The organism is Methylobacterium sp. D53M (genome assembly GCF_053345625.1).
In genome coordinates this window covers 1-55580 of the sequence record NZ_JBKFAL010000016.1, presented here as the reverse complement: position 1 = coordinate 55580, position 55580 = coordinate 1, and the positions used below count along the sequence as shown (strand labels likewise).

At 72.9% G+C, this 55580-nt stretch carries 48 protein-coding genes (1 of these 48 running past the window's edge); 26 read left to right on the top strand and 22 right to left on the bottom strand.

The window, feature by feature from the left end:
* Positions 1–838 carry the 5' portion of a type III PLP-dependent enzyme gene (locus ACLBYG_RS20515; protein ID WP_091928082.1) on the bottom strand. The gene continues 329 nt to the left of window position 1, outside the view, so 838 of the gene's 1167 nt are visible here — the first part of the coding sequence; it begins with the start codon at positions 836–838; its stop codon lies off the left edge, out of view.
* A 762-nt stretch (positions 839–1600) separates the two neighbouring features.
* Here ACLBYG_RS20515 and ACLBYG_RS20510 point away from each other — a divergent pair.
* From ACLBYG_RS20510 to ACLBYG_RS20480, 7 genes are all read left to right on the top strand, one after another.
* Positions 1601–2107, top strand: a complete 507-nt coding sequence (locus ACLBYG_RS20510) for a GNAT family N-acetyltransferase (protein ID WP_447682631.1) — start codon at positions 1601–1603, stop codon at positions 2105–2107.
* Positions 2108–2521: 414 nt separating this feature from the next.
* Positions 2522–4621: a methyl-accepting chemotaxis protein gene (locus ACLBYG_RS20505; RefSeq protein WP_447682630.1), complete on the top strand. Its 2100-nt coding sequence runs from the start codon at positions 2522–2524 to the stop codon at positions 4619–4621.
* A 126-nt stretch (positions 4622–4747) separates the two neighbouring features.
* On the top strand, positions 4748–6190 hold the full coding sequence (locus tag ACLBYG_RS20500; RefSeq protein ID WP_447682629.1) for a lipopolysaccharide biosynthesis protein: 1443 nt from the start codon (positions 4748–4750) through the stop codon (positions 6188–6190).
* Positions 6191–6319: 129 nt separating this feature from the next.
* Positions 6320–7507: an FAD-binding protein gene (locus ACLBYG_RS20495; RefSeq protein ID WP_447682628.1), complete on the top strand. Its 1188-nt coding sequence runs from the start codon at positions 6320–6322 to the stop codon at positions 7505–7507.
* 58 nt (positions 7508–7565) lie between these two features.
* A complete protein-coding gene (gene glcF / locus ACLBYG_RS20490; protein ID WP_447682627.1) occupies positions 7566–8906 on the top strand; it encodes a glycolate oxidase subunit GlcF in 1341 nt (446 codons plus the stop codon).
* A gap of 590 nt (positions 8907–9496) precedes the next feature.
* Positions 9497–12637, top strand: coding sequence for an Rne/Rng family ribonuclease (locus ACLBYG_RS20485; RefSeq protein WP_447682626.1), 3141 nt, complete (start codon positions 9497–9499; stop codon positions 12635–12637).
* Positions 12638–12807: 170 nt separating this feature from the next.
* Positions 12808–14052 (top strand): methyl-accepting chemotaxis protein, encoded by a 1245-nt coding sequence (locus tag ACLBYG_RS20480; RefSeq protein WP_447682625.1) that lies wholly within the window; start codon positions 12808–12810, stop codon positions 14050–14052.
* A gap of 61 nt (positions 14053–14113) precedes the next feature.
* On the opposite strand, the gene ACLBYG_RS20475 is transcribed toward ACLBYG_RS20480, so the two are convergent.
* From ACLBYG_RS20475 to ACLBYG_RS20465, 3 genes are all read right to left on the bottom strand, one after another.
* Positions 14114–14413 carry a DUF2934 domain-containing protein gene (locus ACLBYG_RS20475; protein WP_447682624.1) on the bottom strand — a complete coding sequence of 100 codons (300 nt, stop codon included), beginning with the start codon at positions 14411–14413 and terminating at the stop codon, positions 14114–14116.
* Positions 14414–14465: 52 nt separating this feature from the next.
* A complete protein-coding gene (locus ACLBYG_RS20470) occupies positions 14466–14636 on the bottom strand; it encodes a DUF3606 domain-containing protein (RefSeq protein WP_234081777.1) in 171 nt (56 codons plus the stop codon).
* Positions 14637–14758: 122 nt separating this feature from the next.
* Complete coding sequence (locus tag ACLBYG_RS20465) at positions 14759–15763, bottom strand: 2-keto-3-deoxygluconate permease (protein WP_447682623.1); 1005 nt, start codon at positions 15761–15763, stop codon at positions 14759–14761.
* A 381-nt stretch (positions 15764–16144) separates the two neighbouring features.
* Here ACLBYG_RS20465 and ACLBYG_RS20460 point away from each other — a divergent pair, with 381 nt between their 5' ends.
* Both ACLBYG_RS20460 and pdxA read left to right on the top strand, forming a co-directional pair.
* Entirely contained in the window at positions 16145–17248 is a 1104-nt protein-coding gene (locus tag ACLBYG_RS20460) for a four-carbon acid sugar kinase family protein (protein WP_447682622.1), read from the top strand.
* On the top strand, positions 17245–18273 hold the full coding sequence (gene pdxA, locus ACLBYG_RS20455) for a 4-hydroxythreonine-4-phosphate dehydrogenase PdxA (RefSeq protein ID WP_447682621.1): 1029 nt from the start codon (positions 17245–17247) through the stop codon (positions 18271–18273). Before ACLBYG_RS20460 ends, pdxA begins: the two co-directional genes overlap by 4 nt.
* 96 nt (positions 18274–18369) lie before the next feature.
* On the opposite strand, the gene yidD is transcribed toward pdxA, so the two are convergent.
* On the bottom strand, positions 18370–18702 hold the full coding sequence (gene yidD, locus ACLBYG_RS20450; RefSeq protein WP_447682620.1) for a membrane protein insertion efficiency factor YidD: 333 nt from the start codon (positions 18700–18702) through the stop codon (positions 18370–18372).
* 4 nt (positions 18703–18706) lie between these two features.
* A complete protein-coding gene (locus ACLBYG_RS20445) occupies positions 18707–19150 on the bottom strand; it encodes an iron-sulfur cluster assembly scaffold protein (RefSeq protein ID WP_020091160.1) in 444 nt (147 codons plus the stop codon).
* A 240-nt stretch (positions 19151–19390) separates the two neighbouring features.
* On the opposite strand from ACLBYG_RS20445, the gene folE reads away from it, so the two are divergent.
* The 4 genes from folE to ACLBYG_RS20425 all read left to right on the top strand — a co-directional run bounded on the left by folE (position 19391) and on the right by ACLBYG_RS20425 (position 23297).
* On the top strand, positions 19391–20209 hold the full coding sequence (folE, locus tag ACLBYG_RS20440) for a GTP cyclohydrolase I FolE (protein WP_020091161.1): 819 nt from the start codon (positions 19391–19393) through the stop codon (positions 20207–20209).
* A 20-nt stretch (positions 20210–20229) separates the two neighbouring features.
* The gene (hisI, locus tag ACLBYG_RS20435; RefSeq protein WP_020091162.1) at positions 20230–20652 is read left to right on the top strand and encodes a phosphoribosyl-AMP cyclohydrolase; all 423 of its coding nucleotides are present in this window, start codon (positions 20230–20232) and stop codon (positions 20650–20652) included.
* Positions 20649–21635 carry a patatin-like phospholipase family protein gene (locus ACLBYG_RS20430; protein ID WP_447682619.1) on the top strand — a complete coding sequence of 329 codons (987 nt, stop codon included), beginning with the start codon at positions 20649–20651 and terminating at the stop codon, positions 21633–21635. Before hisI ends, ACLBYG_RS20430 begins: the two co-directional genes overlap by 4 nt.
* A gap of 90 nt (positions 21636–21725) precedes the next feature.
* Positions 21726–23297, top strand: coding sequence for an alkaline phosphatase D family protein (locus ACLBYG_RS20425; protein WP_091675754.1), 1572 nt, complete (start codon positions 21726–21728; stop codon positions 23295–23297).
* Between the two features lie 344 nt (positions 23298–23641).
* Here ACLBYG_RS20425 and ACLBYG_RS20420 read toward each other — a convergent pair whose 3' ends face one another.
* Positions 23642–24073 (bottom strand): CBS domain-containing protein, encoded by a 432-nt coding sequence (locus ACLBYG_RS20420; RefSeq protein ID WP_020091165.1) that lies wholly within the window; start codon positions 24071–24073, stop codon positions 23642–23644.
* 151 nt (positions 24074–24224) lie between these two features.
* Complete coding sequence (locus ACLBYG_RS20415; protein ID WP_056526486.1) at positions 24225–25046, bottom strand: rhomboid family intramembrane serine protease; 822 nt, start codon at positions 25044–25046, stop codon at positions 24225–24227.
* Positions 25047–25394: 348 nt separating this feature from the next.
* Between ACLBYG_RS20415 and ACLBYG_RS20410 the strand changes: the two genes are divergently transcribed.
* Positions 25395–25994, top strand: a complete 600-nt coding sequence (locus ACLBYG_RS20410; protein ID WP_020091168.1) for a PAS domain-containing protein — start codon at positions 25395–25397, stop codon at positions 25992–25994.
* Between the two features lie 229 nt (positions 25995–26223).
* Positions 26224–26865 (top strand): PilZ domain-containing protein, encoded by a 642-nt coding sequence (locus tag ACLBYG_RS20405; RefSeq protein ID WP_020091169.1) that lies wholly within the window; start codon positions 26224–26226, stop codon positions 26863–26865.
* Between the two features lie 27 nt (positions 26866–26892).
* Here ACLBYG_RS20405 and ACLBYG_RS20400 read toward each other — a convergent pair whose 3' ends face one another.
* Together ACLBYG_RS20400 and ACLBYG_RS20395 are read right to left on the bottom strand one after the other, a co-directional pair.
* The gene (locus tag ACLBYG_RS20400; protein WP_447682618.1) at positions 26893–27474 is read right to left on the bottom strand and encodes an SCO family protein; all 582 of its coding nucleotides are present in this window, start codon (positions 27472–27474) and stop codon (positions 26893–26895) included.
* Positions 27475–27582: 108 nt separating this feature from the next.
* On the bottom strand, positions 27583–28083 hold the full coding sequence (locus ACLBYG_RS20395) for a PRC-barrel domain-containing protein (RefSeq protein ID WP_447682617.1): 501 nt from the start codon (positions 28081–28083) through the stop codon (positions 27583–27585).
* 180 nt (positions 28084–28263) lie between these two features.
* On the opposite strand from ACLBYG_RS20395, the gene ACLBYG_RS20390 reads away from it, so the two are divergent.
* From ACLBYG_RS20390 to ACLBYG_RS20375, 4 genes are all read left to right on the top strand, one after another.
* Positions 28264–28734, top strand: coding sequence for a tRNA (cytidine(34)-2'-O)-methyltransferase (locus tag ACLBYG_RS20390; protein ID WP_331298067.1), 471 nt, complete (start codon positions 28264–28266; stop codon positions 28732–28734).
* Positions 28735–28927: 193 nt separating this feature from the next.
* Positions 28928–30355 carry a protein adenylyltransferase SelO gene (locus ACLBYG_RS20385; RefSeq protein ID WP_447682616.1) on the top strand — a complete coding sequence of 476 codons (1428 nt, stop codon included), beginning with the start codon at positions 28928–28930 and terminating at the stop codon, positions 30353–30355.
* A 364-nt stretch (positions 30356–30719) separates the two neighbouring features.
* On the top strand, positions 30720–30947 hold the full coding sequence (locus ACLBYG_RS20380) for a hypothetical protein (RefSeq protein WP_447682615.1): 228 nt from the start codon (positions 30720–30722) through the stop codon (positions 30945–30947).
* A gap of 18 nt (positions 30948–30965) precedes the next feature.
* Positions 30966–31322: a hypothetical protein gene (locus ACLBYG_RS20375; RefSeq protein ID WP_447682614.1), complete on the top strand. Its 357-nt coding sequence runs from the start codon at positions 30966–30968 to the stop codon at positions 31320–31322.
* Here ACLBYG_RS20375 and ACLBYG_RS20370 read toward each other — a convergent pair.
* The 4 genes from ACLBYG_RS20370 to ACLBYG_RS20355 all read right to left on the bottom strand — a co-directional run bounded on the left by ACLBYG_RS20370 (position 31258) and on the right by ACLBYG_RS20355 (position 36891).
* On the bottom strand, positions 31258–32511 hold the full coding sequence (locus ACLBYG_RS20370; RefSeq protein WP_447682613.1) for a GNAT family N-acetyltransferase: 1254 nt from the start codon (positions 32509–32511) through the stop codon (positions 31258–31260). The two genes, ACLBYG_RS20375 and ACLBYG_RS20370, sit on opposite strands and share 65 nt — an antisense overlap.
* A 10-nt stretch (positions 32512–32521) precedes the next feature.
* On the bottom strand, positions 32522–33937 hold the full coding sequence (locus tag ACLBYG_RS20365) for a lipopolysaccharide biosynthesis protein (RefSeq protein ID WP_447682612.1): 1416 nt from the start codon (positions 33935–33937) through the stop codon (positions 32522–32524).
* A gap of 132 nt (positions 33938–34069) precedes the next feature.
* Positions 34070–35581 carry a 2,3-bisphosphoglycerate-independent phosphoglycerate mutase gene (gpmI, locus tag ACLBYG_RS20360; RefSeq protein WP_447682743.1) on the bottom strand — a complete coding sequence of 504 codons (1512 nt, stop codon included), beginning with the start codon at positions 35579–35581 and terminating at the stop codon, positions 34070–34072.
* 242 nt (positions 35582–35823) lie between these two features.
* Positions 35824–36891, bottom strand: coding sequence for a glycosyltransferase family 2 protein (locus tag ACLBYG_RS20355; protein WP_020091179.1), 1068 nt, complete (start codon positions 36889–36891; stop codon positions 35824–35826).
* Positions 36892–37196: 305 nt separating this feature from the next.
* On the opposite strand from ACLBYG_RS20355, the gene ACLBYG_RS20350 reads away from it, so the two are divergent.
* From ACLBYG_RS20350 to ACLBYG_RS20340, 3 genes are read left to right on the top strand one after another with little or no spacing between them, the layout of a single operon-like run.
* Positions 37197–38090 carry an ABC transporter permease gene (locus tag ACLBYG_RS20350; RefSeq protein WP_447682742.1) on the top strand — a complete coding sequence of 298 codons (894 nt, stop codon included), beginning with the start codon at positions 37197–37199 and terminating at the stop codon, positions 38088–38090.
* Complete coding sequence (locus ACLBYG_RS20345; RefSeq protein WP_020091181.1) at positions 38090–39325, top strand: ABC transporter ATP-binding protein; 1236 nt, start codon at positions 38090–38092, stop codon at positions 39323–39325. The genes ACLBYG_RS20350 and ACLBYG_RS20345 overlap by 1 nt, the downstream gene beginning before the upstream one ends.
* 15 nt (positions 39326–39340) lie before the next feature.
* Positions 39341–41029: a glycosyltransferase gene (locus ACLBYG_RS20340; protein WP_447682611.1), complete on the top strand. Its 1689-nt coding sequence runs from the start codon at positions 39341–39343 to the stop codon at positions 41027–41029.
* 218 nt (positions 41030–41247) lie between these two features.
* Here ACLBYG_RS20340 and ACLBYG_RS20335 read toward each other — a convergent pair whose 3' ends face one another.
* From ACLBYG_RS20335 to ACLBYG_RS20305, 7 genes are read right to left on the bottom strand one after another with little or no spacing between them, the layout of a single operon-like run.
* On the bottom strand, positions 41248–42216 hold the full coding sequence (locus ACLBYG_RS20335; protein WP_447682610.1) for a glycosyltransferase family 2 protein: 969 nt from the start codon (positions 42214–42216) through the stop codon (positions 41248–41250).
* The gene (locus ACLBYG_RS20330; protein ID WP_447682609.1) at positions 42213–43013 is read right to left on the bottom strand and encodes a polysaccharide deacetylase family protein; all 801 of its coding nucleotides are present in this window, start codon (positions 43011–43013) and stop codon (positions 42213–42215) included. Before ACLBYG_RS20330 ends, ACLBYG_RS20335 begins: the two co-directional genes overlap by 4 nt.
* Entirely contained in the window at positions 43010–44146 is a 1137-nt protein-coding gene (locus ACLBYG_RS20325; RefSeq protein ID WP_447682608.1) for a DegT/DnrJ/EryC1/StrS family aminotransferase, read from the bottom strand. The genes ACLBYG_RS20330 and ACLBYG_RS20325 overlap by 4 nt, the downstream gene beginning before the upstream one ends.
* Positions 44143–45174: an NAD-dependent epimerase/dehydratase family protein gene (locus ACLBYG_RS20320; RefSeq protein WP_020091186.1), complete on the bottom strand. Its 1032-nt coding sequence runs from the start codon at positions 45172–45174 to the stop codon at positions 44143–44145. Before ACLBYG_RS20320 ends, ACLBYG_RS20325 begins: the two co-directional genes overlap by 4 nt.
* Positions 45158–46273, bottom strand: coding sequence for a DegT/DnrJ/EryC1/StrS family aminotransferase (locus tag ACLBYG_RS20315; protein ID WP_447682607.1), 1116 nt, complete (start codon positions 46271–46273; stop codon positions 45158–45160). The genes ACLBYG_RS20320 and ACLBYG_RS20315 overlap by 17 nt, the downstream gene beginning before the upstream one ends.
* Complete coding sequence (locus tag ACLBYG_RS20310; RefSeq protein ID WP_020091188.1) at positions 46270–47298, bottom strand: Gfo/Idh/MocA family protein; 1029 nt, start codon at positions 47296–47298, stop codon at positions 46270–46272. Before ACLBYG_RS20310 ends, ACLBYG_RS20315 begins: the two co-directional genes overlap by 4 nt.
* Before the next feature lie 13 nt (positions 47299–47311).
* A complete protein-coding gene (locus ACLBYG_RS20305; RefSeq protein WP_026604627.1) occupies positions 47312–47860 on the bottom strand; it encodes an acyltransferase in 549 nt (182 codons plus the stop codon).
* A 354-nt stretch (positions 47861–48214) separates the two neighbouring features.
* Here ACLBYG_RS20305 and ACLBYG_RS20300 point away from each other — a divergent pair, with 354 nt between their 5' ends.
* The 4 genes from ACLBYG_RS20300 to ACLBYG_RS20285 all read left to right on the top strand — a co-directional run bounded on the left by ACLBYG_RS20300 (position 48215) and on the right by ACLBYG_RS20285 (position 54847).
* On the top strand, positions 48215–49504 hold the full coding sequence (locus tag ACLBYG_RS20300; RefSeq protein WP_020091190.1) for a polysaccharide biosynthesis/export family protein: 1290 nt from the start codon (positions 48215–48217) through the stop codon (positions 49502–49504).
* 98 nt (positions 49505–49602) lie between these two features.
* Positions 49603–51975, top strand: a complete 2373-nt coding sequence (locus ACLBYG_RS20295; protein WP_447682606.1) for a GumC family protein — start codon at positions 49603–49605, stop codon at positions 51973–51975.
* On the top strand, positions 51972–53273 hold the full coding sequence (locus ACLBYG_RS20290) for a glycosyltransferase (protein WP_447682605.1): 1302 nt from the start codon (positions 51972–51974) through the stop codon (positions 53271–53273). Before ACLBYG_RS20295 ends, ACLBYG_RS20290 begins: the two co-directional genes overlap by 4 nt.
* A gap of 746 nt (positions 53274–54019) precedes the next feature.
* On the top strand, positions 54020–54847 hold the full coding sequence (locus ACLBYG_RS20285) for a LuxR C-terminal-related transcriptional regulator (RefSeq protein ID WP_020091193.1): 828 nt from the start codon (positions 54020–54022) through the stop codon (positions 54845–54847).
* 369 nt (positions 54848–55216) lie between these two features.
* Here ACLBYG_RS20285 and ACLBYG_RS20280 read toward each other — a convergent pair.
* A partial coding sequence (locus ACLBYG_RS20280; protein WP_447682604.1) for a UDP binding domain-containing protein occupies positions 55217–55580 on the bottom strand: 364 nt, incomplete at its 5' end.

Below are 55580 nucleotides of genomic sequence, written 5' to 3'. Positions count from 1 at the left end.
CGACCTCGGCCTCGATCAGGCCGGCGTTGCCGACCATGCCGCGGCCCGGCTCGATGATCGTCTCGGGGATCTGGTTGCCGAAATGCTTGGTCAGGCCCCGGAAGATCGCCTCGCCGTAGCTCTCCACGCCCGGCACCGCCTTGAGGTACTTGGTCGGGAAGCCGCCGCCGAGATTGACCATCGAGAGGCCGATGCCGCGCTCCGCGCACTCGCGGAAGATCGCCGCCGCGGAGCCGAGCGCCCCGTCCCAGGCCTCGGTGTTGCCCTGCTGCGAGCCGACGTGGAACGAGATGCCGTAGGCCTCGAGCCCCTGGCGGTGGGCGTGCTCCAGCACGTCCGCGGCCATCTCGGGCACGCAGCCGAACTTGCGGGAGAGCGGCCAGTCGGCGCCCGCGCCGTCGCACAGGATGCGGCAGAACACCCGCACCTCGCCCGCCGGCACGCCCAGCGCGTCGGTGGCCCGGGCGATCTTCTCGACCTCGGCCTGGCAATCGACCGCGAACAGGCGGATGCCGAGCTTCAGGGCGCGGCCGATGCAGCGCTCCTTCTTGATGGTGTTGCCGAAGGAGATCCGGTCGGCGGTGGCGCCGGCGGCCAGCACCATCTCCATCTCGGCCACCGAGGCGGTGTCGAAGCAGGAGCCCATCTCGGCGAGCAGGCGCAGCACCTCGGGGGCCGGGTTCGCCTTCACGGCGTAGAACACGCGAGTGTCCGGCAGGGAGCGCGCGAAGGCGGTGTAGTTGTCGCGCACGACGTCGAGGTCGAGGACCATCACGGGGCCCTCGTCCTGACCGAGGTCGCGGCGCACGCGCAGGTAGTCACGGATGCGGTCGGTCATGGTCGTCTCCCGGCACGGGTTCGCGAGCGCCCTACGCGGGGCGCGCTGTCGAAGATGACGGCCCGAACGGGCCGCCGGCGTCAGGGGGCGATGCGTCGCGCGGACCCACGCGCTTTGGAGACGCGTGCGTCGGAGCGGGCGCAGAGCACCCGGAAGCTGCCGTGGATTGGAAGGGAGGACCCCCACCGCACGCCGGGCAAAGAGAAACAAGCCTCTTCGGTGCCGGCCTGTGGAGGGCCGACGAGACCAAAAAAGCCCGTTCGTCGTTGCTTTAAGCTGCGTCCCCCGTGGAGAGCGGGGTTCGCCGGTTTCGCCTCCGGCTGCCGGTTGTTGTCGGGGTCCGGTGTTGCCACCTGGATGCCGGCCGTAGGGATCCACCCTTGCGACCATCGATCCTTTAAGACCCCTGGCGGCTGTCCGGCAGTTGACCGGATGCCCACCAACCGACACGCGGCCACAGGCACGTGCGAAATTGGGCACGGCGCATATACGGAGACGGGACCCGCGCGACAAGGGGAAACCGCCCCGGAACGCCCGCTTTTCCGCCCGCAATCCACACCCCGCGCGCTCCGTTGCAAAAACGACGCATCGACGACGCGCCCCGACCGCGTCGACGGGGCCGTGCGGGCTTCCCAAGCGGGGCGGAAGCGGGCATCTGACCGGACGGGGCAGAGTACTCAGGCGAGCGAGCGAGCGATGGCCGGGCCGACCAGATTCACCGCGACGGCGCGGGCGTGAGCGCCTCCCTGTGAGCGCCCGGTCATGAGCGCCCCCTTGCGCAGCCCGGTCGGCGACGGGCTCCCCGAGCCGACGATTCGCACCGCCACGCTCGCCGATCTCGACGCCCTCGTCGCCCTGGAGCACGCCGCCTTCGCCACCGACCGGGCCGAGCGCCGGGCGATCCGCCACGCGATCCGCTCGCCCTCCATGGACGTGCTGGCGGCCCTGATCGACCCGCCGGACCGGGATCCCGTTCCGGTGCTCGTCGGCGCCGCGGTGCTGGAGCGGCGGCGCGGCAGCCGGATCGCCCGGCTGGCCTCGATCGCGGTGGCGCCGAATCGCGGCGGCCTCGGCCTCGGCGGCCGTCTCCTCGACGCCGCGGAGGCCCGCGCCCGCGCCGAGGGCTGCGACCGGCTCCGGCTGGAGGTGCGCGCCGACAACGGCGCCGGCATCCGCCTCTACGAGCGCCGGGGCTACAGCCGCTTCGCCGTGCGGCCGGACTATTACGAGGACGGGATGGAGGCGTGGCGCTACGAGCGCACGCTGTAGGCGCCGCGCGGACCACCGCCCAGCCGCCGGCCGGCCGCACACCGTCCCGGCGATAGCGAGATCCGGCCAGGCGCGTCCTCGCGCCACACTCCGTCATCGCGGGGGCACCGGCAGGCCGACAGCGCTGAACCTGCGGCTCTTCGGGAGTGCGCCCGCAGGATACCTGGCCCCTCGCGCCGCGCCACGGACCTGCACAAGCCCGCCGCGCGGCCGGCGACCGCGCCGATATCGTCACGCGAGAATGCGGTCCAATTCCCGATAATCCTCGCCAATTCCGGTATTTATCTCATATCACTTCACAATTCGGCCCATAGTCGACTCATAAATCCGTGTTTTTGTCGAATAATTTCGGTCGATTGCCTGACAAAACCTTACGTTTTAAGACAGAGCATCGCGGGACATGAGATCTCACCGATGACGCGCTGGCTGGGACGCTTCTCGATCCGGACTTTGCTGTGCCTGGTGATCGTCATCATGGCCTGCATGGCGCTGGGCAACGCGGTGCGGACACTCGTCGACGCGCGGGCGCGGGCGGCGGGCGCCGCGAGAGCCCTGACCCTGACGCAGGCGAGCCAGGGCCTCCTCCGGACGATCCTCCCGCTGCGGCTCGAGCGCGGATCGACCCTCGCCCTCGGGGGTGAGGCGCCGGCGGACGCGAAGACCCTGTCGACCATCGCGGGGAGCCGACAGGCGCTGACCGAGCATTACGGCCGGGCCCGGCGCAGCCTGGGCGATCTGGCAGAGCCGGCGGTCGGCGCGACGCTCGAGCGCCTGAGCACCGCGCAGGCGGCGATGGCGGACCTGCGCCCCCGCATCGACGCGGCCCTCGGGCTGCCGCTGGCCCGGCGTGACCCGGCGCTGCGGGACGCCGCGATGGCCGCCTTCCAGGACCTGCTCGAGGCGCTGACGGCCACGCTGAAGGCGGTCGACGCGGCCATTCCCCGGTCCGATCCGGTGCTGCAGCGCTATCTCGCCCTCAAGCAGGCGGCCTGGGAGACGCGCGTCGCCAGCGGCAACGTCGCGGTGCGGGTACAGGCCTCGCTGGTCGCCGGCGCGGCGTGGTCCCTGCCCGAGACGGTCGCGGCGGCGGCGGAGCGGACCGAGCTTCTGTCCGCGTGGCGCCGCACCACCGAGGCCGCGGTCGACGTCTCGGAGACGGTGCGGGCCGCGTACGAGCGGGCGAAGGCCGACAATTTCGAGGGCGACACCCGGGCCGTCGCGCAGGCGGTCTTCGACGCGCTCAGCACGCACGCGCCTCCGCGCCACAGCTTCGCGGAGCTGCGCGACCGCAATACCGAGAACCAGCGCTCCCTCGTGGCCCTCTGCGACGCTGCGCTCGACGCGATGGTGGCGCGCGCCGAGGCGCTCGCCGAAGCGGCCCGGAGCGAGGTCGCGCGCAGCGGGGCAGCCTTGCTGGCGGTGATCCTGCTGGTGGCCCTCGGCCTGTGGACCCTGTTCGGCGGCGTGCTGCGCCCGCTCCGGGTGCTGACCGCCACGATGGGGGCGCTGGCCGACGGGGACGCCTCCGTCACGGTCCCGGCGCGCACCTACCGCAACGAGATCGGCGCCATGGCGCGGGCCGTCCAGGTGTTCAAGGACAACCTCATCCGCGGCCGCCAGCTCGAATCCGAGGCCGCCGAGGCGCGTCAGGCGGCGGAGGCACGGCGCCGGTCCGACCTGCGGGCGATGGCCGAGCGCTTCGAGCGGACGGTCGGCGGCGTCATCGCCCAGGTCTCGGACGCGGCCACCGCGCTGCAGGGCACGGCCCAGACCATGACGGCCACCGCGACCGAGACCGCCAGCCAGTCCAGCACCGTGGCGGCCGCCGCCGAGGAGGCCGCCACCAACATCGGCACCGTGGCGGCTGCGGCCGAGGAGCTCGGCGCCTCCGTGGAGGAGATCGGCCGGCAGGTCGAGGGATCGACCCGGCTCGCCCAGGGGGCCGTCGCGGAAGCGGGGCAGACCGGCGCGATGGTCCGGGACCTGAGCGACGCGGTCGCGCGGATCGGCGACGTGATCGGGCTGATCGCGGCGATCGCCGGGCAGACCAACCTGCTGGCGCTGAACGCCACGATCGAGGCCGCCCGGGCCGGCGAGGCGGGTCATGGCTTCGCGGTCGTCGCCGGCGAGGTGAAGGCCCTGGCCGCGCAGACCGCCCGGGCGACCGAGGAGATCGCGGGCCAGATCGCCGGCATCCAGGGCGTGACCGGCGGGGCCGTCGCGGCGATCGGCGCGATCACGGGGCGGATCCAGGAGATCAGCGGCGTGGCGAGCGCGATCGCGGCGGCGGTGGAGGAGCAGGGATCGGCCACCCGGGAGATCGTCCGCAACATCGGGGAGGCGGCCGTCGGCACCGGCGCGGTGACCCGCACGATCCTCGGCGTCGCCGGGGCCGCCGAGGAGACCGGCCGGGCGGCCAACGCGGTGCTCGCGGCGGCGTCCGCGCTGTCGCGCCAGTCCGAGACGCTCGCGGCCGAGGTCGCGCGCTTCCTCGACACCGTCCGGGCCGCGTGACCGGACGGTGCAGGGAGCCGCGCGGGTCTCCGCCCCGATCTCGCCCGTTTAGGGGAGTCTTACGGCTCGCGCGCTACAGCGTACGCAACGGGCGGGGGCAATCCCGCCGCGCATGAGTCGCCGTCCATGGCCGTGATCGTCGCCTTCGTCATCAATGCGGGGCTCAACTTCGTCCTCGGCCTGCTGATCGCCAAGCTGCTGGGGCCGGCGGATTTCGGCCGGTTCGCCCTCGCGACCACCGGCGCCATCGTGCTGAACACGGTGCTGTTCGAGTGGCTGCGCCTGTCGGCGACGCGGTTCTACTCGGGGCGCGTGCGCGTCGACGAGCCGTGGATCCGCCACGGGCTCGACCGGGCCTACCTGCGCATCGGCGCGCTGCTCCTGGCCGCCGCGGCCCTGTGCGGGGCCTTCGGCTTCGCCGGCGGCGCCGACGGGCGCGAGGCGGTCCTGTGCGGCACCGGCCTCGCGGCCCTGGGCATCGGCGTGTTCGACTACCACGCGGCCCTCGCCCGGGCGCGGTTCGACGGCAAGCTCTATCTCGGCCTCGTCGCGGTGAAGAACGTCCTGTCCTTCGCCCTGATGGCGGCGGCGGCGTGGTGGCTGCCCCAGCCGGCCTGGGTGCTGGCGGCGGCGGGACTGAGCCAGCTCCTCGCGGTGGTGGTGCTGCGCCACCCCCTGCGGGACCCGCGCACGCCCCTCGAGCGGCCGCGCCTGTCGGCGACCTGGCGGGTCTTCGCGCGCTACGGCCTGCCGCTCATCGCCGCCAACACCGCCTACCAGTGCCTCACCTTCGTCAATCGTGGCGCCATCGCGGGCCAGGCCGGCTTCGCCGAGGCCGGCTACTTCGCCCTGGCGGCCGACGTCACCTCGCGCGCGCTGATGACGCTGGGCACCGCCCTCGACCTGCTGCTGTTCCAGCTCGCCGTGCAGGCCGAGGAGCAGAGCGGCCGCGCCGCCGCCGAGGCGCAGGTCGCCGCCAATGCCGGCACCGTGTTCGCCCTGCTGGCGCCCTGCGCGGTCGGCTTCTGGGCGGTGCTGCCGGCCCTCCAGGGGCTGGTGGTGCCGGACGCCTATCGCGGGCCGTTCGAGACCTATAGCACCGTGCTGATGCCGGGCCTGTTCTGCCTCGCGATGATGTTCTACGCCCTCAACCCGGTCTTCCAGATCCGCCGCCGGACCCTGCCGGTGGTCGCCGCCGCCCTGGTCGGCCTCGCGGTGAACGGCGCCGGCCTGCTGGTCCTCCCGGACCGGATGGGCGGGCTCGGCGTCGCGGTGGCGCAGACCGCGGGCCTCGCCGCCGCCGGAACGTGGCTCGGCTGGCGCGCCCTCACCGGCCCGGGGCGCATCGCGCTGCCCTGGGGCGAGATCGGCGTCGCCGCGCTCGCCTGCGCGGCGATGGGGCTCGCCCTCGCCCCCTTCCGGCAGCTGCCGCCCGCCACCGCCCTGGCCGTGCTGGTTCCGTCCGGGATGGTTCTCTACGGCGCCCTGGTCTGGATCCTCGACATCGCCGGCCTGCGCCGTCAGGTCCTGGCGCGCCTGCGCCCGGCGCGAACCGTGGCGGCGGAGTAGGCTCATGCGAGGGCAGCGCAGTGGAAATCCCGCCGCTGAAACCCCGCGACTCCGCCTGCGCTTGAATCCGCCGCCGGATCCGGCGACACCCGTCCTGGAATGGATACAAACAGGACCGGGACGGGAACGATGGGCGTCTACGAGCCCGGCACCGAGGCGGAGGCCGGGGAGATCGTGCGGGCCGCCGCCGGGCGCGGCGAGGGCCTGCGCCTCGCCGGCGGCGGCACCGCCGCGGGGCTCGGCCGGCCCGCGCAGGACAGCGCGACGCTCTCCGCGCAGGCGCTCACCGGCGTCACGCTCTACGAGCCCGCCGAGATGGTGGTGGCGGCCTGGGCCGGGACGCCGCTCGCCGAGGTCGAGGCGCTGCTCGCCTCCCGCGGCCAGATGCTGCCCTTCGAGCCGATGGACCTGCGCGGCCTGTACGGCACCGCCGGCGAGCCGACCCTCGGGGCCGTGGCGGCGATCAACAATGCCGGCCCCCGGCGGATCAATGCCGGCGCCGCCCGGGACAGCCTGATCGGCGTGCGCTTCGTCAACGGGCGCGGCGAGGCGATCAAGTCGGGCGGCCGGGTGATGAAGAACGTCACCGGCCTCGATCTCGTGAAGCTGATGGCCGGCGCCCACGGCACGCTGGGCCTCCTCACCGAGGTCACCTTCAAGGTGCTGCCCGCCTGCGAGCGGGTGGCGACCCTGGTCTTCTCCGGCCTGGACGACACGCGGGCGGTGACCGCCCTGTCGGAGGCGCTGGGCTCGCCCTTCGAGCTCACGGGCGCCGCGCACCTCCCGGCCGGGATCGGCGCCCCGGAGGCGCGGACCCTGATGCGCCTCGAGGGTTTCTCCGACTCCATCGACTACCGCACGGGCGAGCTGCGGCGCCTGCTGAAGCGCTACGGCCAGCCCGAGATCATCGACGGCGAGGCCGGCGCCGCCCTGTGGCGGACGGTGCGCGACGCGGCGCCGCTCGCCGAGCCGCGGGAGGCCGCCCTGTGGCGGATCTCCACCGCGCCGACCCGCGGGCCGGCCCTGGCGGCGGCGGTCGCGGCCGAGCGCGACGCGCGCTGGTTCTTCGACTGGGGCGGCGGCCTGATCTGGCTCGCCACCGGCGCGGCGGGCGATGCCGGCGCCGCGACGGTGCGCCGGGCGGTGCGGGCGCAGGGCGGCCACGCCACCCTGGTGCGCGCGCCCGACGCCGTGCGCGCCGCCGTGCCGGTCTTCGAGCCGCTGGCCGAGCCGCTGATGCGGCTCACCGCCGGCATCAAGGCGGCGCACGACCCCGCCGGGGTGCTCAACCCCGGCCGGATGTACGCCGGACTCTGAAGCTTCAGATCCCGCCCCTCCCCGAGCGTGGGGAGCCGTGGCGCCGAGGACGCGACCCGTGCAGACCAACTTCGCCCCCGCCCAGCTCGCCGATCCCGCCATGGCGGCGTCGGAGAAGATCCTGCGGACCTGCGTGCATTGCGGCTTCTGCACGGCGACCTGCCCGACCTACCTGCTGCTCGGCGACGAGCTCGATTCCCCGCGCGGGCGGATCTACCTGATCAAGGACATGCTGGAGGGCGGCAAGCCGGCCTCGCAGGAGGTGGTCAAGCACGTCGACCGCTGCCTCTCGTGCCTGTCCTGCATGACCACCTGCCCGTCGGGGGTGCACTACATGCACCTCGTCGACCACGCCCGGGCCCATATCGAGGAGACCTACGCGCGCCCCGCCGGCGACCGGTTCCTGCGGGCGCTGCTCGCCCAGGTCCTGCCCTATCCGGGGCGCTTCCGCCTCGCGCTCACCGCGGCCAAGCTCGGCGCGCCGTTCCGGGGGCTGGTGGCCCGGCTGCCGCGGGTCGGCAACCGCCTCGCGGCCATGCTCGACCTCGCGCCGGCCGGGACGCCGCCCCGCGAGCCGACGAACCGGCCCGGCCGGTTCCCGCCGGCGGGCGCGGGGGCGGCCGGGACGGCCCCCAAGCGCGTCGCCCTGCTGCGCGGCTGCGCCCAGAGCGTGCTGCGGCCGGACTTCAACGCCGCCGCGATCCGGCTGCTCAACCGGCACGGGATCGAGGTCGTCCACGCGAACGAGGGCTGCTGCGGGGCACTGACCCACCACATGGGCAAGGAGGACTCGGCCCACGCCCACGCCAAGCAGGCGATCGACGCCTGGGACGCCGAGATCGCCAAGGGCCTCGACGCGATCCTGGTCACGGCCTCGGGCTGCGGCACGACCATCAAGGATTACGGCTTCATGTTCCGCGACGACCCGGCCTACGCCGAGAAGGCGCTGCGGGTCTCGAGCCTGGCCAAGGACGTGACCGAGTACCTCGCGCTGCTCGACCTGGCCCCCGTCGCCGAGACCGACCTGGTGGTGGCCTACCACTCGGCCTGCTCGATGCAGCACGGCCAGGGCATCCGGCTGGAGCCCAAGACGCTGCTGAAGCGCGCGGGCTTCACCGTGAAGGACGTGCCCGAGGGCCACATCTGCTGCGGCTCGGCGGGGACCTACAACATCCTGCAGCCGGAGCTGGCCGCGAAGCTGCGCGCCCGGAAGGTCGCCAACATCGAGCGCGTGCGCCCGGACGTCATCGCCACCGGCAACATCGGCTGCGCGACGCAGATCGGGAAGGGCACCGGCATCCCGATCGTCCACACGGTCGAGCTGCTCGACTGGGCGACCGGCGGCCCGAAGCCCGCGGCGCTCGCCGGGGTGACACCGCGGCTCGAAGCGGCGGAGTAGGCACACGCCTGTCGCGTGGCGCCGCGTTCACCGTGACAGGCCCGTGACATCTATTCACGTTGACCCTTGCCAAATCCGCGCAGCGGTCTGTAATGATGTCGACCCCTCTCCGGTCCCGCCGGTCGCCGCAACGGCCCGCGGACGTGACCGAATTCCTCGCGAAAGCGGTCGCGGTGTCGCGGCGGGCCCTGTCGGTCCGCTTGGCGGCGGCATGTGCCGCCCGCGATCGGGCAGGTGTCGCACGACGCGGCGGAGATCCTCCGCCGCACCCAGGAATTCACGGCCGGTCCCCCGCCGGCCGAGATTGTTTCGCGAGGTCGGGACCACGATGGACGGACGCACGGCCCAGCATAAGGCTGCGCGTGCCCCGGAGGCGCAAACGGTGCGTCACGCCGGTCCGTCCGTCCGCCCGGCCTGTTTCAACCCCAGGCGCCCAGGGCGCCGAACGGCGGTTGACGGCAATTTCCCCTCGAACCCATCCGCCTCGGCGACGAGGCCGGCATCCCGCCCGACAGCATTGACGTCGGGCGAGGCGCCGCCGGGACCACGGGCACGGAGAACGACGTCGGCCGCCATGCCGAGAGTCCGACATGGCCAACAAAATGCTGATCGACGCGATGCACCCGGAGGAGACCCGGGTCGTCACGGTCCACGGGTCTAGGGTCGAGGAGTTCGACTTCGAAGCCGCCAACCGGCGCCAGCTGCGCGGCAACATCTACCTCGCCAAGGTCACCCGGGTGGAGCCGTCGCTCCAGGCGGCGTTCGTCGAGTACGGCGGGAACCGCCACGGCTTCCTGGCCTTCAACGAGATCCATCCCGACTACTACCAGATCCCGCTGGCCGACCGGCAGGCACTCCTCGAAGAGGAGGCCCGCGACGCCGAGGAGCACCGCGAGCGCGAGGAGCGGCGCCGCCGGTCGTCGTCGCGCCGGTCCCGCGGCCGCCGTGCCGAGGCCCGCGCCCGCGGCGCCGACGAGACCGTGAGCGCCGAGGACACGCACGCGGCGCCCGAGAGCGAGGATCAGGCCGAGATCCGGAACGAGTCGGGGATCGACCCGGCCGTCCAGCCCGACACGCTGTCCGAGAACCCCGAGGCCGTGCAGGAGGCCCTCGCCTCCGAGGCCGCCGCCGGCGACCTCCCGGAGGGTGAGCCGGCGCAGGCCGCCGAGCCCGAGACCGCGCCGGTCGAGGCGCAGGCGGCCCCCGCCGCGTCGGAGCCGGTCGCCGCCGACTCCGCCCCGTCCGAGGACGCCCCCTCCGAGCCGGAGGCCCGCATCGCCGTGGCGGAGGCGCTGACCGTGTCCGACGCGCCGGACGAGACCGCCGCGCACGCGATCGTGACGGAGGCGAGCGAGGCTGGGGCGAGCGAGGCCGAGGAGACCGCGTCGACCGCCGCCGACCCGTCGGCCGAAGCGTCGGACGAGGCCTCCGAGGAGGACGACGAGGAATCCGACGACGACGAGGATGAGGACGAGTCGGAGGACGACGAGGACGAGTCCGACGAGGATGACGACTCGGACGAGGAGTCCGATGAGGAGTCCGACGATCCCGACGCCGAGCCCAAGATCGCCCAGGTCGGCGGCAACGGCGACGCGCTGGCTGAGATCCCCGAGCGTCCGCGCCACTACCGCCGCCAGTACAAGATCCAGGAGGTGATCAAGCGCCGCCAGATCATCCTGGTGCAGGTGGTCAAGGAGGAGCGCGGCACGAAGGGCGCGGCGCTCACCACCTACCTGTCGCTCGCCGGCCGCTACTCGGTGCTGATGCCCAACACCGGCCGGGGCGGCGGCATCTCCCGCAAGATCACCTCGGCGGCCGACCGCAAGCGCCTGAAGGAGGTCGTGCAGGACCTGGAGGTGCCCGAGGGGATGGGCGTCATCCTGCGCACCGCCGGCGCCTCGCGGTCCAAGCCCGAGATCGCCCGCGACTTCGAGTACCTGATGCGCCTGTGGGAGTCGGTCCGCGAGCTGACCCTGACGTCGATGGCGCCGGCCCTCGTCTACGAGGAGGGCTCGCTGATCAAGCGCGCCATCCGCGACCTCTACAACAAGGATCTGGACGAGGTTCTGGTCGCCGGCGAGGACGCCTACCGCGAGGCCAAGGACTTCATGCGGATGCTGATGCCCGGCCAGTCCAAGGTCGTGAAGCCCTACCGCGACTCGACGCCGATCTTCGCCCGCTTCGGCGTCGAGCAGCAGCTCGACGCGATGTTCTCCACGCACGTCTCGCTGAAGTCCGGCGGCTACCTCGTGATCAACCCGACCGAGGCCCTGGTCTCGATCGACGTGAACTCCGGCCGCGCCACCCGCGAGCACGACATCGAGGACACCGCCCTCAAGACGAACCTGGAGGCCGCCGAGGAGGTCGCCCGCCAGCTCCGGCTGCGCGACCTCGCGGGCCTGATCGTCATCGACTTCATCGACATGGAGGAGAAGCGGAACAACCGCGCCGTCGAGAAGAAGCTCAACGAGTGCCTGAAGAACGACCGCGCCCGCATCCAGGTCGGCCGGATCTCGCCCTTCGGCCTCCTGGAGATGAGCCGCCAGCGGATCCGCACCGGCGTGCTCGAATCCTCCTCGATCCCCTGCGCCCATTGCGGCGGCTCGGGCTTCGTGCGCGCCACCGCGTCGGTGGCGCTGCACATCCTGCGCTCGATCGAGGAGGTGCTGCTCAAGTCGGCCTCCCACAACCTCGTCCTGCGCACCCGTACCGAGATCGCGCTCTACATCCTCAACCAGAAGCGCGGACACCTGCGCGAGCTCGAGGTGCGCTTCGGCGTGACGATCACGATCGCGGCCGACGAGCGGCTGGCGGCGACCACACCGTTCCAGCTCGACCGCGGTGAGCCGGCCCAGCGGGCGGAGGGCCCGGTCACGGGCGTGCGCGCCCAGGCGATCTCGCCCGCGATGGAGTTCGACGACGAGGACGAGGAGGCCGACGAGGCCGAGCCCGAGACCGACGCCGAGGGCGAGGTCGACGAGGGCCGCGCCGAGGCCCGCGAGGACGGGTCGCGCGAGGAGGGCGAGGGCCGCCGCCGCCGCCGTCGCCGCCGCCGGCGCGGCGGTCGCCAGGAGGGCCGCGGCGAGGACGGGCGCGCCGAGGACGATCGCGGCGACGACGATCAGGACGACCAGCAGGACGACGGCCGCGACGACGCCCGTTCGGACGCGGAACGGAGCGACGGGGACTGGGACGGCGCGCAGCCGGCCGGGACCGAGGCTCCCGCTGCGGCCGTCGCCGCGGAGGCCGGCGAGGCCGACGAGGCCGTCGCGGGTTCGGACGAGGCGGCGCGGTCCGAGGACGAGGGCGGCCGTCGCCGCCGCCGCGGGCGCCGTGGCGGCCGCGGTCGCAGCGAGGGCCGCACCCGCGAGGCGTCCGAGACGGACGACGCGCCGGAAGCCGCGGGCGATGTCGTCGCCCTGTCGGCGGCGGAGCCGGTGAGCGCCCAGGCTGTGGCCGAGGCGATCGAGGCGGCGCCGGCCGCGGCCGCCGAGACCCAGACCGAGACCGAGACCGCGGTGGACCTGCCGGTGGCCCCGGTCGAGTCCGCGGCGCCGGCGGCCGATCGGGCGACCGTCGACGCGCAGGCCGAGGCCGGCTCGCCCGAGGCCGCTCCCGCCGAGCCGGCGCCCGAGCCCGTGGCGATCGTGCTGACGCCGCCGTCCGATCCGGACCGGCCGAAGCGCGCCGGCTGGTGGTCGCGCACCAAGGCGGCCCTGACCGGCGAATGAAGCATTGCGCCCCCTGATAGAGCGCTATCAGGGGGCGCAACTTCTCGAAGTAGACGTGTTGCGCTGCACCGATGCCCCGCAACGCTTGTCGAGAGACTTGTCTATCCTTCACCATTGGTTGAAGGTTCTGTGTGACCATGCGCCCCGATTAGAGTGTCGGAGAGGCCCGCATGTTCAGTTTGCGCCGGCAGCGTCAGGTTCCTGACGCGCTAGCAACCCCGGTGACGACGACCGCCCCGGTCGAGACGGCGGCGGTCTCGCCAGTCGAGACGGCCCCGACGCCCGTCGCGGAGCCGGCCGTCGATCGGGAATGGCTGACTCTCCTGGCGCGCCTGTCCGCCTCCGCGTCCGACGCCGGCACCTCGATCGGCTGGATGACCCACGACGCCTCCGGCACCGCCGAGCAGGCCCGGCTCATCGCGGCCGCCAGCGAGGAGCTCGCCGCGACCACGGGTGAGATCGCCGCCCGCTCCTCGTCGGCGGCCGAGATGGCCGAGACGGCCCGGGCCGGCATCGCCACCTGCGTGGGCGACCTGCACCGCGCCACCGACGGCATGCGCGGGATCGAGGAAGGCACCGAGGAGATCGGCAGCCGGCTCGACAGCTTCTCCACCGCGGCGCTGCGGATCGAGGAGATGGCCGGCACGATCGCGGCGATCTCGGCCCAGACCAACCTGCTGGCGCTCAACGCCACGATCGAGGCGGCGCGGGCCGGCGAGGCCGGGCGCGGCTTCGCGGTGGTCGCCGCCGAAGTGAAGACGCTCTCGGCGCAGACCGCGAAGGCGACGGACGAGATCCGGGCGCGGGTCAGCGGCCTGCGCGAGGAGATGGCGGCGATGCAGGCCGCCGTGACGCGCAGCCGCAACGCCGTCGAGGCCGGCGCGTCCGCGATGGTTCGGGCCAATGCCCGCGTCGAGGCCGAGAGCGGCGCCGTCGCGAGCGTCGCGGCGCAGATGCGTGAGGCCTCCGAGATCCTCGGCCAGCAGATGCAGGCCACCGGCGACATCGCCCAGAACGTCGGCCGCATCGCGGAAGGGACCGACAAGGCCCGCCGCGAGATCGGCGACGCCCTCGCGCAGCTCGGACGGATCGAGGATCTCGGCCGCACCCTGCTCGACCGGCAGACCGGCACCGCCGCGGATCAGCGGGTGATCCGCCTGTCGGCGGACTGCGCCGCGTGGCGGCGCGCCATCGCGGCGACCCTGGTCGGCATGCGCTCGACCGACACGCCGCCGGATGGGGTCCCCGCCGACGCGACGCGGCCGGCCGCCATCGAGAAGCCCCTGGCGCAGGCCCGCGAGCAGGCGGCCGCCCTGGTCCGCCACGTGCGCAGCCAGACCTGGGACTCGGCGACCACGGCGTTCGTCGCCTTCGAGGCGGCAGTGAAGGAAGCCCGGGCGGCGATCGAAGCCTGAAGGTCATCCGACCCCGGGTCCGCCGTGACCCGGGGCCGTCTCGGGCGAGGACCGGAGGCCGTCAGGCCGGCGGCGGATCGGAGCGCGGCGCTGCCGGCGCCGCGTCGGCCTTCCGGCGATCGCGCTCCTTGCGCAATTCCCGCTCGGCCAGCAGCCAGAACTCGATCTCGAATCCCTCGGGCCTGTGGTTGCGCTCCCAGAGCTCGTAGGCCCGCTCGCGGATCTGCTCGAACGTGATCGTGTCGGACGACCGCGCCGAAGGCTGCGGCGCCGCCGCGTCGGTCCCGGACGCGGGTCCCGGCGCGGGCTCGGACCCAGACTCGGACCCGAGTGCGGATCCCTGCGCCGGTGTCCCCGCCATCGGATGATCCGGAGGCGGACGGAAATCGGGGGGCACTTCCATGACGCCGGTCTCAGGCGGCCGGCTTGTCGAGATAGGCAGCAATGCTGGTGATCCGGCTGCCGACCATGGTCACCGCCTTGCGCAGCCTCTCCTCGCTGACTCCGAAACGCTGCGCCCACTCCTCGCGGGTGGCGCGGTCGTAGATGTCGATATGCGTCTTGCCCCTGGATTCGGTCGACATGCAGTGCCCGCTCCGGTTCGCCGTGAGACGCGGCCGTGCCGCGCATTCTGGAGGGACAACCGGACTCGGAGACTTCGGTTGCCGCCGGTCGCGCGGGACGCGCAGCTAGACCGCGCGAGACGTCAGGGTGCGGTGGGAGCGGGGCTGGGGACCGGCGCCGGATTGGCCTCGGCCGCGTCCGGGCGGACCCGCCCGGCCACGAAGGCGGTCAGCAGCGGCACGAGCAGCGCCGTGACCACCACGCTCGCCGCCACCAGCACGGTGGCGGGGCCGGCGGCCTCCTTGTAGGCCGGATTGGCGGCGGCGATGATCGCCGGCACGGCGGCGGCGTTGCCGGCCGTCGAGGCGGCGGCGACGCCCGCCACGCCGTTGCCGCCGGTGAGGCGGTCGGCGACGAACAGGGCGGCCCCGGTGATCGCCACCACCGCCACGCCGAGGCCGATGCCGAGGAGGCCCGCCTGCCAGATCTTGGCGAGGTCGAGCCCGAAGCCGAGGGCGAAGGCGAAGAACGGGATCATCACCGGTGCCGCCCCCGACAGGAAGGCGCGCATGTCGCGGTCGAGGTTGCCGAGGATCATGCCGATCAGCAGCGGCAGGATGCTGCCCACCAGGGTCGGCCACGGGAAGGCCGACAGGCCCGCCAGCCCGAGCGTCACCATGGTGAGGAACGGCCCGGATTCGAGGCTCATGATCGCGTAGGCGCCCGCATCCTTCGGGCGGCCGAACTGGCCCATCAGGGCGAGGTAGAGCCCGCCGTTGGTGTCGTTCATGGCGGCGACGATCGCCAGCGTCGACAGCCCCGCGAAGGCGCCCCCGGCTACCGGCGCCTCGCCGAGGATCTGCCCGAACACCACGCCCATGACCGCCGCGACGCCGACCTTGGCGGCCAGCAGGACGCCGCCCTTGCGGGCGATCGCCGGGGCGGCGCGGAAGTCGATGCCCGCGCCCATGCAGACGAAGAACACCGCCAGGATCGGCAGGGCGCCGTTGAACAGCGCGCCGGTGAACGAGCCGAAGAACGTCGCGGTGTCCGGGAAGAGCGTGTGGAGGATCGCGCCGAGGAACAGCGGCACCACCATCAGGCCGCCGGGCACGCGCTCCAGGGAGCGCTTGATGGGAATCTGCATGGGTCGCCCTTCCGGTGCCGGCCCGTTCCGGATCCTGGCACCCGCCTTCCCCCCGGCGGCCTGCTACAACCTTTCGACGAGGCCGCGCAACGCGCGGCTGGACCGGTGCACATGGTGACAACTGCGCGGGCCCATCCCTGCCTGGGCGCGGCCCGGCACGATCTGCGGCGGCCCGGATGTCGTCAGCGACGTCCCCGTCCCTCTCCTGCCCCCTGGACCCGGCGGCCTCGCCCGGGCGGCGGTCGATCCGCGACGCGAGGCTGCCCGCTTGACCGCCGCGCTGGCCGGTCGGTATGCCGCGCGACAACCTGACAACGAGCACGTGAGCCGCGCTCGGCCGGGCGGCGCGGCCGGCCCGGCGCCCGCCATGATCCGCCCGACATGACCCGCCTGCGCCTCATCGCCGACGATCTCACCGGCACCCTCGACACGGCCGCGGGCTTCACCGGCCTGTGCGGGGCGATCCCGGTGGCGTGGCCGGAGCTCCTGGCGGAGGATGGACCCGGCTGCCTGGCGATCGATTCCGGCACCCGGGAAGGCTCGGCCGCGGAGGCCGACCGGATCGTCGGCGCCCTCGCGCCTCGGCTGGACGGGGCCGACATCGCCTTCAAGAAGGTCGACAGCCTGCTGCGGGGCCCCTGGGCTGCCGAACTCGCGGCCGTGCTGCGCACCGGGACCTGGGGGCGCTGCGTGGTGGCGCCGGCCTTCCCGTATCAGGGACGCCGCACGGAGGGCGGGCGGCAGCTCGCCCGGCGCGGCGCGGGCTTCGAGCCGGTCTCGGGCGACATCGCCGAGGGCCTGCGGGCGGTCGGGCTGCCGGCGCACCTGGCCGACGTGTCCGACGGGCCGGTGGCGGGCGTCGCCGTCTACGACGCGGCGAGCGACGCCGACCTCGCCCGGGTCGCGGATCTCGGCGGCGACGGACCGGTGCTCTGGTGCGGCAGCGGCGGCCTCGCGGCGGCCCTGGCGCGCGGCGTGGCGGCGCCGGGCGACGACCGGCTCGCCGGCCCCGTCCTCGGGCTGTTCGGCTCGGACCGGCCCGAGACCGCGGCGCAGCTCGCGGCCTGCGGCGCCCACCACCTCGTCCTGTCGGCGCGCCATCCGGACCATGCCGGCGCGGTGGCCGCGCGCCTCGACCGGGACGGCGTCGTCCTGGCGAGCCTCGCGCTGCCCGAGGGCACCGCCCGGGAGGAGGCCGCCGCGCGGATCGCCCAGACCTTCGCGCGGGTGATCGACCGCGTCCCGCGGCCCGGCACGCTGCTGGTGGCCGGCGGCGAGACCCTGAAGGCGCTGTGCCTCGCGCTCTCCGCCGCGCGCCTCGACGTCACCGGGCAGATCACCCCGGGCCTGCCCCGCTCGACCCTGCGGGGCGGACGCTGGGACGGGCTCGCGGTCGTGTCCAAATCCGGCGCCTTCGGAACAGAGGACGTCTGGCGCGATCTACTTCACGGCAACGGCTTTCCGCGCAGCAGGAGCGACGCGTGACCTCACATCTCGCCATCACCATGGGCGATCCGGCCGGCATCGGCCCGGAGATCATCGTCAAGGCCGCCGCCCGGCTGAAGGACCGGATCGACGCGGGCGACCTCAAGCTCGTCGTCATCGGCAGCGCCCCTTCCCTGCGCCGCGCGGAACGGGCGCTCGGCCTCCTGCCCGATCCCGTTCCCGAGGTCGCCGAGGACGGCGACTGGCCGGCGCTGTGCTGCCTCCAGGCCGACGCGGAGGGCGCGCCGATCGAGCCCGGCCGGCTCTCGGCCGACGGCGGCCGCTTCGCCTACAAGGCGATCGAGGCCGGCGTTCGCCTCGCCCTGGCCGGCCGGATCGGCGGCATCGTCACCGCGCCCCTCAACAAGGAGGCGCTCAACAAGGCCGGCTACCACTATGCCGGCCACACCGAGATGCTGGCGGAGCTGACCGGCGTGCGCGGCTCAGTGATGATGCTGGCCCACGGCAACATGCGGGTCTCCCACGTCACGACCCACGTCGCCCTGGAGGACGTGCCCAAGCGCCTGACCCCGGAGCGCCTGCGCCTCGTCATCGACCTCACCGACAAGGCGCTGAAGGGGCTGGGTCTCGCCCGGCCGAAGATCGCGGTCGCCGCGCTCAACCCCCACGCCGGCGAGGGCGGCCTGTTCGGGCGCCAGGACATCGACGTCAGCGCGCCGGTGATCGAGACGGCCAACGCCGACGGGCTCGACGTGCACGGCCCGGTGCCGGGCGACACGGTGTTCGTGAAGCTGCGCGCGGGCCAGTACGACGCGGTGGTGGCGATGTACCACGACCAGGGGCACATCCCGGTCAAGCTCCTGGGCTTCGAGATCGACCCGGCCACGGGCAAGTGGATGGACCTGTCGGGGGTGAACATCACCCTGGGGCTGCCGATCATCCGCACCTCGGTCGATCACGGCACCGCCTTCGACATCGCCGGCACCGGCGTCGCCAACGAGCGCAGCCTGATCGAGGCGATCGAGTTCGCCGAGAAGCTGGCGGCGAACCGTCAGGCCGGTTGAGCGCGGGGCAGGCGCACGGGATCTCCGAAACGCGGTCTCCGATCCGCCAGCCCGACCGCCTTACGTGTTTCACGTGAAACAAAGCAGGAACGAAATCTACCGCGCCTCGGTCTCCTGCCCCACGGCCTCGCAGGCGAACGGCGACGGCGGCGCCTCGACGCCGCGCCAGCGACCGTAGGCCCAGGGGCGGTACCACGCCGCCCGCGCGGGCACGCGCTCCGGGACGAGGTCGATGCCGTGGGTGCCGAACGGCCCGCAGCGGCAGATCCGGGCGAAGCCCATCCAGCCGCCGGGCCAGAGGCCGTGCCGGGCGATGGCCGTATCGGTGTACTCGGAGCAGCTCGGCCAGTGGCGGCACTGGCGCCCGATCAGGCCCGACAGCGTGAGCTGGTAGCCGCGGATCGCCCAGTGGGCGGCGCGCCGGACCATCCCGTCAGGCGGCCTGCCGCTTGGCGGCGATCTGGTCGAGGGCGTCCACCACCGCGTCGAAGGTCAGGAGCGTCGAGGCGTGGCGCGCCTTGAAGTCCCGCACCGGCTCGAGCACCGCGAGGTCCGACCACGCGCCGCCGGGCGCCGGGCCGTTCTCCTTGAGCATCGACCGCATGGCCGCGCGGACGCCGCGCAGCTCGTCCGCGCTGGCGCCGACCACGTGCCGGCCCATCAGCGACGAGGAGGCCTGACCCAAGGCGCAGGCCCGGACCTCCTGGGCGAAATCCGCGACCCGGCCGTCCTCGCCCAGGACGAGGTCGACCGTCACGGTCGAGCCGCACAGGCGCGAATGGGCCGTGGCGCTCGCGTCCGGGTTCTCGAGCCGGCCGAGCCGGGGGATGTCGGCGGCGAGTTCCAGGATACGGCGGTTGTAGATGTCGTCGAGCATCGGGTCCTCGGCCGGAGGCACACTTTCCATCGGGACTCTGCCGCGTGCATCGCGCATTGCGCGTTACCCCGCGAACGATGATATAGGCGCCATACGGCCGCTTCGCGAGGAGGCGGGCCGTCGACCAGGGTCGCGCCAACGGCCACGGTGGTTCCCACGGCCTTTCGTCCATCCCGGGGCGCCGGCTTGAAACCTTTTCGAGCCCGGGATCTTCCCTCGAACGCCCGACGCGATCCGACGATGTACGCCAAGCCCGACAGCACCCCGATGAAATCCCGCATCGCGCGGGCCGGAGATGCCATGGATGCCGCGCTCAAATCCTTGTCCTACCAGGGTGACGGCCAGGGTTTCGACCGGAACGGGGGCGACGGGCAAGGGCTGAACGGCATGCGCAATGACAATCGGCCGGTGGATGAGGGCCGTCCCGTCGAGGTGGCGCCCGAGCCGGCCTCCGCGACCCGCGTCCCGGACGGGATCGAGACCGGCCGCCCGAGCCGCGCCGAAGCCGAGGCCGCCGTGCGCACCCTCCTGCGCTGGGCCGGCGACGACCCGACCCGCGAGGGCCTGCTCGACACCCCGGCCCGGGTCACCAAGGCCTACGAGCAGCTGTTCGGCGGCTACGCGGTCGACGCCGAGAAGCTGCTGGAGCGCGTGTTCGAGGAGGTGGAGGGCTACTCGGACATCGTGCTGGTGCGCGACATCCCGTTCCACTCCCACTGCGAGCACCACATGGTGCCGTTCATGGGCCTTGCCCACATCGCCTATTACCCGACCCGGGGCGTGGTCGGCCTGTCGAAGCTCGCCCGCGTGGTCGACACCTTCGCCCGCCGCCTGCAGACGCAGGAGACCATGACCGCCCAGATCGCCGACGTGATCGAGAGCATCCTCAAGCCCCGCGGCGTCGCCGTGATGGTCGAGGCCGAGCATCTCTGCATGGCGATGCGCGGCGTCCAGAAGGCCGGCGTCTCGACCATCACCAGCCAGTTCCGCGGCGTCTTCAAGGACAACGCCAACGAGCAGGTCCGCTTCCTGACCCTGGTGCGCGGCGGCGCCAAGTAGCCCCGGGCGACGCCTCGACCATGACCGCGCGCGACACCGCCTTCGCTCCCCCCGGCACCCGGGCCGAGATCGAGGAGGGCACGGCCCTCACGCCCCGGTTCGACCGCGACGGCCTCGTCGCCTGCATCGCGGTGGACGCGCGGGACGGGCAGGTGCTGATGCTCGCCCACATGAACGCCGAGTCGCTGGCCCGCACCCTCGAGACCGGCGAGGCGTGGTACTGGTCGCGCTCGCGCCGGGAGCTCTGGCACAAGGGCGCGACCAGCGGCCAGATCCAGCGCGTCGTCGAGATGCGGGTCGACTGCGACCAGGACGCCCTGCTGATCCGCGTCGAGGTCGGCGGCGACGGCGGCTGCTGCCACACCGGCCGGCGCGACTGCTTCTACCGCAGCGTCGTCCGGGAGGCGGACGGCCGGGTCGTCCTGAAAGCCGCCGGGCGATGAACCGCCCTCTTGCCACGCGGTGGCAAGACGAGTCCGCCGACCCGCATTTCCCGCCCGGAACCGTCGAGCCGGTCCGCGCGCCGCCGAGCCCCGGCCCGCAGGTCGGGCTCGCCCTCGGGGGCGGCTCGGCACGGGGCTGGGCGCATATCGGGGTGATCCGCGCCCTGGAGGAAGGCGGCATCACGCCGACCGTGGTGGCCGGCTGCTCCATCGGCGCCGTGGTCGGCGCCTGCTACGCGGCCGGGCGCCTCGACCGGCTCGAGGCCTTCGCCCGGGCGCTGACCCGGCGTCGGGTGGTGGGGCTCATCGACCCCCGCCTGCCGGGCTCAGGCCTGATCGCCGGCAACCGCCTGCGCCAGCGCCTCGCCGCGGATCTCGGCGAGCGCCGCATCGAGACGCTGCCGATCCGCTTCGGCTGCGTCGCCACCGAGTACGGGACCGGCCACGAGGTCAGCCTGACCGAGGGCCCGGCGGTGGACGCGGTGCGCGCCTCCTACGCGATCCCCGGCCTGTTCCCGCCGGTGGCCCATGACGGCCGCGTGCTGATGGACGGGACCCTGGTCAACCCGGTGCCGGTGGCGCTCGCCCGGGCGCTCGGGGCCGACCTCGTCATCTGCGTGAACCTCAACGGCGACACCGGCGGACCGGTGGTGCGCGAGGCACCGCACCCGGCCCCGCCGCGCCGGGGCTTCCTGCAGGTCGTGCGCGGGCGCCTGCCGGGCTTCGATCGACCCGAGCCCGAGATCGCCGTGCCGGGCATCGCCCGGGTGGTGCTCGACGCGTTCAACACCACCCAGGACCGGATCTCGCGGGCCCGGCTGGAGCGCGACCCGCCGGACGTGGCCATCGGCCCGGATCTGGCGGCCTTCGGGCTGTTCGACTTCCACCGGGCCGCGGAGGGCATCGCCCTCGGGCACCGCGCCGCCCGCGCCGCCCTGCCCCGGATCCGGGCCGTGCTGGAGGGCGCGGCCGCGCGGGCCTGAGGGATCCGGGCGCGCTCCGTCCGGAGGGGGCCGTCATCCGGCTGTCGTGGCCGCCTGCGATGGGCGCCCGTGCATGCTGGAGGACCTCCAATGTATACGAGTCGCCGTCAGATCCTGCTGTCCGGAGGCGCCGGCCTCGTCGGGCTGGCCACGGGCCTCGGACGGCCCGGCCTGAGCCGCGCCGCCGACCGGCCGCTCCTGACCCACGGCCTCCAGTCGGGCGACGTCGGCACCGACTCGGCGGTGGTCTGGGCCCGGTCCGACCGGCCGGCCCGGGCGATCGTCGAGTGGGCGACCACCGAGAGCTTCGCCGACATCCGCGGCGGCGTCTTCGCCGACGCCCTGCCGGAGACCGACGGCACCGTGAAGGTGGCTCTGACCGGGCTGCCGGCCGGCCAGGACGTGTTCTACCGGGTCCGCCTGGAGGACGTCGCCGCGCCGACCATCGTCGGGCCGGCCCAGGTCGGGCGGTTCCGGACCGCGCCGGCTGACCGGCGCTCGGTGTCGTTCTGCTGGTCGGGCGACACGGCGGGCCAGGGCTGGGGCATCGACGAGGCCCGCGGCGGCATGACGATCTATTCCGCCATCCTGAAGAACCGGCCGGACTTCTTCATCCATTCCGGCGACACGATCTACGCCGACGGGCCGATCCAGTCCGAGGTGAAGCTCCCCGACGGCAGCCTGTGGCGCAACCGGGTGACCGAGGAGGTGGCCAAGCCGGCCGAGACGCTCGCGGAGTTCCGGGGCCGGCACAAGTACAACCTCACCGACCGGAACGTGCTGGCGATGAACGCCGCCGTGCCGATCCTGGCCCAGTGGGACGACCACGAGGTCACCAACAACTGGTGGCCGGGGGAGCCGCTGACCCGGGCCGAGCACCTGAAGAAGAAGTACGCCGACCCGAACGTGCTGGCGCTGCAGCTGCGGGCGGCCAAGGCCTTCCACGAGTACATGCCGATGCGCTTCGAGCCGTCGGAGCCCGGCCGGGTCTACCGCAAGATCGGCTACGGCCCGCTGGTCGACGTGTTCATGCTCGACATGCGCTCCTACCGGGGCCCGAACGGCGAGAACCGGCAGACGGCGTACGGGCCCGAGTCCTACTTCCTCGGGCCGCAGCAGATCGCGTGGCTGAAGCGGGCGCTGCTCGAGTCCCGCGCTACCTGGAAGGTGATCGCCGCCGACATGCCGCTCGGCCTCGTAGTGACCTACGACACCGACCGCAATTTCGGCTCGGAGGCGGTGGCGCAGGGCGACGGACCGCCGCTGGGGCGCGAGCTGGAGATCGCCGACCTGCTGCGCTTCATCAAAAGCGCGGGGATCCGCAACACGGTCTGGCTCACGGCCGACGTGCATTACACGGCCGCTCACTACTACGACCCCGACAAGGCGCAGTTCCAGGATTTCGAGCCGTTCTGGGAGTTCGTCTCCGGGCCGCTGCACGCCGGCACCTTCGGGCCGAACGCGCTGGACAACACTTTCGGGCCGCAGCTGCGCTACGTGAAGGCGCCCGACAAGGGCCAGGTGAACCTGTCGCCGGCCGCCGGCTACCAGTTCTTCGGCCACGTGGCGGTGGACGGCGCCACCGAGCAGATGACGGTGACCCTCAAGGACGCGGCCGACACCGACCTCTGGCACGTCACGCTCGATCCCGTGAAGGCGTGAGGCGGGCGCAGAAAGGAACGACAGGATCCGGGCTCCCCCGACCCTGAAGAGGCGATGATGTTCACAGGTCTCGCGTGGAGACCGACGCTGATGAAGGAGCGCGACGGGCCCCCTCTCCCGTGCGGGAGAGGGTTGGGGTGAGGGACGAGAACTCCCCGGATAGGGCACGCGATCGATGCGCCGACAGGGGGCGCGTCATTCTGTAAGTTCCCATCCCTCACCCTGTCCCTCTCCCGTGCGGGAGAGGGGACCGGCGCCCGATCCTGAAACCATCTTGCCAAAGCGGATGGGTGGATCGGCAAGCAGCCCGAAGCGAGGGACGGAAACGCGCGGTGCCGGCGCCCCTACGCCATCGTGATGTAGTCGCGCAGGGCCTGGTGCTCGGCCTCGACGGTGGCGATCTTGCGCGCCACCACGTCGCCGATCGAGACCAGGCCGATCAGCCGCCCGTCCTCGCAGACCGGCACGTGGCGGAAGCGCCCGTCGGTCATGAGGGTCATGACCTCTTCGATCGTGGTGGTCCGGCCGCAGGTGGTGACCGCGGTGGTCATGTGGGCCGAGACCGGCGCGTCGAAGGCCGAGCCCCCGTGCCGGGCGAGCGCCCGCATGATGTCCCGCTCGGAGATGATGCCCGCCACCGTCCCGTCGGCTTGGGCGACCACGAGGGCGCCGATCCGCTTGTCGGCGAGGATCTGGATCACCTCATCGAGGGTCTTGTCGGGGCCCACGGTGACGACGGAGCTGCCCTTCTCGGCGAGGATGCGTGCGACGGTCATGGCTCTCTCCCTGTGTGACGCGGCCGGTGCGCCGTCAGCCCGCGGCGCCCTGATGGCGTTCTCGGCCGGGTTGGCCCGGCTCGTTCACATTGTGGCGAGTGTGTGATCGATCCGGCCGGATGGCAAGGTGCCGGGCGTCGATGGCAGGGACTCAGTGCCGGCGCGGCTCCCGGGGATCCACCAGGGGGAACAGGAAGAAGCCCGCGATGAAGCCACCGAGATGGGCGTCCCAGGCGATGGCGGCGTTCTCGCCGACGAGCGGCACGCTGACGAGGCCGAAGAGCAGGTTGGTCAGCAGCCAGATCACCAGGAACGACACCGCGGTGCGGTTGCGCAGCAGCTCCGGGATCGTCTCGGCGGGACGGGGCGGCGGCACCTGCCAGGCCGGCGCGCCGTAGCCCGAGACAGGCGGCTGGAACACGAACCGGGCGGCGGCGGCCATCAGGGCCGAGATCCCCGCCGAGGCGCCGACCAGCGGCCCCGCGCTGAGCGGATCGATCAGGATGTGGAGAAGTCCGCCGGCCGCCGTGCCGGCCAGCGCGAGCACGCACCAGCGCAGGGCGCCGCAGCGGCGCGCCACCGGGGCGCCGAAGGCCGCGAGCCAGACGCTGTTGAAGATCACGTGCATCCACGAGCCGTGCAGCAGCCCGTAGGTGACGAGCGTCCAGGGCTGGAGGGCGTGCTCGCCCACGATGTAGCGGGCGAAGGCCTCGCGGGCCGCCTCCAGGCCGGGATCGCCCGGATCGGCGGCGGCGCGGATCACCTCGGAGGCCCGGCCGGGATCGAACCAGAGGGTCCAGCGCGCCGGGACCAGCGCGAGGTCGAGGACGAGGCGGATGTCCCAGGTGTCCGGCAGCAGGAACTCGCGCACCGCCTGGATCGCCAGGAGCAGCCCGATCGACGCGGTGACGATGCCCGGCATGTTGAACACGGGCACGCGGCTCTGCCGCGGGAAATCGGGGGAGGCGTCCATCGCCGCACCATGTCGGGGTGCGGCGCGATCGGGCAAGCCCCGGCGACGTATTGAAGCTCGCAAATACCGGTCGGATCGCGGTCCGTATCGCGCACTGCCCCGTCTCCACCCCGGATCCGTCCCGGACGGCCGCGGCGCTCCCGGCGGGGTGCGACGATTGTGTCGCCGGCCACGACGCGCTACCCCCCGCCCCGCGCGGCGCCGGCGGGACCGGCGGCGCGCGGGTGCGGGAGCCGGCACGGCCCGTGCGCCCGGACGCGGTGAACGCCCGGATCGGCCGGTCACACCCCCGCGGATGTGCCAGAATGATCCGGGGATGAACCACAGGCGTTGAGAATCGGGACACCGATGAAGCATCCCACCAGCCGCATGCTCCACGCCTACTGGGAGCGCCTGCGCGGAGAACGGGCCGCGCCGGAACGCGCCGAGATCGAGCCGGGCGAGATCCGGCACCTCCTCGCCGACAGCCTGATCCTGGAACTCGACATGCCGAGCCGCTCCGCGAGCATCCGGCTCGCGGGGACCCGGGTCTGCGCCCTGTACGGCCGCGAGCTGAAGGGCGAGCCCTTCGCCAAGCTGTGGGGCTCCCGGGCGACGGATCCCTGGCGGATCGTCGAGATCGTGGCCAGCGACACGCTGGGCGTCGTCGCGGGCCTGCGCGGCACCAACGCGGCCGGCGAGGCGGCGGATCTCGAACTCCTGCTCCTGCCCCTGCGCCACCGCGGCCGGACGCAGGTCCGCGCCCTCGGCACCCTCAGCCTCGACGGCGCGCCGCACTGGCTCGGCCTGCGCCCGCTGGTGGAGGCGGAGACCACCTCCCTGCGCATCCTGCCCAGCCGCCGGACCGAGCCGGTCCCGCCCGCCCGCACCGCCGTGCGCACGAGCGCGGGCTACCCCGGGCCGGTGCGCCACGGCCACCTCCTCGTCCACGCCGGCGGGCGCGCCTGAGAACCGTATTCGATCAAGGTTACGCCCGGTCCGGGACGGCCAGTTCGATCGAATGAGCGCGCGCACCCGAGGAAAGCTTCGGCGCGCAAGTCGATCGCGCACGACGCGGCAGGGCTCGACAATGGATGTTTCTACAAGGCCGATCGATCCCGAAGCAGGAAAAAAGGGTTTCGTAACTGTCCGTGCCTAGTCTGCACCGGCCATTCTCCGGCGCAGGACCAATCTCGGAATGATCGCGGTCGAGGCCACCGCTGGAACTGATCTGCGCGGCCTCGCCGCCGAGCCGGCGCGCGGTGCCGCCGACCAGCGCCGCCACCAGCGCGTGCGGGTCGCCGTGCTCGGCCGCTACATGCTGGCCGATCGCCGGGAATATCCCTGCCAGACCGTGGACATGTCGCCGGGCGGCGTGCGGCTGACCTGCGCGGTCAAGGGCGCGGTCGGCGAGCGCGTGGTGCTCTACCTGGAGCATATCGGCCGCATCGAGGGCGTCGTCGCGCGCACCTGCCCGGACGGGTTCGCGGTCCAGCTCAACGCCACGTCGCGCAAGCGGGACAAGCTCGCCTCCCAGCTCACCTGGCTGGCGAACCGGGAGATGCTGGGGCTGCCGGAGGGACGCTCGCACGAGCGCCTCGTGCCGACCAACACGGCGGTGGTCCTGCGCGTCGAGGGCGGTCGCGAGATCCGGGCGCGCCTCATCGACATCTCGATGTCGGGCGTGGCGATCTCCTGCCCGGTGCCGCTGCCCCTCGGCGCCGCCGTCACGGTGGGCAGCACGCCGGGCCGGCTGGTGCGCTACTTCGAGGGCGGCTTCGGCGTGCAGTTCCTGCTGCCGCTCTCCCCCGACCGCTTCCACGCCGGGATGACGCTCTGACGGGCGTGCGGCCGGACCGGCCGGCGGTCAGATCTTCTTGGCGAGCTGCGCGGCGACCTCGTCGGCCGGCCGGGTCAGGTCGAGGGCGCCGAGGAAGCGGTTCTGCGCGTCCATGATGTACACCAGGGCGGTGTGCTCCATCGTGTAGTCGCCCTCCTTGGCGGGCACCTTGCGGGCATAGGCCCGGTACGCCTTCTCGGTGGCGGTGACCTGCTCGGGCGTGCCGGTGAGGCCGGTGATGCGCGGGTCGAAGCTCGACAGGTAGGTCTTGAGGCTCGCCGGATCGTCCCGCTCGGGATCCACCGTGACGAAGGCGACCCGCATCGTCTTGCCCTTCGACCCCAGGGCAGCGAGCACGTCGGAGATCTGCTGCAGGGTGGTCGGGCAGACGTCCGGGCAGTGGGTGAAGCCGAAGAACACGAGGTGCGTCGCGCCGGCGAAGTCGCGCTCGGTGACGGTGCGCCCGTCCTGGTTCACCAGCGTGAACGGGCCGCCGACGCTCGGCACGCCCACCGGTGCCTTGTCGGGCAGGAACGCGAACACCGCCGCCCCGGTCAGGCCGATGAGGCCGAGGCAGAAGGCGAGGAGCGGGACGAGGGCGCGGCGCATGGGACGGGTTCCGACCTCCGGGGAGGCCGGCACAGCACACAACGGCGCGCGGAGGCAAGCCGGCGCGGTGCCGCCGGCCGACCGATCGGCGCCGCGCCGGCGCGACCGCTACGGCTTCGAGGCCGGATCCCCCGCGGGGCTCGCCGGGGCGGCGCCCTTCGGCGGCTCCTTGCCGAGATAGACGTATTCCGGCGCCGCCCGGAGCTGGTCCTTGGTCGTGTCGATCCGCGCCTGGAGGGTCTTGCCGTCGGTGCGGTCTAGCTTGAGCACGGACGGGTCAACCGCGACGTATTTCGAGCCGATCCCCAGGAAGCCGCCGACCCCGATGATCCAGGCCTTCACGGCCCCCTTCTGGTCGAGGACGAAGTCGGCGATCTGCCCGATCGTCTCGTTGGCGCCGTTGACGACGCTGGAGCCGATCAGCTTGCTGGCGACCATGTCGTCGGGGGCCTGGGCCACGAAGGTCGGGCGCAGGCTGTCGGCCATGGTGGCGGGCTGGCCAGGGACCGGGGTCGCGGCGGCGCCGTCTGGCTTGGCGCCGTCGGTCTGCGCCGAGGCGGTGGCGAGGCCGGCCAGCAGGAGGGCCGAGGCGAGGAGCGGGGTGCGCATCGGAGCAGGTCTTTCAGACGGGGGCCGCACAGGGAGGTGGCGCCGCCTCAAGGTTCTGGCGGGGCTTAAGTTCCGCGCGGTCTCGGCCCCGGCGGGGGCCGGCCCGGCGGTTTGCCGGCTGCGCGTCGGCGCCGGGGGCCTTTGACGGCGGGGCCTTCCGCCCCGCACAAGGCCGGCGCCATGCTCCGCCTCGCCCTCTACCAGCCCGATATCCCGCAGAACACCGGCACGATGCTGCGCATGGCCGCCTGCCTCGGGCTGGCGGTGGAGATCGTGGAGCCCGCGGGCTTCGACGTCTCGGACCGCCACCTGCGCCGCTCGGGCCTGGACTACCTCGACCACGTGGCGATCACCCGGCACCGCTCCTTCGCGGCCTTCGCGGCGTGGCGGGCCGAGGCCGGGATCCGGCTCGTCCTCGCGACCACGGCGGGCGCCGTGCCCTACACGGACTTCGCCTTCCGCCCGGACGATTGCCTGATGGTCGGGCGCGAATCCGCCGGCGTTCCGGAGGCGGTGCACGCGGCCGCCGACGCCCGGATCGTGGTGCCGATCCGGGCGGGCCTGCGCTCGCTCAATGTCGCGGTCGCGGCCGCGATGATCGCCGGCGAGGCCCTACGGCAGGTGTCCGGGACGGCCCGACCACGCATCTAGGACGTGAGGCCTCTCGGGTCGGCCACCGTCTTTGCGAGCGGAGCGAAGCAATCCAGGCGGCGCCACGCTCGGCCGATGGCCCGCTGCACTGGGTTGCTTCGCTCCGCTCGCAAGGACGGAAGCCGCAACGGATCCCGTTCCGCCGGCTTGGTAGGATGAGGCCCACCTTCCGACCGGAGAGACGCGCCGCCGCATGGACGACACCGCCTTCACGCCCTCCCGGCGCCACGCCGATCTGGGCCCCGCCTTCTTCGATCCGGTGACGCCGGCCCGGTTCCCGCGGACGATCCTGCGCTACCGCAACCAGACTTGGGCGAAGCGGGTCGGACTGGGCGGCCTGTCCGAGGCGACGTGGATCGCCCATTTCGGCCGGTTCGAGCCCCTGCCGGGCAGCTTCGAGACGCCGCTGGCCCTGCGCTACCACGGCCATCAGTTCCGCGCCTACAATCCGGACCTGGGCGACGGGCGCGGCTTCCTCTTCGCGCAGCTGCACGACCGCCTGGACGGGCGCCTCCTCGACCTCGGCACCAAGGGGAGCGGCACGACGCCCTGGTCGCGCGGCGCCGACGGGCGGCTCACCCTCAAGGGCGGCGTGCGCGAGGTGCTGGCCACCGCCCTCCTGGAGGCGCAGGGCGTCTACACCTCGAAGAGCTTCAGTCTGATCGAGACCGGCGAGGACCTCGTGCGCGGCGACGAGCCCTCGCCGGCACGCGCCTCGGTGCTGGTGCGCCTGTCCCACGGCCACATCCGCATCGGCAGCTTCCAGCGCTTCCTGGCGCTCGGCGAGCCGGACAACATCGCCCGGCTCCTCGACCACACGATCGGGACCCACCGGCCGGAGCTCTGGCGCGACGGCGTGGAGGATCGCGGCGTCGCCTTTCTGGAGGACGTGGTCGCCCGGGTCGCCCGGATGGGCGCGCAGTGGGCAGCGGCCGGCTTCGTCCACGGGGTCCTCAACAGCGACAACATCAACGTCACCGGCGAGAGCTTCGATTACGGGCCCTGGCGCTTCCTGCCGCATTACGATCCGGACTTCACGGCCGCCTACTTCGACGAGACCGGGCTCTACAGCTTCGGCCGCCAGCCGGAGGCGCTGTTCTGGAACCTCGCCCGGCTCGCCGACTGCCTGCTGGTGCTGGCGCCCCAGGCGCGCTTGGAAGCGGCGCTCTCCGGATTCGGGCCGGCCCTGCAGGAGGCGTTCGCCGAGGCCCTGTTCCGCCGGCTCGGCCTCGCCCCGGCGCCGCGGCCGGAGACCGACCGGCTGGTCTCGGCGGTCTGGCAGTTCCTCGCGGAGACGCGGGCGCCCTTCGAGCGGTTCTTCTTCGACTGGTACGGCGGCCTCGCGAGCGCGACCCGCGCGCAGGCCGGGCCGTCCGCCGGCCACTACGCGCACGAGGCCTTCGCGCCGGTGCGGGCCGCGCTGGAGCCGCTCGCGCCCGCCCCGGGCGCGCGGCTCGACCATCCCTATTTCGCGGAGGCGCCCTGCACGCTCCTGATCGACGAGGTGGAGGCGTTGTGGGCGCCGATCGCCGCGGCGGATGACTGGTCCCTGTTCGAGGCCAAGCTCGCGGGAGTGGCCCGGATGGCCGAGGCCTGCGGGACGGCGCCCGCCTCGGCCTGAGCGGCCTCCTCCTCGGCGAGCCGACGGCGCTCCTCGGCGTAGCCCCCCGCGATGGCGAGATCGACCAGGCGCCGGGTCAGCCGGAAGGCCAGCCAGAACAGGGCGAGGCAGAGAAGCGTCGCGGCGGCGGCCTTGAGCGGGTCCACGGGGTTCCTCCGGTGATGTCTCCTCGGGCGGAGCGGCCCTCTTAGTGCCGAGGCGGGCCGCGGGGCAATTGGACTTCGTGCCGAGATCGAGCCCGCGGCGCGTCGTCCCGGGCTCGCCGCGCGGCGCCGGACCCGAGACCCGGCCGGAACATGCTATGGCGGCCGGCGGCCGGATCCCGATATCCGGCGCTGAAGATCCCTCGATCAGGCGGATACCCGTGCGCGAGACCTTCCACATCGAAGTCCTCGGACCGGAGCCGGACGAGATCCAGACGCGGATCTCCGTGCGGGTCAGCAGCCTGGAGAGCGCGCAGGAGCGGGCCCTGCGGCTGTTCGCCCGCGCCCGGGTGCCGCAGCGCTCGGGCGAGCCGGCCGAGGCGGTCCGGGTGATCGACGGCGCCGGCCGCGAGGTGTTCTATCGGACGCGCTTCGACGCGGGGGATTGAGGCGCGAGGACACCGCCGATGCGCACAGCCCTGATCCTACCGGCCCTCGTCCTCGCGGCCTGCGCGCTGTTCCTGCGCAGCTACACCCTGCTGCCGGCCCCGGACCGCCGGGGCGGGACCACGCTCCTGCTGACCTGGCCGAACCGCCCGGCCTTCGGCAGCCCCCGGGCCGACTGCCTCGCCGGGCCGCCCGACGAGCCGGTCCTGCCCTGCCTCATCGCCTCCGTCGCCCGGGCGCGGGACGACGGGTACACGCTGCTGCAGCTGCCGTTCTGCGCGACCTGCTACGACCTGTCCGGGCGGATCGCCGTCACGGGCCGCGACGCGGCGGCGACGCGGGCGCGGCTGGAGCAGATCGCCCGCTTCGGATGGTGACACGCGCCCGGGCGACGCGCTCCCGGGCCCGCTCCAGGATCCGGGCCACCGGGAACAGCGGATCGCGGCCCGCCTCCACCAGCAGATGGGCGATCGGCCGGCGCGCGGTCCAGAAGGTGGTGCCGAGGGCGAAGTCCGGCGGCGCGCAGGAATCGATCCGGTCGATCGGCCAGTCGCCCGCGGCCACCGCCTCGGTCAGCCGGTGGACGAGCTGGACGCCCGGCGCGGTCTCCGGCCGCGTCTCGTCGTTGGCGATCTTCAGCACCCAGGCCTCCCGGCCGGTGACTGGCAGGATCAGGGAGGCCAGGAGCCGGTCGCCCCGGCGCAGGCGCGCGATCCGCACGCCGTCCGCGGCCCCGCGATCGGCCCCGAGATCGGTACTGAGATCGGTACTGAGATCGGCCAGGGCGGCGCGCAGGAAGGCGATCTCCGCCGGCCGCTGCGCCAGGCTCGTGCCGGCCTGACCCTTCCAGCCGGCGGCCTCCAGGGCGACGTGGGCGTCGAGGGCGGGGCCGAGGGATTCGGGCGCGGCGAGGATCTCGAAGGTCACGGGCCCCCCCGCCTCGAGGCGCGCGCGGGCGCGGCGGAGCTTGCGGCGGCGCTGCCCGGAGAGGTGCCCGAGATAGGAGGCCCGCGCCTCCGGCCCGAGGCCGGTCAGGTCGAGCAGGCCGCGGTCGTGCGGCCAGTACGCGGCGCGGCGCCCGCCACACGCCGCCAGGAGTTCAGGCAGGGGGCCGTCGGTCGGAGCGTTCGGCAGGAGGAGGCGCGGCGGCAGGCCGAGGGCGCCCGGCGCGGCGAGCAGCCCCGCCAGGGCGGCCTCCGGGGCGGCGCCGTCGAGGAGCGGCGCCCCGAACGGGTCGTAGCCGTGGGTCCAGCCCACGAGCAGCGGCAGCGGCACGCCCCAGCGGCGGCGCGACGGCCGGAACGGCCAGGCGGCGAGGAGCCGGGCCCCGGGCGCCTCGGGGGGCCGGTCGGCGACGAGGAGGAGCCGGACGCCCGCCCCGAAGGCGTCGCGGGCCGCCAGGGCGTAGCCCGCCTCGTAGAACGGGTTGCGCACCAGGCTCGCCCGACCCAGGGCCCGCCAGGCCGGGACCCAGGGCGCCGCCCCGTCGAGGGGCCGGACCGCCGCCACGAGCCCGCCGGGAAGCGCGGCCGTGTCCGATGGGGTGCCTGACGCGGGGCCTGCCATCGCGGGACCGTCAGGCCGCGAGACGGTGACGGATCGCGCCGGCGAAGCCGAGCACGTCGTAGCGCCATGCCGTCACCCCGGCGGCGGCGGTGAGCAGGACGAGGCGCAGGGCCTGTCCCGGCGGCAACAGGCCGCCGGGGACCAGGGCGATGCCGGCATTCACCGCGCCGCAGGCCAACGCGATCCCGGCGATGCCGGCCATGTCGGCGAGCGGCAGCGGCATCGTCGTGCCGGTCCGGCGGGCGCCGAGCACCAGCACAAGGCAGGCCGCGCTCTGGCCGCCCGCGAAGGCGAGGGCCGCCCCGGCGGCGCCGAAGCGCGGGATCAGCAGGAGCGACAGCGCGGCGACGGTGGCGAGGGTCGCGAACGCGGCGGCCGCCTCCAGGCCGCTGGAGCGGGCGAAGTAGATCACCTGCCCGAAATAGTAGGCGCGGAACATCATCAGGATGCTCGCCAGGATCAGCACCGGGGCGAGCTCCCGCGCCTCGGCCCGGTAGTCGGGCCCGAGCAGCACCGCCACGACCAGATCGTCGAAGCACAGGAAGAACACGGCCCCGAAGGCCGCGATCAGCGTCATGGCCCGTGCGGCGTCGCGCAGCACCCCGGAGGCCGCCGCCATCCCGCCCACCCGCGCCTCGCGCTTGGCGATCGAGATCAGCGACAGGGCGATCGCCTCGCCGAACACGATGAAGCTCTGCTTCAGGAAGTCGGCCAGGGCGCCGTAGGCGCCGAGCCCCGCCGGCCCCACCGTCTTGGCGATGATCAGCCGGTCGAGGCTCTGGGCGAGCGCCGCCGTCCCGAAGGAGAGGACGAGCGGCCAGCCGTAGGCGAACAGCCGCAGCGCCTCCGCGCGGCTGCCGCGGCCGGGCATCATCGGGGCGATCGTGGCCGCGGCCGGCAGGGAGGCCAGGGCGTTCGCGGCCGCCACCGCGAAGGCGAGGTGCAGGGGATCCTGCGAGAGGTGCAGCGCCAGGCTGCCGAGGACCAGGATCAGGACGGCGCGGCTCATCACCGAGGCCGCCACCGCCCCGGCCCGCAGGCGGGTGCGGGCGATCTCGGTGGAGCCCTCGAACAGGGTGGTCCCGAAGGCCAGCGCCAGGATCGCGGCCGCCATCCGTGCCGGCATCAGGCCGAGGGCGACGGCGAGCGCGCTGCCGAGCCCGGCGAGGAGCAGCGTGCCGCCCAGGATCCGCACCACGGTGCCGACCTGCGCGGGCTCGCGCGCCTCGTCGTAGAGGGCGAAGAACGCGAATTTCGGCCACTGGCAGGTCGCCCCGTAGAGCACCAGCGCCCAGGACAGGACGTACAGGTAGGTGCCGTAGCTCTCCACCGGCGCGAGCCGCGTGAACACCGCCACGGAGGCCATGTTCAGAGCGGCCGCGAAGCCCCGCGAGCCGACATAGATCAGGCTGTGCCGGGCGATCATGTCCTAGAACCGGTCAGACGCACCACGACCTCGCACCACGCTGGGACAGACCGGCCCGTGGCGGGAGGTAACGCAGGGACGGCGCGCATGACAGCCCGGGCTTCGCAGGCGGCGTGCCGCCGGCCCCGGCCCTCAGCCCTCGCCCCGCGGGCGGATCAGCGACGTGCCGGTCATCTCGGCCGGCTGGTCCAGTCCCATCAGGTCGAGGAGCGTCGGCGCCACGTCGGCCAGCCGCCCGTCGGCCAGGGTCACGCCGTCGACGCCGACGAGCGCGGCGGGCACCGGGTTGAGGGTGTGGGCGGTGTGCGGCTCGCCGGTCTCGGGATCGCGCATCATCTCGCAATTGCCGTGGTCGGCGGTCACCAGCAGCGCCCCGCCCTGGGCCGTCACCGCCTCGACGACGCGGCCGAGGCAGGTGTCGACGGTCTCCACCGCCTTCACGGCGGCCGCGAGGCTGCCGGTGTGGCCGACCATGTCGGGGTTGGCGAAGTTCAGGATGATGAGGTCGTAGCGCCCGGAGCCGATCGCCTCCACGGCGCGGTCGGTGAGTTCGGGCGCCGACATCTCCGGCTGCAGGTCGTAGGTCGCGACCTTCGGCGAGGGCACGAGGATCGCGTCCTGCCCCGCGAAGGGCTCCTCGCGGCCGCCGTTCATGAAGTAGGTGACGTGCGGGTACTTCTCGGTCTCGGCCATGCGCAGCTGCGCCCGCCCGGCCCGGGCCACGGTCTCGCCGAGGCCGTTGGGCAGGTCGAGGGCCCCGAACAGGGTCTCGGCCAAGGCGTCGATCTCGACGCTGTACTGGACGATCCCCAGGGCGGCGGCGAAGCGGACCGTGCGCGCGCGCTCGAAGCCCGCGAAGGCCGGGTCGAGCAGCGCCTCCAGGATCTGCCGGGTCCGGTCGGCGCGGAAGTTGAAGCTCAGGATGCCGTCGCCGTCCCGCATGCCGGCGTAGTCGCCGATGATCGCGGGCCGCATGAACTCGTCGGACACGTCCTGCGCGTAGGACGCGGCGACCGCCTGCCCGGCCCGCTCGAACCGGGTCCCGCGCGCCTCCGTGAGGGCGTCGTAGGCCGTCTGGACCCGCTCCCAGCGCCGGTCGCGATCCATGCCGAAGTAGCGGCCGCACAGCGTCGCGATGCGGGCGCCCTTCGGGAGGGCGGCCGCGACGTCGGCGATGCAGGTGGCGGCCGAGCGGGGCGGCATGTCGCGCCCGTCGGTGAAGCCGTGGAGCCGGACCGGGATGCCGGCCGTCGTCAGCGCGCGCGCCAGCGCGACGGCGTGGTCCTGGTGCGCGTGGACGCCGCCGGGCGAGAGCAGGCCGACGAGGTGGCAGGTCCCCCCCGACGCGCGCAGCGCCTCGATGAACCGGACCAGGGCCGGGTTCCGGGCGAGGGAGCCGTCGGCGACCGCCGCGTCGATCCGCGGCAGGTCCTGCAGGACGACGCGGCCCGCGCCGATGTTGAGGTGGCCGACCTCGGAATTGCCCATCTGCCCCTTGGGCAGGCCGACATCGGCGCCGAAGGTCGTCAGCCGCGACCGGGGGCGCTCCCGCATCAGACCGTCGAAGACCGGCGTCCTGGCCTGGTGGACGGCGTTGTCGGCCACCGCGTCCCGCAGACCCCAGCCGTCGAGGATCACGAGCATCACGGGACGCGGGGTACTGTCGGGCACGGTCACAACTCTCCTGGGCTGCCGCGCGCGGCGCGCGGCCGGTCTCCGGGCCCTGACGCGGCCGGATCGTTGCGCGCGTCGATAATCGCCTTGGTCGCGCGAGACCACCGCCCCGAAGGGCCAATGGGCGACGGATGCGAGAGAGCGTCGGGCTTCTGACATGCCCCGGCCGCGCTCCGCACATGGCGGGGCGCGGCCGGCGGGGCCTCAGGCGGTCAGTTGACGCGCGCCGCGTCGGATCCCGGCGGGAGGCCGAGCAGGCGGCGCTTCCTTCGCAGGGCGGCCCGGAGCAGCGTCCGCCGGTAGCCCGGATAGGACAGGAACCCCGCCGCCCAGGACAGGTGCATGGTCACGGCCGCCGGGCCGCTCATGACCAGGACGGGTTCCCGCGCCTTCAGTGCCAGGGCGAGGCCGCTCAGGACGCAGCCCCCGGCATAGAGCAGCAGCGGGATCAGCAGGGCGGGCATCAGGGCCGCCAGCGGCAAGGCCGCGACGGCGTAGAGCAGGACCAGGGCCGGAAGGATCTGGCGGGCGCGCGGCAGGCTGGCGTGCTTCTCGAGGGTCCGCGCGCAGCCGCGCCCGTAGTGGAGGTACTGCCGGGCGAGGCTGCGGAGGCAGGCGCGCGGGAAGTACGTGATGGCGAGCTCGGCGGCGAGGTAGATCCGCCCGCCCGCCGCGCAGAGCCGCCGGTCGAGTTCGGCATCCTCGTTGTGGGTGAAGGTCTCGTCGTAGCCGCCGACCCGCAGGAACTCGCGCCGGTCGAAGGCCGCGTGGTGGCCGTGGGCGACGTAGCCCGAGATGCCGCCCTGCCGGTGGGCCGAGCCGCCGTTGCCGAGGCGGCTGTTCTGCGCCGCCGCGATCGCCCTCTGCAGCGGCGTGACCCCGACGGTCCGGAGCGGCACGACCACAGAGACAGCTTGGCGCAGGCGCATCGTGCCGACGAGGTTCTGCACGAATCCCTTCGGATAGACGGCGTGGCAATCGGCGCGGACGAGGTAGGCGGAGGCGGGATGCGCCAGTCGCGCGGCGAGGTTGATCGCCGCCGCCTGGATGCGGCGCTCGTTGTGGACGAGCCGGATGCGGGGGTCGCGGGCGCTCAGGGCGGCGACGATCGCGCAGGTATCGTCGCGACTGCCGCCGTCCAGCACCAGCAGCTCGCAGGCGATGGCGTCCCGGTCGGGCAGCACCGACGCGATGGCGTCGGCGATGTGCGCGGCCTCGTTCAGGGCCGGCATGGCGATCGTCACGAGCGGAGCGCCGGCGGCGCTCACGGGGTCCTGCATGGCGGTTCTCCCGAAACCTGGTCCCGGTCGCCGGCCGATGAGGGCCGGTCGTCCCGGACGGGGACCGACGCCGCGTGCGGCGCGCCCCCGAGGTCTCATTTGTCGTGATTGGCTACGATTACGGTCGTTGATCACAACCACCACTTCAGTCGGCCGGACCGATACGACGAAAGGTGTAATTCGGACCGCCGCACCGCGATGATAGCCCGTTCCGGCGGGACGACCGGGCGGCACAACTTCCGATTCGCACCGGGTCCCCGAGCTCGACCACGGGCTCAGAGCGTCATGCGGGACCGCCTCGAATGATGAAATCTTTGGATGCGCTTGCCCTCGGCACGTCGGGACGCGGGCCGACCGAACAGCGGACCGACCCGTCGACGCTGCGGGTGACCGAGATCGCGCCCGACGACCGGATCGTCGCCTTCGACGCGGTCGGCCTCTGGCAGTATCGCGACCTGCTGCGCGTCCTGATCCTGCGGGACCTGAAGGTGCTCTACCGGCAGACCGCCATGGGCGCCTCCTGGGCGATCGCGCAGCCGCTCTTCACCGTCCTGATCTTCACGGTGATCTTCGGCCACTTCGCCAAGATCCCCACCGACGGCGCCCCCTACGCACTCTTCGCCGGCAGCGCGGTCGTCCTGTGGACGTACTTCTCCGAGGCAGTGCGGCGCAGCGCCAACGGCCTCGTGGCGGAGGCCGAGCTGATCCGGAAGATCTACTTCCCGCGGCTGGTCATCCCGCTGGCGACGGTAATCTCGCCGATGGTCGACTTCGCCATCGCGCTCGGCGTGCTGCTGGCCCTGATGGCCTGGTACGGGGCGGTGCCGGACTGGCACCTCGTGCTGGCCGTCCCGACCCTGATCGTGACGGCGATGCTCGCCCTCGGGGTGAGCCTCTGGCTCGGGCCGATCAACGTCCGCTTCCGGGACATCAAGCACACGCTGCCGTTCGTGATCCAGATCTGGATGTACGCCTCGCCGATCGTCTACGCGTCGAGCATCGTGCCCGCCTCGGTGCGCTGGATCTACGCGCTCAACCCGATGGTCGGCCTGATCGAGGCGTTCCGGTTCGCCATCCTGGGCGGCACGCCGCCCGACGCCTTCGCGGTCGCCGTCTCGGTCACGGCCGCCTTCGCCCTGCTCATCAGCGGACTGATCTTCTTCCAGCGCATGGAGCGCTCCTTCGCGGATGTAATCTGATGTCGATGGCAATCAGCGTTCAGGATATCGGCAAGCAGTACTGGCGCGCCCCCCGGGCCGCGCACCAGAACTCGCTGCGCGACGCGCTCAGCGAGGGCGTCCGCGGCCTGGTGACCCGCCGCGCGGCGGCGCGCCCGTCGCAGGAGAGCTTCTGGGCGCTGAAGGAGGTCAGCTTCGGCATCCGGCACGGCGAGAATGTCGGCATCATCGGCCTCAACGGCGCCGGCAAGAGCACGCTCCTCAAGCTCCTGTCGCGGATCGCCGCGCCGACCACCGGCCGGATCCGCCTCGAGGGCCGGGTCGGGGCCCTGCTCGAGGTCGGCACCGGCTTCCACCGGGAGCTGACCGGCCGCGAGAACATCTTCCTCTACGGCTCGATCCTCGGGATGGACCGTCGGGAGATCGCCGCGAAGTTCGACGCGATCGTCGCCTTCTCGGAGATCGGCGACTTCATCGACATGCCGGTGAAGCGCTACTCCAGCGGCATGTATGTCCGGCTGGCCTTCTCGGTCGCCGCGCATCTCGAGCCCGACATCCTGCTCCTCGACGAGGTGCTGGCGGTGGGCGACTACACCTTCCAGCGCAAGTGCATGGACTTCGCCCGGCGCCTCCAGGGCAAGGGTTCGACGATCCTGCTGGTCTCGCACAACATGTTCAGCATCAAGACCATGTGCGAGCGCGTGATCTACATCAAGGGCGGCCGCGTCGCCTATGACGGCCCGACCGACGAGGGCCTGACCCACTACGAGCGGGACAGCTACCTCGCCGACACCGCGTGGTTCCGCCCCGACACCGGCGACCTGCCGGTCCGGATCAGCGACGTGACGATCGCCGACGAATCCGGCGCGCCGCGGACGCTGTTCCGCCACGGCGAGCGGATGCGGATCCGGGCCCGCTACAGCGCCGCCGAGCCGATCGCCGACCCGCACGTCCTGTTCTCGATCACCCGGTCCGACGAGCTGCTCTGCTGCAATTTCAGCACCCAGGCGGACGGCGCCGGCCTGACCGCCCTCGCGGGCGAGGGCGAGGTGGAGCTGCTGACGCCGCCGCTGACCCTGACCGCCGACACCTACACGGTCTCGATGGTGGTCCGGCAGCGCGGCTTCGAGCGGCTCCTCGCGGCCAAGATCGGCGGCCGCTTCCACATCGAGCACCCCGTCTTCGCGCCGGACGTCTTCGGCGTCTTCCACGAGGCGGGGACCTGGACAACGAACGGCGCCGCGTCGCAGCGCTGAGGCCCGGAGGGCGTGATGGTCAAAGGCGCGTTTGAACCCGTCCGTGACGGCGACGGGGAACCCGCGGGCGGGACGGCGTCCCGCGCCGGGCGGATCCGGTCGAACTTCGCGGCCTTCGATGCCCGGGTGCGGCACGCGGAGCGTCTCGCGGCGGCCGGCGACCACGCCGGCGCGGCCGTCGAGACCGCCATCGCGGCGACCCTGGCGGCGCACCGGCACTGCGGCGTGTTCGCGAGCCCGCGCCTCGAACGGTTGATGACCGGGATCGGCCGGACCCTCGACGGCGGCGGGCCGGACGGCGCGCGGGCCGACGGGGCTCCGTACCGGCGCGTCCTCCACGTCTGCACGCAGCTCGCGCCGGTGGGCGGCCTCACCAAGATGCTCGCGCTCTGGATCGGCGCCGACCGCAACCGGGTCAACGGCGTCGCCCTGACCCAGCATCGCGGCCCGGTCGACGGGCGGATCACCGCCGCGGTGCGCGAGAGCGGCGGCGGGATCCACCACCTGAACCATCACAAGGGCGACAAGCTCGCCTGGGCGCGGGAGCTGCGCCAGATCGCGCGCGGCTACGACGTCGTCGTCCTGCACATCCACTGCGAGGACGTGGTCCCGCTGATCGCCTTCGCGGATCCGGCGAAGAGCCCGCCGGTCCTGCTCCTCAACCACGCCGACCACCTGTTCTGGATCGGGACGCGGATCAGCCACGCGGTGATCAACCTGCGCGAGGCCGCGCGCCGGCTCGCCGTCACGCGGCGCGGCGTCGATCCGGCCCGCAGCCTCCTGCTGCCGACCCTGATCACCCTGCCCGAGCGCCAGCGCGCCCGCAGCGCGGCCAAGCAGGCCCTGGGCGTCCCGGAGGACAGCGTCCTCCTGGTCTCGGTGGCCCGGGGGGCCAAGTACCGCAACGTCGGGCCGGTCACCTACGCGGATCGCCACGTCGACCTCCTCGCGGCGCATCCGCGGGCCCGGCTCATCGTGGTCGGCCCCGGCGAGCGGGCCGACTGGGAACGGGCCCGGGCCGCCACCGGCGGGCGCATCACGGCCCATGCCGAGCTCGCCGACCCGCGGGTCTTCTTCGAGGCGGCCGACATCTACGTCGATTCCTACCCGTTCGTGTCGTCGACCTCGATGCTGGAGGCCGCCGCCTACGGGCTGCCGCTGGTGACACGGTTCGAGGCCCCCGCGGCGGCGGAGATCGTGGCGATCAACCATCCGGGGCTCGACGTCACGGCCCGGGTCGCCCACGACCAAGCCGCCTACGAGGCCCACCTCACGGCGCTCATCACCGACGCCGCGGCGCGGGACGCCGCGGGCGCCGAGAGCGCCGCCGCGGTCGCGGGCCTCTACGCGCCGGCGGCCTGGCTGGCGGGACTCGACGCGATCTACGCGCAGGCGCTGGCCCTGCCCCGCCTGCCCCCGGAGGCCGGCGCACCCGGCCCGGCCGAGGCGCCCCATCTCGGCGAGCCCGACCTGCGCCACCAGGACATGTTCGGCTCGGACTTCCCCGTGTCGGAGATGACCAAGAACTACATCGGCATGCTGCCGCTGCGCCAGCGCGTCGCCTCCTGGCTGGCCCTGCGCCGCGCCGGCGACTTCTCCGGCCTCTGGGAGCCGGTGCGGCTTCTCCTCCCGGAATGGCTGGTCCGCAACGTGAAGGATCGGTTCGGCCCGCTGCGGCTCCGGGCGCAGATCCCCGGCGCCTGAGGCCGCCCCCGGGCCCGGGTGGCCGCGGATCGGTCACGCCGGACGGCGCGCGTCGCGGGAGGCCCGGTTCGCCCGCCCGCGCCTCCACAGCCCTCACCGGTCCGCGGGACGGCGCGGAATCCAGGGCGGCCCGCCGAATACCACAGAGACAGCGCAAGCGCGCTCCGCGGCGCGGGCCCTGGGAGGGTCCGCGCCGCGGAGCGGCAGTCCCGTCGGGGTCAGCGCGTCTTCGGGTCGGCGGTCAGCGGCCGGGCGGCCGGCCCGGTGGCCAGGGCCAGCAGGGCCGCGCGCACGCGCGTCGGCCGGAAGGCCTGCCGGATCGCCCGGTGCGGCATCAGGCGGACAGCCGTGAGGAACGCTCCCGCGGCGGCGCGGCGGTCGCCGCGGGCCATGTGGGCCTCGGTGGCGTCCAGCAGGGCGTCGTAGTAGCCCTGCACGGTCCCGAAATAGAGCCGCAGGGCCGCGAGACGCGAGACGCCGAGCGCCGGCGCGTGGCGTCGGAAGACCAGGCGGGTGAAGTGGATCCGGCGGGCGATCAGGCGGTCGAAGGTCCCGGCCGGCCGCTGCCGGAAATGCACGCAGGGCGCGGCGACGAAGCCGACGCCGTGGCCGCGGACGGCGCGCAGCTGCCAGTCCCAGTCCTGATCGCCGAGCAGGGCCTCGTCGAACAGGCCGATCGCGTCCACGACGGCCCGGCGCACCACCGTCGCCCCGATCTGCGGGAAGTAGCCGCTCAGCATGCGGCGCAGCAGCGCGCCCTTGTCGGACGGAAGATCCGGCGGCCAGGGGCCGTAGGTCGGCACGAGGTCGTGGTCGGCGGTGACGATCTGCCCGAACACGACCCCGAGTTCCGGATCGGCCTCGAACAGGCGCAGGTGCTCCCGGATATGCGCCGGCTGCCAGACGTCGTCGTCGTCGAGGAACGCCACGTAGGGCGCGCTCGCCCGGGTCAGGCCGGCATTGCGGGCCGCGCCGGCGCCGGACCGGTCGACCGGGACGTGGATCGCGCCGAACGCTGCGGCGACCTCGGCGGCGGGGCCCGCCGCGCCGTTGTCGCCGACGATGATCTCGAAGGCGAGGTCGGGGCCTTCCAGGGCGCGGATGCTCGCCAGGGCCTCGCGCAGGAAGGCGGGCCGGTTGCAGGTGGGCACCACGACGGAGACGCGGCGCCGCGCGGGTCGGTTCATACCCACTCCTCCCAGGCGTCGTAGGCGCCCCGGAGCAGGGCACCGAAGACCAGATCGTTGTCGAACTGCGTGACGAAGCTGCGCGCCACGGTTCCGGCGGGACGGGTCTCCACCGCCTGCGCGTAGACGATCCGGTAGCCCGCCTCCCGGGCCGCGTGGGCGGCCGCCCGCGTCCAGTTCGCCGACTGCCCCAGGGGGATCGCGAAGGAGTCGGGCAGGACGCCGAGGCGGGCCCCGATGGCGCGCCGGGATTCCTCCAGCTCCTCGGCCGCCTCTTCCGCGCTGAGGCGCCCGAAATCCGGGTGGGTCACGGAATGGCTGCCGATCTCGACCCCGTTGGCGGCCAGCGCCTCGATGGCGCCCCAGCCGAGGACACCCGGCGGCGCGCTCTCGGGCCGGTCGAGCCAGCCCGACACGACGAACAGGGTCCAGGGGATCCCGAGATCGCTGAGGACCGGCGCCGCCCCGCTGAGGACGCTGCGCCAGCCGTCGTCGAAGGTGATGGCGAGATCCCGCGCGCCGCCGCGCCCGTCGGCGATCGTGGCCGCCGGCACGAAGCGGTAGCCGAGGCTGAGGGCGCGCTCGAGCTGGTGGCGGAAGCGCGCGGGAGAGACGTCGTTGACGCCGCATTCCGACTGGCCGACCGAGTGGTAGCAGAGGATGCGGCCGCCCGGCGCCGGGCGCCGGATCCGGGCGAGGGCGAGCGTCGTGCGCTCGCAGGCCATCCGGGCGGCGGCGACGCGCGGGCGCGTCAGGCCGACCGTCCGGGCGAGGCTCTTGACCGGTGCGGGGATCATCGCAGGGCGTCGCGCAGGCCGTCGACGACCTGGTCCTGCTCCGTCTCCGTCATCCCCGCGTAGAGCGGCAGCAGGATCGCGTGGTCGCGCGCCCGCTCGGATTCGGGCAGCGCGAACCGCCGCGGCGCCTCCGCGTAGGGCGGCTCCAGATGCGCGCACATGATGCCCCGGCGGGTGGCGATGCCGCGGTCGAGCATCGCCTGCATGACCGCCTGCTGGTCCGCGTCGTCCGGGAGGCGGACGCAGTAGCTCTGCCAGTTGCTGCGCAGCCCCATCGGCTCGGGCGGCGGCGTCACCCCGGGGAGGTCGGCCAGCCGCGCGCGGTAGCCGTCGGCGAGGGCGCGGCGCCGGGCGATCAGGTCGGGCAGCCGCTTCAGCTGCTCCCGGCCGATGGCCGCCTGCACGTCCGTCATCCGGTAGTTGAAGCCCGCGATGGAGTACGCCTCGACCACCACCTTGGCGCTGCCGTGGCGGGCGATGTCGGAGACGCTCATCCCGTGCTGGCGCAGCAGCCGGAAGGTCCGGTCCCACGCGGGGTTGGCGGTGGTGATCATGCCGCCGTCGCCGGTGGTCAGCACCTTGCGCGGGTGGAACGAGAAGCAGGCGATGTCGCCCGCCGGGCTGCCGATCGGCCGCCAGACGTCGCCCTGGAGCCGCTCGGAGCCGATGGCGCAGGCGGCGTCCTCGATCACCGGGATGCCGGAGCGGCGCCCGATCGCGGCGATCGCCTCCAGGTCGCAGGGCATGCCCATCTGGTGGACGCAGACGATCGCCTTCGTCTTCTCGGTGATCGCCGCCGCGGCGGCGTCCGGGGCCATGTTGTAGGTCGCCGGGTCGATGTCGACGAAGATCGGCGTCGCCCCGCACTGGGCGATGGCGTTGGCGGTGGCGATGAAGCTGTGGCTCACCGTCACCACCTCGTCGCCGGGGCCGACCCCGACGGCGAGCAGGGCGAGATGCAGCGCGGTGGTGCAGTTCGAGACCGCGCAGGCGTGGGGCGCGCCGACGATCGCGGCGAACTCCGTCTCGAAGGCCGCGACCTGCGGCCCCTGGGTCAGCCATCCGGAGCGGACGACGGCGGCGGCGGCCTCGGCCTCGGGGGCGCCGACTTCGGGCTTGGCGATCGGGATCATGCGAGCGCCCGCCGCAGGTGTTCCGAGCGGGACTCGTCCTGCCACCAGGCGACGAGGTCGGCGAGGCCCTCGGCCGCCCCGATCTTCGCCTCGAAGCCGATCAGCTCCTTGGCGAGGCTCGTGTCGCAGAGGCGCCGGGGCACCGGGTTCACGGCCCGCTCGGCCTCGTGGACCAGCGGCGTGCCGTCCCGGCCCATGATCCGGGTGAGGTGGCCGGCGAGGTCGACCAGCGAGGTCTCGACGCCGGTGCCGACGTTGAGCACCACGTCGGTGGCGGGCGAGATCGCCGACAGGATGTTGGCCCGGGCGATGTCGCGGACATGGACGAGGTCCATGGTCTGCAGGCCGTCGCCGAACACGATCGGCGACTGCCCCTCGGCCAGGCGCTGCATCCAGCGGACCATGACCTCGGTGTAGCGGCCGGTCAGGTCCATCCGCGGGCCGTAGGCGTTGAAGTACCGGAGCGCCACGTAGTCGAGCCCGTGCATGTCGTTGAACGAGCGCAGGAGGCCCTCGCCGAAGGACTTGGCGGCGCCGTACAGGGTCCGGTTGTCGTAGGGGTGGTGCTTCTCGGTCGTCGGGAAGACCTCCGCCATCCCGTAGACCGAGGCCGAGGAGGCCATCACGACCTTGGCGACGCCGGCCTCGACGCAGCTCTCCAGCAGGTTGAAGGTCGCGGCGGCCATCACCTCGAAGGCGTGGCGCGGCTCCGCGGCGCACTGCGTGATCCGGAGGGCCGCCTGGTGGAACACCACGTCGGTGCCCTTGACCAGCGTGTCCATCAGGGCGCGGTCGCGGATGTCGCCCTGGACCAGGCGGACGCGGCCGGAGCCGAGGGCGTCCCCGAGGTTCTCGGGGCGGCCGCGGATCATGTTGTCGATGGCCACGATCTCGTCGCAGCCGGCCTCGACCAGCAGGTCGATGATGTGGGAGCCGATGAAGCCCGATCCGCCCGTGACCAGGATCCGGGTCCCGCGCAGGTCGCCGCTGAACCGGCTTCCCTTGGTGACCTCACGCAGCTTGGGCATCGGCGACCTCGCAGTAGCTGGCGACGGCCCGGCAGACGGTGTCGATCTGCGCGGACGTCATCTCGGGGAACATCGGGAGGGACAGGGTCCGGGCGGCCAGCCGCTCGGTGACCGGCAGGCGGCCGGCACCGTCGTCGAGGTGGCTGTAGGCGGGCTGCCGGTGGACCGGGACGGGGTAGTGGATGCCGGTGGCGATGCCGGCCGCGTTGAGGTACTGGCGCAGCCCCTCGCGGTCCGCCGTCGACACGGCGTAGACGTGGAACACGTGGTCGAGGCCGGCGGGGGCCGGAAGCTCCAGGCCGAGGCCCGCGAGCCGCGCCCCGTACTCCGCCGCCACCGCCTGGCGGGCGCGGGTCCAGCCCTCCAGGTGCGGGAGCTTGACCCCCAGCACTGCGCCCTGGACGCCGTCCATGCGCAGGTTGAAGCCGTGGCGGACGTGGTTGTACTTGCCCTGCTGGCCCCAGTCGCGCAGGCAACGGGCCGCCTCGGCGAGGTCGTCCCGGTCCGTGACGATGGCGCCGCCCTCGCCGTAGGCCCCGAGATTCTTGCCGGGATAGAAGCTGAAGCAGCCGAGATCCCCGATCGTGCCGGCCTTGCGGCCGCCGCGCTCGGCGAGATGCGCCTGAGCGGCGTCCTCGATGAGGGCGATCCCGTGGCGCCGGGCGATGGCGCCGAGCGCGTCGAGATCGGCCATCCGGCCGTGCAGGTGCACCGGCAGGATCGCCTTGGTGCGGGGCGTGATCGCCGCCTCGACCAGGGTCGGGTCCATGGTCCAGTCGACCGGGTCGATGTCGACGAGGACCGGGGTGGCGCCGGCGTACAGCACCGCCGCCACCGTCGCCACGAAGGTCGACGAGACCGTGATCACCTCGTCGCCCGGACCGATGTCGAGGGCGAGGAGGGCGAGGTGCAGGGCCGCGGTGCCGCTGCTGACGGCGACCGCGTGGCGGGCGCCGCAGGCTTCGGCGAAGGCCGCCTCGAAGGCGCTGACCGCCGGGCCGAGGACGAAGTCGCCGCTGCGCAGGACGTTGAGGACCGCGGTCTCAACGTCGCCGCCGATCGCCGCGTACTGCGCCTTGAGGTCGAGGAAGGGGATCATGAGGCCCTCGCAAGTGGCATGAGGTCGATGGGGGTGCCGTTCTGGCGCAGGGAGCGCATGGCGGCTTCGAGCATCTCGACGACGCGCAGGCCGCTGTGGCCGTCGGTCATGGGCGCGGTGCCGTTCTCGATGGAGTCGGCGAAGTGCTCGATCTCGACGATCAGCGCCTCGCGGAAGGACAGGTGCGGCGACCACATGTCGCCGGTCCGGTAGGAGACCATCAGCTCGGTGATGTCGTCCGAGCCGCCGCCGACCGTGACGCCGCGGTCGTAGACCTTGACCTTCTCGATCGGGTCGAGGTCGTTGTAGACGATCATCTTCTTGCTGCCGCCGATCAGCGTCTGCCGCACCTTCACGGGCGCGAGCCAGTTGACGTTGATCTGCGCGACGACGCCGCGCGGGTAGAAGACGGTCAGGTGGGCCATGTTCTCGGGGCGGCCGCTGAAATGGCCGGTGCCGCTCGCCGAGATCGCCACCGGGGCGAGGTCCAGGATGTGGTCGAGGATCGCGAGGTCGTGGACCGCCAGGTCCCAGATCACGTTCACGTCGCGCTGGAACAGGCCGAGGTTCACCCGGGTCGAGTCGTAGTAGAACACGTCGCCGATGGCGTCGGTCGTGATCAGTTCGTGGATCTTCTCGACCGCGCCCGTGTAGACGAAGGTGTGGTCCACCATCAGCCGCAGGTTGCGCTTGGCCGCCTCCTCGATCAGCAGCCGGGCCTCGAAGGCCGAGGGCGTGATCGGCTTCTCGATGAAGACGTGCTTGCCGGCCCGCAGCGCGTTGATGGCGATCTCGAAGTGCGAACTCACCGGCGTCGCCACCATGACGGCGTCGATCGCGGGATCGGCCACGAGGTCGCGCCAGTCCTGATGGAGCTGGACGGCGGGGTAGCGCTTGCCGGCCCGGCCGAGCGCGGCGGGCGACTGGTCGGCGATGGCCACCAGCTGGCAGCGCTCGCTCTCCGAGGTGCACCGGGCGAGGTTCGGCCCCCAGTAGCCGTATCCGACGATACCGATCGAGATCATGACTGCATTCCCCTCAAGCAACCTGCAGAGGCTCGGCCGGCTCGGGCCGCGGCGACTGGACGGAACGGGCGCGCGCGGCGCTCTCGGCGCGCTTGGTGCGGGTGTCGCCGACGACCCGCGCGGGGCATCCGGCGACGATGGCGAAGGCCGGGACGTCCCGGGTGACGACGGCACCGGCGCCGACCAGGGCGCCCTCGCCGATGGTGATCCCCGCCACGATGGTGGCGTTGGAGCCGATGGAGGCGCGGGCCTCGACCACGGTCTCGACGAGCTCCCACTCGCCGTCCCGCTTCAGGCTCCCGTCCGCGTTGGTGGCTTCCGGGTAGAGCTCGTTGGTGAAGACCACGCCGTGGCCGACGAACACCTCGGCCCCGATCGAGACGCCCGCGCAGATGAAGCTGTGCGAGGAGATCTTGCAGCGCGGGCCGATCCGGCTGCCGCGCTGGATCTCCACGAAGGGGCCGATGCGCGAACCGCTTTCGATTCGACATCCATAAATATTGACTAGATCCGGGTAGAAGATCCCCACATCCGCCCCAATATCCGCATCGGTAATCGGCATACCCGCCGCTCCTTCCGCCGAACTTCTGTGCGTCAAAACTGCACAGAGCTGCGGACGGCCGGGAACCCAGGCTTTCGATGCGGTTCGTCCGTCGAAAGGCGAACGGCGCCCATCCGGTGTGACCCCTCCCCGGCCCGGCGTACCGTTCGGGCCAGGGGGCCTACGTCGAAAGGCGAAGCCCCCGCCCCGGCAAGGATGCCCGCGCCCGCCATTTGGAGGAGTCCCGGCTGGCTCGGCCGTTACGCATCATGCCGTCTCAGCCCTCATGAGCCCGTGAGGCCGGCGCGGTCCTGCCGCTCGACCGCCGCGCCCGGGTTCCGAGGGCGAGCCTTAAGGGGACGATGCGTGTCGAAGATGTCGACGAAGACCGCGGCAACCCGCGCCACCGCCCGCGCCGGCCGCGCCGGTCTCGCGGCGTGCCTGCTCGCCCTGTCGGCGCTGCCGGCGGCCGCGGAGTACCGCATCGGGCCCGGCGACACGATCGAGGTCACGGCCCTCAGCATCCCGACCTTCAAGCAGGAGGCGACGGTCTCCACCGACGGCACCGTCATGGTCCCGCTGCTCGGGGACGTCCCGGCCGCCGGGCTCACCGTCGCGGAGCTGCGCCAGAGCCTGCAGAAGTCGCTGCCCGCCAAGGCGGTGCGGCAGCGCAACTCCGAGGGCAAGGAATCGATCGCCGTGCTCGAGCCCGACGAGATCGGGGTGCGGATCTCGAAGTACCAGCCGGTCTACCTGAGCGGCGACGTGACCAAGCAGGGCGAGCACCCGTTCCATCCGGGCATGACCGTGCGGCAGGCCATCGCCCTGGCGGGCGGCTACAACCTCCTGCGGTTCAGGATGGAGAACCCCGTCGTCGAGACGGCGAACCTGCGCGCCGAGTACGACAGCACCTGGGCGAGCATCCAGCGGGAATCCGCCACGATCTGGCGCCTGAAGGCGGTCGTCGCCGCGTCGCGGGGCGACAAGTCCCCGCCGCCGGCGGACGTCGCCCCGGGCAGCCGCGCGACCCCAGCGCAGAAGCTCGCCGAGCAGCAGCTCCGGGTGCAGATGACCGACATCGCCAAGGAGAAGGACCATCTGCAGCGCTCCCTCAACCGGACGCAGACGCAGTTCACCAGCCTCAGCGATCAGCAGGTCAAGGAGAAGGAGGGCGTCACCGCCGACGCCGAGGATTACGACACCGTGCGGGCGCTCTTCCAGCGCGGCGCCGTGGTCACGACCCGGCTGACCGACGCGCGGCGCGCCGTCCTGCTCTCCTCGACCCGCGCGCTGCAGACGACGGTCCAGCTCACCCAGCTCGAGCGCGACAAGAGCGACGTCGCCCGCAAGCTCGAGCGGGTCGACGACGTGCAGGCCATGGACGCCCTGGAGAAGCTCCAGGTCGCGGAGAACAACCTGGCGACGTACCGGTCGCGCCTGAACAGCATCAACGACAAGCTGGTCTATACCGGCGCCCTCCGGGCGCAGCTCCTGTCCGGAAGCCGCGCGCAGGCGGCGATCGCGGTCTTCCGGCAGAGCGGACCGGCCAAGACGCAGATCGACGCCGCCGAGGACACGGAGCTGCTGCCGGGCGACGTCGTGGAGATCGCGCTCAAGCCGGATCCCGCCATGCGGGGCGTCGGCGACGGGGCCGGCCAGAACTGACCCACCCGCCCCGGCTCGACGCGCCCATCGGGCCGAGCCGGCGTCCCCTTTGACGGAGAGCGCCCCGAGGCGGTGACCGCCGCGGTGAGGAGAGATCCATGAACCGACACTCGACCAGCGCGTCCTTCCTGCCGATCGGTGCGACCCGCCCCGGTGGGACCGGAGCCTGGCGCGGCCAGCCCTTCTCGCCCGAGACGGAGTCCCAGGTCTCGATCCTGACCATCGCGCGGCAGAACTGGCGGTCGATCCTGGCCTTCGCGGCCGTCGGGCTGGTCTGCGCCGGGATCTACGTCGCGACAGCGCCGGCCATCTTCACGGCCCGGGCCCGCGTCTACATCGAGAGCCGCTCCAGCCCGGTGACGGCCCGCGACACGCCCAATGCCGGGACGCCGCTCGAGATCGCCGAGGTCGAGAGCCAGGTCGAGTACATCCGCTCGGAGAAGATCGCGCTCGCCGCCGTGCACCGGCTCGACGAGTCCGCCCTGAAGGATCTGGCGGCGCCGACGCACCCGCTCGTCGCGAAGGTCCGGGAGTTCGTGAAGGCCGCCAAGGCGCTCCCCCTCCGGCTGATCGGGGCCGAGCGGCCGGTCCAGGAACCCGCCCCCGTCAGCCCGGACCTGCGCCAGGCCCGGACGCTGCGCGAGAACGTCGAGGCCAGCCGCATCGGCGCCGCCTACGTGATCGAGGTCGGCTACAGCGCGGACAATCCCGCCACGGCGGCCGCCGTCGCGAACGCGGTGGCCGGGGCCTATGTCAGCACCGAGCTGGAGAACCGGGCCCAGGTCTGGAAGGTCGCCGGCGAGTGGATGCTGCCGCGCCTGAAGGAACTCCAGCAGCGCGCCAGCCAGGCCTCGCGCGAGGCCCAGACCTACAAGGCCGAGCACACCATCATCGACCTGGGCAAGCGCGGCCTCGTGGGCGAGCAGCAGGTCGAGGAGCTCAACACCGCGGTGGCCGCAGCCCGGTCCAAGACCGTCGACGCCCGCGCGGTGCGCGATCAGATCCGCGGGCTCCTCGATTCCGACATCGCCGATCCGGGGATCACCGAGGCGTTCAAGGACAGCGTCATCATCCAGCTGCGCCGGCAGTACGTCGACCTCGTGCAGCGCGCCGACGACCTGAAGCGCCGACTCGGCCCCGACCACGAGGCGGTCCAGGCGATCCAGCGGGACATCCTGGCGGCCAAGCAGTCGCTGCGCACCGAGCTCGAGCGCCTCGCCGTGTCCCTCGACCACGATTACGAGGTCGCCAAGGCGCGCGAGGACAGCATGACGGCGGCCTTCGACGCGCTGATCTCGAAGACGCTGATCATGAGCAACGCTCGCGTCAAGGCGCGGGAGCTCGACCGCACCGCCGAGACCTACGACCAGATCTACACCAACCTGCTCCAGCGCTACATCGACGCCGTCAACCAGCAATCCTATCCGCAGCCCTCCGCCCACGTGATCACGCCCGCGACCGTGCCGGAATCCCCGAGCGCGCCCCGCGGCAGCCTGATCATGCTGCTCGGCCTCCTGGTCGGCACCGGGTTCGGCGTGAGCGGCGCCTTCGCGCGGCACTGGTTCGACCGGACGATCCGCACGCCCCGGCAGCTGACCGGCCACGGCCTGACCTGCCTCGCCGCCCTCCCCGAGCTGCGGCGCGAGCCCGGCTTCCGGGCGGCGCTCGCCCTGGCGCAGGCCCACGCCAACGAGGCGCAACGTCCGGCCAGCATCGAGGCGTTCCGGGCGAGCGCCGTGCGGTTCATGCCGCAATCGGTGTTCGTCGAGCGCCTGCACAGCCTCAAGGCCCACGTCCTGGGCAGCGACCGCCGCGGCCCGGTCTTCGCGATCGGCGTCACGTCCGTGGGGGCCGGCGCGGGCAAGACCCTGTTCGCGAGCAATCTCGGCCAGCTCCTCGCCCGCGCCCGCGCGAGCTCCGGGCGGGTGCTGATGATCGACGCCGACGTCCGGCAGGGGACGCTCTCGCGGCTCAGCCAGGCCACCGAGCAGCGCGGCCTCCTCGACGTGCTCGCCGGCCGCTGCGGCGCCACCGAGGCGGTCCGCCCCCAGCCCGGCGAGGTCCGCCTGCTCGCCTGCGGCAACCGCCACCCGAACGATCCCCATTTCAGCGATCTGATGACCCCGGAGGGCGTCGCCGCGGTGCTGGGGGACGGACGCCCCGCCCTCGACCGCCCCGCCCTCGACCGCGTCGTCGTCGACCTGCCCCCGGTGGACGAGCTCCCCACGCTCCGGCCGCTCCTCGACACGCTCGACGGCCTGATCATCGTGGTGGAGGCGGGCCGGACCAGCATCGACGACGTCGCCGCCGCCGTGCACGATCTCGAGTCGAGCGGCAGCACCGTCCTGGGCGTCGTGCTCAACAAGACCAACGACGGCCAGACGGTCCGGCGCGGCGGATTCCGCGGCGCGCTGAGCCGCTGGACCGCGGCCCGGCGCAGCGCCCGCGGCGCGACCCAGGCAGCCTCGTGACCGGCCCGCGCGCCGAAGGCCTCGACCGGGTGGCGGCCTTCGCGCCGGCCCGGGCCGCCCCGACCCCGGCCTTCGCGGTTTCCGCGACGGCCTCCGTCACGGCCTCCGAGACCCCGCGCGGCCGCCGCGTCGCCTTCTTCGGGCACGACCGGGCCGAGCCCACGGTCCGGAAGCGGGTCGACGCCATCCGGGACGCCGGGTGGTCGGTCATCGTGTACGCCTTCGAGCGGGACCGCCCCGGCGCGGTGCCGGCCGAGGCCCCGGTGGCCGACGACATCGTCCCCCTCGGCCTGACCGTCGACCGCAATTACGCCCGCCGCCTGCCGCGCCTCGCCGTCGGCATCGCCCGGGCGCTGCGCCGCCGGCGCGACCTGCGCGCGGCGGACGTGATCTACGTGCGCAACCTCGACATGGCCCTCGTGGCCTGGACCGCGGCGCGCCTCGCCGGGAGCCGCGCGCGCCTCGTCTACGAGGTGCTCGACATCCAGCGTCTGATGGTGCGGCCGGACGCGCCGGGACGGATCGCCCGCGCGGTCGAGCGCTGGATCCTCGGCCGCAGCGACCTCCTCGTCGTCAGTGCCCCGGACTTCATCGACCGGTACTTCCGGCCGGTCCAGGGCTTCGCCGGCGCGTGGCACCTCCTCGAGAACAAGGTCATGGGCCACCGCCTCGGCGAGGTGACGACCCGGCTCGACCGCACCCGGACGGCGGAACCGCCCTGGGTGATCGGCTGGTTCGGGACGCTGCGCTGCCGCCGGAGCCTGACGATCCTCGCCGCCATCGCGGACGCCCTCGGCGACTCGGTGCGGATCGTCCTGGCCGGGCGCCTCTCCGAGGAGGACATTGCCCCGCGCGCCCTGGCGGACACGCTGGACGGCCGGCCGAACATGTCGTTCCGCGGCCCCTACGCCAATCCCCGCGACCTTCCGGAGATCTACAGCGGGATCCACTTCAGTTGGGCCGTCGATTACCTCGATGACGGACTGAATTCGGACTGGCTACTGCCGAACCGGCTCTACGAGGGCGGCCTGTGCGGCGCCCTGACGCTGGCGCGCGCCGCGACGGCCACCGGACGCTACGCGGTGTCGGAGCGCCTGGGCTGGGCGTTTCCCGAGCCGCTCGCCGATTCGGTGACGGCGTTCCTGCGGACGCTGACGCCGGAGGCCTACGCGGAGCGACATGCCGGCCTGCTCGGCCGCGACCTCGGCACGTTCGTCGATGTCGGCGGCATGCGCGATCTCCTGGTCCGGCTGGACGAGAGCCGTGGCCGATCGCGTTGCGATCGGCCACGGCTCTAAACCTTTGTCTCGACGCGCTCTCTCACGCCGAACCGGTATCCACTTCGGCGGAGAGCGCTCTCGATCGCCGCCGCGGCGATTCCGGATCCCGGCAGGGATCCGCCAGTGATTCGCCCGTCGCGTCGGACGGCGCGCGGGGCGGCCTCTCCTCCCGCGGAGCGTGCCGTTTGGTACAGCGCCGCACCGATGAAATCAGTACTCGGACCCCAACAGGGTAAACAACTGAGTACGCATGTTGCCTTTTAGCCTCAGTCAGGTACATCGGGCCCTCATCCCTCGAATACTCCCGTCACGAATACCTACATCGCACCGAGATCATTGAATTGCCCTCGAAGTCCCACCGATACGACCACGCAACAAGTAGTTCCGAATAAGACAAAGTTTCGATATTCTTAAAACCGACATCTGAGCGACTACATTCGAAAAGATCTTGAATCGGACCACCACAGACGGCGAATGATCTTGCGAATGCATCTCTCCACCAGCACCGTCGTGCGCAATCAAACAAATCACTATGTACGTACGTAGTGCGCGATGATTGTATTTAGCCCTGCAATTTAAGGGTTAAGATTCAAATAGGGTATTTACAGACGATTTTACGAAAGCTAGCATTGTATCCGTGGTCATCGGCAATCGCCCCAAGGCGACCGGCGCCACCGCGTATCTCAGTGTCACGCCGTCGGCGAGCGCATTGGGTATCCCGTCATCGCTGACATTCGGCTTCCTTCGAAAGGAGGTAATTTTCTATGGCCAGTCTTGGTACTCGAGACGCGCTCACCCTCGTTGAGCGGGACACGGCCGAAAGCCGCCGCGGCTTTTCGGGTGCACATGCCGGTGACAACCCGGTCGTCGTCGAGCAACGGGACCAGTCCCGGGGCCGCGCCAGCCGCATCGTCATCATCGATCGACGCCAGCTCGTCGGCCGATGCCTCGCCGCCTCGCTCAGCGAGGCCGACCGGCAGACGTCGTTCGAAGTCTTCGCGGACATCGAATCGTGGAAGCGGCAGACGCCGTTCGTCGCCGCGAGCGTGGTCGTTCTCTGCCGGCCCGACGGCAACCTGACCGAGACCGAATGGACCGAGATCACGCGGGAACTGGCGTTCCTGCAGGGCGAGGCCGGCGCTCCGCCGGTGGCCGTCATCTCGGACGGCGAGAACCTCGACCAGATCGTGCGGATCATCAAGCTCGGCGTCAAAGGCTACATCCCGACGACGACCTCCGTGGACATCGCCCTGCAGGCGCTCCAGCTCGTGCAGGCCGGCGGCGTCTACATCCCGGCCGAATGCCTCCTCCCCCTGCTGGCCAACATCAAGGTGGACGAGCCGGTCGAGGCCGGGGACGACGACATCTTCTCGCCGCGGCAGCTCTGCGTGGCGCGGGCGCTCCGGAAGGGGACGCCGAACAAGATCATCGCGTACGAACTCAACATGTGCGAGAGCACCGTGAAGGTTCACGTCCGCAACATCATGAAGAAGCTCAAGGCCAAGAACCGGACCGAGGTCGCCTACCTGACCAACAAGTACTTCCTCCGGGAAGATTCCAGCCTGGCGAGCGTGAAGGCCCCGGCGGCCTGATCGCTCGGGCGCCGGCCCCGCCGCGGCGGGGCCGCCCTGGCAGAAATTCGGTCCGGCGCGGCCGGACGGAGCTTCGGGGTCTCCTCGTGGATCGCCTGCCCGGGCGGCCCGCGAGGGGACCCGTTTCGCGTCGGACCGTCCCGCCAAGCGGTCGGCGGATCGGCGCGGCGCCACCGGCCCGGTCCCGACGCCGCGGATCGGCCTCCCCGTCCTTTCGCCCCGCGCGCCGGCGCGGTCCCCGAGGCCGGAGCGGCCGCGCGCCGGGTCGCTCGTACAGGGGATCGTCCAGCGGATCGGCGGGGCTTCCGTCCGCCGCCCTCATCGGCGCCGGGCGACGACGGGCCCGCGTTCCGCGGGCCCGGCCGCGCCTCACGCGGTCCCGGCGACGGCGTCGGCGGGGGGCAGAGCCGGCGGGATCTCGGACTCGTCGCCGGGCTGGTCACCGGGTTCGTCAGGCCGGCCCACGCTGCTGTAGGCGAAGCCGTGCGCCCGGACGTCGGCGGCCCGGTAGACGTTGCGGAGATCCACGAGGACCGGTCGCTGCATCGCCGCCCGCAGCCGGTCGAGGTCGAGGGCCCGGAACGCGTCCCACTCGGTGACGAGGACCAGCGCGTCTGCGCCCTCGGCACAGTGGTAGGCGTCCTCCGCGAAGGCGACGCCGGGCAGGAGCGGGCGCGCCTGCTCCATGCCCTCGGGATCGTAGGCGCGGATTACGGCGCCGGCGTCCTGCAGG

Excerpts from the sequence above, each read along its gene's own strand:
- ACLBYG_RS20510 (WP_447682631.1), top strand. The coding sequence starts at position 1,601 with ATGAGCGCCCCCTTGCGCAGCCCGGTCGGCGACGGGCTCCCCGAGCCG.
- ACLBYG_RS20505 (WP_447682630.1), top strand. The coding sequence starts at position 2,522 with ATGACGCGCTGGCTGGGACGCTTCTCGATCCGGACTTTGCTGTGCCTG.
- ACLBYG_RS20500 (WP_447682629.1), top strand. The coding sequence starts at position 4,748 with ATGGCCGTGATCGTCGCCTTCGTCATCAATGCGGGGCTCAACTTCGTC.
- ACLBYG_RS20495 (WP_447682628.1), top strand. The coding sequence starts at position 6,320 with ATGGGCGTCTACGAGCCCGGCACCGAGGCGGAGGCCGGGGAGATCGTG.
- ACLBYG_RS20485 (WP_447682626.1), top strand. The coding sequence starts at position 9,497 with ATGGCCAACAAAATGCTGATCGACGCGATGCACCCGGAGGAGACCCGG.
- ACLBYG_RS20480 (WP_447682625.1), top strand. The coding sequence starts at position 12,808 with ATGTTCAGTTTGCGCCGGCAGCGTCAGGTTCCTGACGCGCTAGCAACC.
- ACLBYG_RS20475 (WP_447682624.1), bottom strand. The coding sequence starts at position 14,413 with ATGGCGGGGACACCGGCGCAGGGATCCGCACTCGGGTCCGAGTCTGGG.
- ACLBYG_RS20470 (WP_234081777.1), bottom strand. The coding sequence starts at position 14,636 with ATGTCGACCGAATCCAGGGGCAAGACGCATATCGACATCTACGACCGC.
- ACLBYG_RS20465 (WP_447682623.1), bottom strand. The coding sequence starts at position 15,763 with ATGCAGATTCCCATCAAGCGCTCCCTGGAGCGCGTGCCCGGCGGCCTG.
- ACLBYG_RS20460 (WP_447682622.1), top strand. The coding sequence starts at position 16,145 with ATGACCCGCCTGCGCCTCATCGCCGACGATCTCACCGGCACCCTCGAC.
- yidD (WP_447682620.1), bottom strand. The coding sequence starts at position 18,702 with ATGGTCCGGCGCGCCGCCCACTGGGCGATCCGCGGCTACCAGCTCACG.
- ACLBYG_RS20445 (WP_020091160.1), bottom strand. The coding sequence starts at position 19,150 with ATGCTCGACGACATCTACAACCGCCGTATCCTGGAACTCGCCGCCGAC.
- folE (WP_020091161.1), top strand. The coding sequence starts at position 19,391 with ATGTACGCCAAGCCCGACAGCACCCCGATGAAATCCCGCATCGCGCGG.
- hisI (WP_020091162.1), top strand. The coding sequence starts at position 20,230 with ATGACCGCGCGCGACACCGCCTTCGCTCCCCCCGGCACCCGGGCCGAG.
- ACLBYG_RS20430 (WP_447682619.1), top strand. The coding sequence starts at position 20,649 with ATGAACCGCCCTCTTGCCACGCGGTGGCAAGACGAGTCCGCCGACCCG.
- ACLBYG_RS20425 (WP_091675754.1), top strand. The coding sequence starts at position 21,726 with ATGTATACGAGTCGCCGTCAGATCCTGCTGTCCGGAGGCGCCGGCCTC.
- ACLBYG_RS20420 (WP_020091165.1), bottom strand. The coding sequence starts at position 24,073 with ATGACCGTCGCACGCATCCTCGCCGAGAAGGGCAGCTCCGTCGTCACC.
- ACLBYG_RS20415 (WP_056526486.1), bottom strand. The coding sequence starts at position 25,046 with ATGGACGCCTCCCCCGATTTCCCGCGGCAGAGCCGCGTGCCCGTGTTC.
- ACLBYG_RS20410 (WP_020091168.1), top strand. The coding sequence starts at position 25,395 with ATGAAGCATCCCACCAGCCGCATGCTCCACGCCTACTGGGAGCGCCTG.
- ACLBYG_RS20405 (WP_020091169.1), top strand. The coding sequence starts at position 26,224 with ATGATCGCGGTCGAGGCCACCGCTGGAACTGATCTGCGCGGCCTCGCC.
- ACLBYG_RS20400 (WP_447682618.1), bottom strand. The coding sequence starts at position 27,474 with ATGCGCCGCGCCCTCGTCCCGCTCCTCGCCTTCTGCCTCGGCCTCATC.
- ACLBYG_RS20395 (WP_447682617.1), bottom strand. The coding sequence starts at position 28,083 with ATGCGCACCCCGCTCCTCGCCTCGGCCCTCCTGCTGGCCGGCCTCGCC.
- ACLBYG_RS20390 (WP_331298067.1), top strand. The coding sequence starts at position 28,264 with ATGCTCCGCCTCGCCCTCTACCAGCCCGATATCCCGCAGAACACCGGC.
- ACLBYG_RS20385 (WP_447682616.1), top strand. The coding sequence starts at position 28,928 with ATGGACGACACCGCCTTCACGCCCTCCCGGCGCCACGCCGATCTGGGC.
- ACLBYG_RS20375 (WP_447682614.1), top strand. The coding sequence starts at position 30,966 with ATGCGCACAGCCCTGATCCTACCGGCCCTCGTCCTCGCGGCCTGCGCG.
- ACLBYG_RS20370 (WP_447682613.1), bottom strand. The coding sequence starts at position 32,511 with ATGGCAGGCCCCGCGTCAGGCACCCCATCGGACACGGCCGCGCTTCCC.
- ACLBYG_RS20365 (WP_447682612.1), bottom strand. The coding sequence starts at position 33,937 with ATGATCGCCCGGCACAGCCTGATCTATGTCGGCTCGCGGGGCTTCGCG.
- gpmI (WP_447682743.1), bottom strand. The coding sequence starts at position 35,581 with ATGCTCGTGATCCTCGACGGCTGGGGTCTGCGGGACGCGGTGGCCGAC.
- ACLBYG_RS20355 (WP_020091179.1), bottom strand. The coding sequence starts at position 36,891 with ATGCAGGACCCCGTGAGCGCCGCCGGCGCTCCGCTCGTGACGATCGCC.
- ACLBYG_RS20350 (WP_447682742.1), top strand. The coding sequence starts at position 37,197 with ATGAAATCTTTGGATGCGCTTGCCCTCGGCACGTCGGGACGCGGGCCG.
- ACLBYG_RS20345 (WP_020091181.1), top strand. The coding sequence starts at position 38,090 with ATGTCGATGGCAATCAGCGTTCAGGATATCGGCAAGCAGTACTGGCGC.
- ACLBYG_RS20340 (WP_447682611.1), top strand. The coding sequence starts at position 39,341 with ATGGTCAAAGGCGCGTTTGAACCCGTCCGTGACGGCGACGGGGAACCC.
- ACLBYG_RS20335 (WP_447682610.1), bottom strand. The coding sequence starts at position 42,216 with ATGAACCGACCCGCGCGGCGCCGCGTCTCCGTCGTGGTGCCCACCTGC.
- ACLBYG_RS20330 (WP_447682609.1), bottom strand. The coding sequence starts at position 43,013 with ATGATCCCCGCACCGGTCAAGAGCCTCGCCCGGACGGTCGGCCTGACG.
- ACLBYG_RS20325 (WP_447682608.1), bottom strand. The coding sequence starts at position 44,146 with ATGATCCCGATCGCCAAGCCCGAAGTCGGCGCCCCCGAGGCCGAGGCC.
- ACLBYG_RS20320 (WP_020091186.1), bottom strand. The coding sequence starts at position 45,174 with ATGCCCAAGCTGCGTGAGGTCACCAAGGGAAGCCGGTTCAGCGGCGAC.
- ACLBYG_RS20315 (WP_447682607.1), bottom strand. The coding sequence starts at position 46,273 with ATGATCCCCTTCCTCGACCTCAAGGCGCAGTACGCGGCGATCGGCGGC.
- ACLBYG_RS20310 (WP_020091188.1), bottom strand. The coding sequence starts at position 47,298 with ATGATCTCGATCGGTATCGTCGGATACGGCTACTGGGGGCCGAACCTC.
- ACLBYG_RS20305 (WP_026604627.1), bottom strand. The coding sequence starts at position 47,860 with ATGCCGATTACCGATGCGGATATTGGGGCGGATGTGGGGATCTTCTAC.
- ACLBYG_RS20300 (WP_020091190.1), top strand. The coding sequence starts at position 48,215 with ATGTCGACGAAGACCGCGGCAACCCGCGCCACCGCCCGCGCCGGCCGC.
- ACLBYG_RS20295 (WP_447682606.1), top strand. The coding sequence starts at position 49,603 with ATGAACCGACACTCGACCAGCGCGTCCTTCCTGCCGATCGGTGCGACC.
- ACLBYG_RS20285 (WP_020091193.1), top strand. The coding sequence starts at position 54,020 with ATGGCCAGTCTTGGTACTCGAGACGCGCTCACCCTCGTTGAGCGGGAC.